Origin of the sequence: Kosakonia arachidis (genome assembly GCF_900116535.1) — a bacterium.
Classification (GTDB): Bacteria; Pseudomonadota; Gammaproteobacteria; order Enterobacterales; family Enterobacteriaceae; genus Kosakonia; species Kosakonia arachidis.
The window spans coordinates 511,687-569,357 of record NZ_FPAU01000001.1 but is presented as its reverse complement, the minus strand read 5'-3'; the positions used below and the strand labels follow the sequence as shown (position 1 = coordinate 569,357).

Below are 57,671 nucleotides of genomic sequence, written 5' to 3'. Positions count from 1 at the left end.
CCGTCGCCGCAAGCGGCTCCGTTGTCTCACTGCACTACTCGTCTCATCCTGAGACTCGCCCTTCGGGCCAACGCTGTCGCGTTGTTCAAAATTGTTCCCGACAATTTTGTCGACTCGAACCTGCCGCAGGTTCGAATCTTGTATATTGCAGATAGCAAAAAAGCGCCTTTAGGGCGCTTTTTTACATTGGTGGGTCGTGCAGGATTCGAACCTGCGACCAATTGATTAAAAGTCAACTGCTCTACCAACTGAGCTAACGACCCCTTTCGGGACTGCTCTTCGAAGTAATCACCCACGTTGAAAGTGGTGGGTCGTGCAGGATTCGAACCTGCGACCAATTGATTAAAAGTCAACTGCTCTACCAACTGAGCTAACGACCCATAAGGGTAGTGACTTCGAAGATAATTTAAACCAGGAACCACATTACGTGGTGGATCGTGGAGGATGATTTGGCTTTTGCCTCGCCCTGTGGCGCCGCTGCTGCTGCAACGTTATCCTTCACCTTTAACACCATTAGATTGGTGTTAAATTGGTGGGTCGTGCAGGATTCGAACCTGCGACCAATTGATTAAAAGTCAACTGCTCTACCAACTGAGCTAACGACCCGAGTGGTGGGTGATGACGGGATCGAACCGCCGACCCCCTCCTTGTAAGGGAGGTGCTCTCCCAGCTGAGCTAATCACCCGATACTACATGCTGGATACTGCTTTAAGTGATGGGTCATGCAGGATGACTCGGCTTTACCTTGCCGGGCCGTTGCTACGCAACGTTATCCTTCACGCTTAACATCTCCACCCCGATGTTAAATTGGTGGGTCGTGCAGGATTCGAACCTGCGACCAATTGATTAAAAGTCAACTGCTCTACCAACTGAGCTAACGACCCACTTTTAGTTGCTTCTGGTTTAAGACATATCCCGTGGCAACGGCGGCATATATTACTGATTTAAGAATCCAGCGCAACAACAATTTCAACCAGAATGACTTAACTGCTTATGATTCAGGCGACAAGACCAGAAAAAACACGATTTCTGGTCATGCGCTATGCATTACATAGAACCAAGGCGTTTTTGCGCTTGTTTCGCGCCTTCGGTACCAGGGTATTTACTGACCACCTGCTGGTAAACCGCTTTCGCTTTAGCACTGTCACCTTTGTCCTGCATTATCTCGCCGACCTTAAACATGGCATCAGGCGCTTTAGGTGATTTCGGGTAATTCTTCACCACAGAGGCAAAGTAATAAGCAGCGTCGTCTTTTTTACCCTTGTTGTAATTCAACTGACCAAGCCAGTAGTTGGCATTCGGTATGTAGGTTGAATCTGGGTACTTTTTGACAAAACTCTGGAAAGCAGCGATCGCATCATCCTGGCGGGATTTATCCTGTACCAGCGCAACCGCTGCATTGTAATCCGTATTCGCATCGCCGCTTTGAACGGGAGCACCAGACGTTGCCGCACCATTATTTGCGCCCGTATCCGCTGCTGGCGATTGCGCCGCCGCACTACTCTGATCGCCGGAAGCTTGCTGCGTCTGTCCTGCGGTGCCACTGCTCAGATTGCCTATCTGCTGCAATATTTGCTGTTGGCGTTCAACCACCTGATTTAGCTGATACTGATTTTCCTGGATTTGTCCACGAAGAGTATCAATATCGGACTGATTATCGGAAAGTTGTTGCTGAAGTTGAGTCAAAAGCTGGCTATGAGCATTGGAAATACGCTCGAGTTGAGTGACTCGGTCTTCTACCGAGCCTGAGCCGACACTACTGATTGGCGCCTGAGCATTAGCGGCCCATGGGGCCGCTATGCCAACCAGTAACGACAGACTCAACAAATGATGTCTGAAGTTACTGCTCATGCAATTCTCTTAGTAAACCAGTACGGCACGACGGTTTTTAGCGTAAGCCGCTTCGTCATGACCCAGTACTGCAGGTTTTTCTTTACCGTAAGAAACGATGGAGATCTGGTCTGCGGCAACGCCTTTACCCTGCAGGTACATTTTAACGGCGTTAGCACGACGTTCACCCAAGGCGATGTTGTATTCCGGAGTACCACGTTCGTCCGCGTGACCTTCTACGGTGACTTTGTAGGACGGGTTGCTACGCAGGAAGTTAGCATGAGCATCCAGCATCGCTGCGAAGTCAGAACGGATGTCATATTTGTCCAGATCGAAGTAAACAATGTTGTTCTGCTGCAGCTGTTGCATTTGCAGACGCGCTTGTTCTTCGGAGGACATGTTGCCATTACCGTTCATGCCAGTGCCAGCACCCATCATGCCTTCGCCGCTCTGGTCGCTGGTGTTGTTCTTGTGAGAAGAACACGCAGCAATCGCCATAACAGGCAGAGCCAGCATCAGGCCTTTCAGCACTTTGTTCAGTTGCATTTCTTTGATTCCTTTATAAATATTTATTATTACAGATACGGAGACCAGGCAGGGAATTTAACCTGACCATCAGTCGCCGGAAGACGCGCTTTGAAACGCCCATCTGTCGAAACCAGATTCAGCACGGATCCCATCCCCTGAGAAGAGCTGTAGATCACCATTGTGCCGTTAGGTGCCAGACTTGGCGTTTCATCCAGGAACGTTGACGTCAGAACCTGTACGCCACCCGCTGCCAGATCTTGTTTAGCGATGTGCTGCTGACCACCGTCAGAGCTTACCATCACCATAAATTTGCCGTCGCTACTTATATCAGCATCCTGGTTTTGTGCCCCCTGCCAGGAGAGACGCTGTGCTGCGCCGCCATTGAGACCTATTTTATACACCTGCGGACGGCCTGCCTGGTCAGACGTAAACGCCAGCGACTGGCCGTCCGGGAACCAGGTCGGTTCGGTGTTGTTGCTGCGGCCATCGGTCACCTGACGAATCTGGCCGGAACCGAGATCCATGACATAAATGTTCAGGCTACCGGTTTTAGACAGCGCAAACGCCAGTTTAGAACCGTCTGGCGAGAAGGCTGGAGCACCATTGTGACGCGGGAACGAAGCAATCTGGCGGATGCTGGCATTCGCCAGCGTCTGGATAACCAGAGCAGAACGACCGCTTTCAAATGTCACGTAAGCCAGTTTGGACCCGTCCGGAGACCATGCCGGAGACATCAGCGGCTGCGGCGATTTGTGCACCAGGAACTGGTTGTAGCCGTCATAGTCTGAGACGCGCAGCTCATACGGGAACTGACTGTTTGCCGTCTGCACTACATAAGCAATACGGGTACGGAATGCACCTTTAATACCGGTCAGTTTTTCGAATACTTCATCACTGGCGGCGTGAGCGGCATAACGCAGCCACTGTTTGTTCACTTTAAAGGAGTTCTGTGCCAGCACGGTGCCCGGCGCGCCACCGGTGTCAACCAACTGGTAAGCGACGTTGTAGCTGCCGTCAGGATTCGGGGTTACCTTACCCACAACCACCGCATCGATGCCCAATGCAGACCATGCTGCCGGCTGAACTTCCTGTGCGCTGCCAGGTTGCTGCGGCAGGCGAGAACGATCGAGGGGATTGAATTTGCCGCTATTGCGCAGATCCGCAGCAACAATACCGCCAGCATCTTCAGGCGCAGCACCTGGGCCTGCCCATTGGAAAGGCACAACACCAATCGGGCGTGCCGAGTCCACCCCCTGGGTGATCTCGATACGTACTTCTGCGTGCAGCACTGCTGCCCACAGCATCAGAAAACCAAATACAACACGTAATGCCTGCTTCATCATATCTCCCTTATCCGGGCGGAAAACCCGCGATAATTTAGCAGAATTTTAACAAACTCATTGTGGTTTAAAGACCAGCGGCGCATTTTTGAACACCTCATACACAGCCTGACTTGGCGGCTTCGGAATTTTCGCCTGTCTTGCAGCTGCAAGAGCTGCCTGGCAAAGCGCCGGGTCGCCACCTTCAGACTGAATATCTAACAGCATACCATCTGGTGCCAGCTTGATGCGTAATGTACAGGTTTTCCCCACATAGGAGGAAGAGTCATAAAAGCGGCTTTCAATCGCCGATTTAATCTGCCCCGCATAGTTACTGATGTCAGCACCCGATGCACCGTTGTTCTTAGTGTTACCAGAACCGGCTGCGGCTGCATTATTACCTTTCGCCCCGCCACCTGTTTTCGGCGCATTCTTACCAGAGCTTAGATCGCCAAACAGATCGTCAACACCCGCAGCAGCAGCGGCTTTTTCAGCGGCGGCTTTCTTGGCAGCGGCCGCTTTTTCGGCTGCCGCTTTCTTATCGGCGGCGGCCTTCTCTGCGGCGGCGGCTTTCTTCTCTGCTGCTGCTTTTTCAGCCGCAGCAGCTTTCGCAGCAGCAGCCTTCTCAGCTGCAGCGGCTTTCTCTGCTGCGGCTTTCTCCGCGGCGGCTTGCTTAGCCGCTTCGGCCTGTGCTTTCTTCTCAGCGTCTGCCTGAGCTTTCTTCGCGGCTTCAGCTTCGGCTTTTTTCTTCGCATCGGCGGCAGCTTTTGCAGCTTCAGCTTCCGCTTTTTTCTGTGCGTCGGCAGCGGCTTTTGCGGCTTCAGCTTCCGCTTTTTTCTGCGCATCGGCGGCGGCTTTCTTCGCTGCGTCTGCCGCTTCTTTTGCCTGGGCGTCTGCTTTAGCTTTTGCATCAGCGGCGGCTTTCGCTGCGGCTTCTTCAGCTTGCTTCTGTTGCTGCTGTGCTTTTTTAGCTGCTTCTTCCGCTTGCTTCTGCTGTTCGGCCTGTTCGCGTGCAGCTTCCTGCGCCTGCAAACGATCCTGCTCCAGTTGTTTCAAACGCTCCTGCTCGGCAGCCTGCTTTTCACGCAGCTCTTCTGCCTGCTGTTGCGCCTGTTTTTCGCGCTGCTCTTTGGCGCGTTGCGCGCTGGCTTGCTGTTGCTGTTGGCGATTGTAATTGTCCACCACAGCACCGGGATCGACCATCACCGCATCGATCGCAGAGCCACCGCCGCCGCCTGCAGACGCATCAATATGCTCGTCGAACGAACTCCAAATCAGCAGTGCCACCAAAATTACGTGCAGCAGTGCCGAGATGATTATCGCTCGCTTAAGCTTGTCGTTTTGTACGGTTGCCTTTGACACTCTCGGTTCCCAAAAACTGTCCGCCTGTCAGGCGAGTGATCAGATAGGCTGCGTCATCAAGCCAACCGATTTCACACCCGCGCTATGTAACAGGTTCAGCGCTTTAATGATTTCATCGTACGGCACGTCTTTCGCTCCGCCGATCAAGAACACGGTTTTCGGATTGGATTGCAGGCGACGCTGCGCCTCGGCAATCACCTGCTCTGGCGGTAGCTGATCCATACGATCTTTGTCCACTACCACGCTGTACTGTCCGACACCGGAAACCTCAATAATGACCGGAGGATCGTCATTGGTACTGACGGTCTGCGATTGCGTCGCATCCGGCAGATCGACCTCTACGCTCTGCGTGATGATCGGCGCTGTTGCCATAAAGATCAGCAGCAACACCAGCAACACGTCCAGCAACGGTACAATGTTGATTTCAGATTTGAGGCCACGACTGCCCCGCCCACGCGATCTGGCCATGGATTACTCCTTGTTGCTATCGCTGCTGGCGAATGCCTGGCGATGCAGAATAGCCGTGAACTCTTCCGTAAAGTTGTCGTAATTCTGTTCCAGTTTGTTCACGCGCTGGTTCAGGCGGTTATACGCCATCACCGCCGGGATTGCGGCAAAGAGACCAATTGCAGTGGCGATCAGCGCTTCCGCGATCCCTGGTGCAACCATTTGCAATGTGGCCTGCTTCACCGCGCCCAGCGCGATAAAGGCGTGCATGATCCCCCACACCGTACCGAACAGACCGATATAGGGGCTGATAGAAGCCACGGTGCCAAGGAAAGGAATGTGGTTTTCCAGATTTTCCAGCTCGCGGTTCATCGAAATGCGCATCGCCCTTGATGCCCCTTCGACAATCGCTTCTGGGGCGTGACTGTTTGCGCGATGCAGACGGGCAAACTCTTTGAACCCGCTATAGAAGATTTGTTCCGAACCGCTCAGATTATCGCGGCGCCCCTGACTTTCCTGATACAAACGCGACAGTTCAATGCCAGACCAGAACTTGTCTTCGAATGCCTCCGCTTCGCGCCCTGCTGTGTTGAGGATACGCGTTCTCTGGATAATGATTGCCCAGGATGCGATTGAAAAACCAATCAAAATCAACATGATAAGTTTGACCAGAAGGCTTGCCTTCAGGAACAAATCAAGGATGTTCATGTCAGTCACTGCTTAAACTCCGCGACAATAGACTTGGGAAGCGCACGAGGCTTCATTAAGAGTGGATCAACACAGACAATCAGCACCTCAGCTTCATTCAGCACTTTGTTCTCTGCGTTGACAATCCGCTGCGTGAAAACCATGGCGGTACCACGCATTGATGTAATTTCCGTTTGGACTTCGAGCATGTCGTCGAGTCTGGCGGGAGCAAAATACTCCAGCGCCATTTTGCGTACCACGAACGCGACACGCTCCGCCAACAGAACTTGTTGGCTAAAGTGATGATGGCGCAGCATTTCTGTACGAGCTCGTTCATAAAAAGCTACGTAGCTGGCGTGGTAAACCACACCACCGGCGTCGGTATCTTCGTAGTAGACACGAACCGGCCATCGAAACAGCGTTGTATTCACTTTACATCCCGGTAATGCAATTAGGTTGTGTCCTGTCATTGTTCGCGGATGGTGCTGACGGACATTTCTACATAGAACAAGGCACGAGCGGCGAGATTCGGTGGTTCCAAATAAACCGCGAGTAACGCAGTGCTGTGTAAAAAAGTCTTCAGCCCTTCGGAACGCCTACCCTCAGGACGCAACCTCAAGTTAGAGCTTTCAAACTTCGCTACTATACGCGCGGGAAAGGTGCTTTGGAATGGGTTCAGGTAAACGGATAGTAAAAATTTATGGGCTTTTGCAAGCCCATGAGGATAACGGATATTTCTTATTCAAAAGAAGAAAAAAATAAGACCAGCCAGCAGAACGACATCCGCGATAAGCGGGCAGAAAAACCCCTGCCAGTGAAGAGCGTGCGGACGGAAACCGACACCGTGGATAACACCGGAGCAAACCGCCCACATCAGCAGCAATCCGTGCCAGATCTCCAGTTCGCTGGTTTTCGCAGCAAAACGGGATGGATCCCAGAAAATGCAGCCGGCCAGCAAGAGCGCCATTATTAAGGAAAGGGCCCTTAACGGGCCCTTATCCATTACCGCATACAATTTTGCGATAACTTTTTCCATTACTTTTCTTCTTGTCCGGCTTTCAACGCTTCAACATGTTCCAGCGCCAGGGCGGTAATCACTCCAAAAGCACAGGCAAGAAGCGTTCCTAAGATCCATGCGAAATACCACATATTCAGCTCCTTACTTAGTACATAGAGTGGGTATTACTTTCAATCTGTTCTTTGGTGATACGGCCGAACATTTTCCAGTAACACCAGATGGTGTAAAGCAGAACGATTGGCACAAATACCAGAGCAACATAGGTCATCAGATTCAACGTCATTTGGGTCGAGGTCGCATCCCACATGGTCAGACTGGCTTTCAGCATGGTGCTTGACGGCATGACGAACGGGAACATCGCGATACCGGCGGTCAGAATGATGCAAGCCAGGGTCAACGAAGAGAACACAAATGCCCAGGCAGCTTTATCCAGACGCGCGGTCAATACGGTCAGCAACGGCAGCACAACGCCCAGCGCAGGGATCACCCACAACACAGGCATGTTGTTAAAGTTCGTCAGCCAGGCGCCAGCCTGTACCGCAACTTCTTTAAGCAGCGGGTTAGACGGTGCGTGATGATCCATCACAGAGGTCACCACATAGCCATCAATACCGTAAACCACCCACACACCAGCCAGCGCGAAACAGACCAGCGTCACCAGTGCGGCGATCTGCACTGTAGCGCGAACACGCAGATGCAGTTCACCCACGGTACGCATTTGCAGATATGTCGCGCCTTGCGTCAGGATCATCGCCACGCTAACCACGCCCGCCAGCAGACCAAACGGATTGAGCAACTGGAAGAAGTTACCGGTGTAGAACAGACGCATATCGTTGTCGAGGTGGAATGGTACGCCCTGCAGCAGGTTGCCAAACGCCACACCAATCACCAACGGCGGTACGAAGCTACCGATGAAAATGCCCCAGTCCCACATCCCGCGCCAGCGGTTGTCTTCAATTTTCGAGCGGTAGTCGAAACCAACCGGACGAAAGAAAAGAGAAGCCAGCACAAGGATCATCGCGACATAGAAACCGGAGAATGCGGCAGCGTAAACCATCGGCCAGGCGGCGAACAACGCGCCGCCAGCGGTGATCAGCCAAACCTGGTTGCCGTCCCAGTGGGGCGCAATGGCGTTAATCATCACGCGGCGTTCAGTGTCGCTACGACCCAACACGCGGGTTAGCATGCCGACACCCATGTCGAAGCCATCTGTGACAGCAAAACCAATCAGCAGAATGCCAACAAGCAGCCACCAGATAAAACGTAATACTTCATAATCGATCATTTGACGACTCCTGTCTTAGCGTGCCGGCTGAGAAGCCACACTGGACTGCTCATAGTGATAGCGACCTGTTTTCAGGCTGCTCGGCCCAAGGCGAGCAAATTTGAACATCAGGAACACTTCCGCCACCATAAACAGCGTATAAAGGCCGCAAATCAGAATCATGGAGAACAGCAGATCGCCAACGGTTAACGACGAGTTAGCCACTGCGGTCGGCAACACTTCACCAATCGCCCACGGCTGGCGTCCGTACTCGGCAACAAACCAGCCGGATTCAATGGCGATCCACGGCAACGGAATACCATATAACGCCGCACGCAACAGCCATTTCTTCTCGCCAATACGGTTACGAATCACTGTCCAGAAGGACGCAGCGATAATCAGTAGCATCAAAACACCACACGCCACCATGATACGGAACGCGAAGTACAGCGGCGCAACGCGCGGAATAGAGTCTTTCGTCGCCTGCTGGATTTGTGCGTCAGTCGCATCGGTCACATTCGGCGTATAGCGTTTAAGTAACAGGCCATAACCGAGGTCTTTCTTGACGCTGTTGAACTGCTCGCGAACAGACTGATCGGTAGAACCTGAACGGAGTTGCTCCAGCAACTGGTACGCTTTCATACCGTTACGGATACGCTCTTCATGCTGCACCATCAACTCTTTCAGGCCGATAACCGGGGTATCCACCGAACGGGTCGCGATAATGCCCAGCGCGTAAGGGATCTGGATAGCAAATTTGTTCTCTTGCTTATCCTGGTCTGGCACGCCAAACAGGGTAAATGCCGCCGGAGCCGGTTGCGTTTCCCATTCGGCTTCAATGGCAGCCAGTTTGGTTTTCTGCACGTCACCCATTTCGTAACCGGATTCATCACCCAGCACAATAACAGACAGAACAGCGGCCATGCCAAAGCTGGCAGCGATAGCAAAGGAGCGTTTAGCAAAAGCGGTGTCGCGCCCACGCAGCAGGTAATAAGAGCTGATACCGAGAATAAAGATAGCACCGCAGGTATAACCGGAAGCCACGGTGTGAACGAATTTAACCTGAGCAACCGGGTTCAGCACCAGTTGGGCAAAGCTCACCATCTCCATGCGCATGGTTTCGAAGTTGAAATCAGACGCGACGGGGTTTTGCATCCAGCCGTTAGCTACAAGGATCCACAATGCTGACAAGTTAGAACCCAGCGCGACTAACCAGGTGACTGCCATATGCTGCACTTTGCCGAGACGATCCCAACCGAAGAAGAACAAACCAACAAATGTGGATTCGAGGAAGAAGGCCATCAACCCTTCGATTGCCAGCGGCGCACCGAAGATATCCCCAACGTAGTGGGAATAGTATGACCAGTTAGTCCCGAACTGAAACTCCATCGTCAGGCCTGTTGCCACGCCCAGAGCAAAGTTGATACCAAACAACTTGCCCCAGAACTTGGTCATATCTTTATAAATCTGTTTGCCGGAGAGGACATAGACCGTTTCCATAATTGCCAGCAGGAACGCCATACCAAGCGTCAGTGGCACAAACAGAAAGTGGTACATCGCAGTCAAGGCAAACTGTAAGCGCGACAGTTCGACTATATCTAACATTCTGACTCCTTGCTCATCGCATGAAGACTCCGAGAGTAAACCCCGTTAGCGCAGGTTCACACGCATGCCCCAATAGAAATTTGTTGCACTGTTTTTATTCACTGCCACATAACTTGTAGTAATGAATGAAAAAAGTTACAACCAGGTTAATAAAATTTCGAATTGATCGCGAGCATATTAACTCGGAAAACCCTTACAATAAATAGGTTTTTATTGAGTTAATTTTACATTTTTCGACACCGATCAATTTATGCCCATCTTACCGATTTTTAGCCGATTTGATCTGCGACAATTTAACGATTTTCATAGTTTTTTCCAAGCATTTAGGTATTGATTTAAATCATTTTTAATTCTTTATTGTTAATTTTGTAGCCAGAGTACAATTGCAGTAAAAACATTGTTAACGGCATGTTCATTTTAACGTAATCAATGGTTATCAATCGGTGGGTAAAGATAAATAATGGCGCATGTATTTAACGTTTATCATCCGCAGAAAAAATGGGTCCTCCATGGCAGATAAGACATTTGAGAAATTAGACTTATTGCACATCTTTTTTATTTTACAAATATTTCACTATTGCGATTATCATACTTAACACCGCTCCGTGATTATTCTTTTTATTCTCGCGCGCACGAAAACCATTTTATTTTAGTGGTTATTATTCAGCGGTATCCAACGCTGTGTTGTGCAACGTTGGTGCGCAAAATCAGGCTCTGGTTCGTGACATGCAGCGCCTGTCCACCAAGTCATTATTCCCGGTGGTGGTGGCGCTGCGACAGTGGGGTGAACAGCATCTTTTTGCTCCTGATGAACCCCATTCCATATTGATCGATAGACAGAGCGGTGAAGCTATCCCCCAATGCTGCCGCAAGCGACTGACGGGCACCGTCTTACCGCTGCAAATACTGGAATACGTAATTACAACCATAAAAAAGGCCGCTACAGGAGCGGCCAACCATGTCGAGACACGTCTTTGCTCCCCTCATGGAGGAGCAATGGTTTTATTTAATAATAGATTTCAGGGCTTCGCCGATATCAGCGAGGCTACGCACAGTTTTCACCCCGGCAGCTTCCAGCGCAGCGAATTTCTCATCCGCTGTACCTTTACCGCCCGCGATGATGGCGCCTGCATGGCCCATACGTTTGCCTTTGGGTGCAGTTACACCTGCGATATAGCCGACAACCGGTTTGGTGACATGTTCTTTGATGTAAGCAGCCGCTTCTTCTTCTGCACTACCGCCGATCTCACCGATCATGACGATCGCTTCGGTCTGCGGATCTTCCTCGAACAGTTTCAGAATGTCGATAAAGTTAGAGCCCGGGATCGGGTCGCCGCCGATACCGACGCAGGTAGACTGGCCAAAGCCGTAATCGGTGGTCTGTTTAACCGCTTCATAGGTCAGTGTACCGGAACGCGACACAATACCGATTTTGCCCGGCTTATGAATATGGCCAGGCATGATGCCGATTTTGCACTCGCCCGGGGTGATTACACCAGGACAGTTCGGGCCAATCATGCGCACGCCAGCTTCATCCAGCTTCACTTTAACCGTCAGCATATCCAGTGTCGGAATACCTTCAGTAATAGTGATAATCAGTTTGATGCCTGCATCGACTGCTTCCAGAATCGAGTCTTTGCAGAACGGCGCCGGAACGTAAATCACGCTGGCTGTCGCACCAGTGGCTTCCACCGCTTCACGTACGGTATTAAACACGGGCAGACCCAAGTGTGTGGTGCCGCCTTTGCCTGGCGTTACACCGCCAACCATCTGCGTACCGTAGGCAATCGCCTGCTCGGAGTGGAAAGTACCCTGGCTACCGGTGAAACCCTGACAGATGACTTTGGTGTTCTTATCAATCAAAACAGACATTATTTCCCCTCCACTGCGGCAACAACCTGCTGCGCTGCATCCGTCAGACTTTTCGCTGCGATAATGTTCAGACCGCTGTCCGCCAGACGTTTGGCACCCAGCTCGGCGTTGTTACCTTCCAGACGGACAACGACCGGAACGTTAACACCCACCTCTTCTACCGCACCGATGATGCCGTCGGCGATCAGATCGCAACGCACGATGCCGCCGAAAATATTCACCAGCACCGCTTTCACCTTCTCATCGGAGAGGATAATTTTAAACGCTTCAGTAACACGTTCTTTAGTCGCACCGCCGCCTACGTCGAGGAAGTTCGCCGGTTCACCGCCGTGCAGCTTAACGATGTCCATGGTGCCCATCGCCAGACCAGCACCGTTAACCATGCAGCCGATGTTACCATCCAGCGCAACGTAGTTCAGTTCCCACTGCGCAGCTTGCGCTTCACGGGGATCTTCCTGCGACTGGTCGCGCATTTCGCGCAGTTCCGGCTGACGGAACAGAGCGTTACCATCAGCGCCCAGTTTGCCGTCGAGGCAGATCAGGTCGCCCTGTTTGGTGATGACCAGCGGGTTAATTTCGATCAGCGCCAGATCGCGCTCAAGGAAAATGGTCGCCAGCCCCATGAAAATTTTGGTGAACTGCTGAACCTGTTTGCCTTCCAGACCGAGTTTGAACGCCAGTTCGCGCCCCTGGTACGGCATCGGGCCAGTCAGCGGATCAAGGGTGGTTTTGTGGATCAGGTGCGGCGTCTCTTCTGCCACTTTTTCGATTTCCACGCCGCCTTCCGTCGATGCCATGAACACCACACGGCGTGAGCTGCGGTCAACAACCGCGCCCAAATAGAGCTCTTTGCCAATGTCCGTTGCCGCTTCCACCAGGATCTGGTTAACCGGCTGACCGTTGGCATCTGTTTGGTAAGTTACCAGGCGTTTACCCAGCCAGTTTTCCGCGAAAGCGCGAATATCTTCTTTGCTGTTAACGACTTTTACGCCGCCCGCTTTACCACGGCCGCCCGCGTGGACCTGACATTTCACCACCCACGGACCCGTGCCGATTTTAGATGCGGCTTCTTCTGCTTCACGTGGGGTAGCACAGGCATAACCAACCGGAGTCGGCAGACCTGACCGGGCAAAAAGCTGTTTCGCCTGATACTCGTGTAAGTTCATGTGTTCTATCCATCCTTCATTTAATTTGTCATGCCGGAAGCGCTATGGCCTACCGACCTGCAAAGCAGGTGTTTGTTATAGACCCGGCAGCCTGCGCCGCCGGGCAAAGGACACTACACATCCAGCAGCAGACGCGTCGGATCTTCCAGCATTTCTTTAATTGCGACCAGGAAGCCCACAGACTCGCGTCCGTCGATCAGGCGATGGTCATAGGAAAGCGCCAGGTACATCATCGGCAGGATTTCAACTTTACCATCGACTGCCATTGGGCGATCTTTAATGGCGTGCATGCCAAGGATCGCACTCTGCGGCGGGTTGATGATCGGCGTGGACATCAGCGAACCGAATACACCGCCGTTAGTGATGGTAAAGTTACCGCCGGTCAGATCCTCAACGGTCAGCTTACCGTCACGGCCTTTTACCGCCAGTTCTTTAATTTTCTTCTCGATATCGGCCATGCCCAGCGTATCCACATCACGCAGTACCGGCGTAACCAGACCACGCGGCGTGGAAACGGCCATGCTGACATCGAAATAGTTATGGTAAACCACGTCTTCGCCATCAATAGAGGCGTTCACTTCCGGATAGCGTTTCAGCGCTTCGACAACCGCTTTCACGTAGAACGACATAAAGCCCAAACGGATACCGTGGCGTTTTTCAAACGCATCACCGTACTGCTTACGCAGATCCATGATTGGCTTCATGTTGACTTCATTGAAAGTCGTCAGCATGGCTGTTGAATTTTTCGCTTCCAGCAGACGCTCAGCCACGCGTTTGCGCAGACGGGTCATCGGCACGCGTTTTTCTGAACGGCCAGCCAACTGCGGCGCCGGGCTGCTTGTCGGCTGAGCCGCCGGTTTGCTCTCGTCTTTGGCCGGGGCTTTCGCCAGATACTTATCCACATCTTCACGGGTGATACGGCCGCCAACGCCGGTACCTTTAATCGCGCTGGCATCAAGGCTGTGTTCAGCCAGCAGACGACGGATCGCGGGGCTAAGTGCGTCGTTATTTTGCTCTTCCAGCGACGCCTGCTGGCGCTGAGCTGGCGTGGATTCTTTCGCTTCAGATTTGGCGCTGCTCTCTTTACCCGAGCTGTTGCCCTCTTTCAGGCGGCCAAGAATCTGACGGGAAGTGACCGTCGTACCCTCGTCTTCCAGCACCGCGTCCAGAACACCGTCCGCTGAAGCCGGTACTTCCAGTACCACTTTGTCCGTTTCGATTTCTACCAATACTTCATCGCGTCGGACGCTATCGCCTGGTTTTTTGTGCCAGGTCGCGACGGTCGCATCAGCAACAGACTCAGGCAGATCGGGAACAAGAATATCTACGCTACTCATTATTTATCCTTTATTGAATCGACGTTCAGCGCGTCATTCACCAGATCTTGCTGTTGCTTCTGGTGAACGGACAGATATCCCACCGCCGGGGAGGCGGAGGCCGGGCGTCCTGCATAGCGCAGAGCTGCCCCAAAAGGTATCACATCACGGAAATGATGCTGGCTGCAGTACCATGCGCCCTGGTTAAGCGGCTCTTCCTGGCACCAGACAAAATCATGTACGTGCGCATAAGGTTTCAACGCGTCCTGCATCGACTGATGCGGGAACGGGTATAACTGCTCAATACGGACGATGGCGACATCCTTCTGGTCATTTTTACGACGCTGTTCAAGCAGGTCGTAATAAACCTTACCAGAACAAAGGATAACGCGTTTCACGGCTTGTGGATCCAAATCATCCACTTCACCGATCGCCGGCATAAAGGTGCCATTCGCCAGTTCATCCAGCGTGGAGACCGCCTGCGGATGACGCAGCAGCGACTTCGGTGACATCACCACCAGCGGACGACGCATACCGCGCAGCGCCTGACGACGCAACATATGGTAAACCTGCGCCGGGGTGGACGGGACGCAAACCTGCATATTTTGCTCAGCACACAGTTGCAGATAACGCTCCAGACGCGCGGAGGAGTGCTCCGGACCCTGGCCTTCATAACCATGCGGCAATAGCATTACCAGCCCGCACATACGGCCCCACTTCTGTTCGCCGGAGCTGATGAACTGGTCAATAACCACCTGTGCGCCGTTAGCGAAGTCGCCGAACTGCGCTTCCCAGATGGTCAGCGTACGCGGCTCCGCGGTGGCGTAGCCATATTCAAAAGCCAGCACGGCTTCTTCTGAGAGTACGGAGTCCCACACACGGAACGGGCCCTGGCCATTATGTACATGGCTCAGCGGTGTATAGGTTGAGCCATTGGCCTGGTTATGGATCACGGCATGGCGATGGAAGAAAGTACCGCGCCCGGAGTCTTCACCTGAGAGGCGCACCGGAATGCCCTCATCAACCAGCGTGGCATAAGCCAGCGTTTCAGCGCCACCCCAGTCGAACAGTTTCTCGCCATTCGCCATTAACTGGCGATCGGCATAGATTTTCGCCACACGGGATTGCATTTCAATGGCTTCCGGCACTGTGCTGATGCGTCTCGCCAGCTCTTGCAGGCGTTTCATCTCCACTTTGTTCGGGTAGCTCTCATCCCACTCGTGGTTGAGGTACGGCGACCAGGTAAAGGAGTGCATATTCATCGGACGCCATTCAGCGACCACACACTCGCCCGCATCCAGCGCATCGCGGTACAGGTTAACCATCTCCGTGGCATCTTCCAGCGTGATGGTTTTCTCCTGCTCCAGACGATCGGCGTAGATTTTACGCGGCGTCGGGTGTTTTTTAATTTTCTGATACATCAACGGTTGGGTTGCGCTCGGCTCGTCGGCTTCGTTATGGCCGTGACGGCGGTAGCACACCAGATCGATAAATACATCGCGTTTGAAGGTGTTACGGAAATCCAGTGCCAGGCGGGTAACGAAAGCAACCGCTTCCGGATCGTCCGCATTGACGTGGAAAATCGGCGCCTGCACCATCTTACCGATATCGGTACAGTACGGCGTAGAGCGGGCATCCAGCGGGTTCGAGGTGGTGAAACCGACCTGGTTGTTGATCACCACGCGTACCGTACCGCCCACTTCATAACCGCGCGCTTTGGACATGTTCAGGGTTTCCTGTACCACGCCCTGACCCGCCACCGCCGCGTCACCGTGAATGGTGATCGGCAGCACTTTATTACTGCTCGGCTCAGAGAGACGATCAAGACGCGCGCGTACGGAACCAATAACCACCGGGCTGACGATTTCCAGGTGCGACGGGTTAAACGCCAGCGCCAGATGCACCAGACCCCCTTCGGTCTCAACGTCAGACGAGAAGCCCATATGGTATTTCACGTCGCCAGTACCGAGGTGTTCTTTATGTTTACCGGCAAACTCGTCGAAAAGATCCTGTGACTGTTTGCCCAGTACGTTGACCAGCACGTTCAGACGACCGCGATGCGCCATGCCCAGCACCACTTCGCGGGTGCCGCTTTTACCTGCATGGCGAACCATCTCTTTCAGCAGCGGTATCAGTGCATCGCCGCCTTCCAGCGAAAAGCGTTTCGCGCCCGGAAATTTCGCCCCGAGGTAACGCTCCAGACCTTCAGCCGCCGTCAGTTCGCTTAAGAAGCGTTTTTTCTCTTCGCTGCTAAAGCTCGATTTTCCGGCTGCTGACTCAATCCGCTGCTGGATCCAGCGCTTCTCTTCGGTGCTGGTAATGTGCATGTATTCCGCGCCGATCGAACCGCAATAGGTCTCTTTCAGCGCTTTGATCAATTCGCCCAGCGGCAGGGTATCTTTCCCAATCGCAAAGGAACCTACGTTATAGCTGTTCTGGTAATCTGCTTCGCTCAGATCGTGGAATGTCGGATCCAGATCGGCAACGCGTTCTTGCTGCCATAGTCCCAACGGATCGAGATTCGCATGCTGGTGACCACGGAAACGGTAGGCGTTGATCAACTGCAGGACTTTGACCTGCTTAACGTTGGTGTCAGGGTCGGAGATAGAGGAAGAGTAACGTGAGGCATCTTTCGCCAGTTGACGGAAATAATCACGCGTTTTGGAGTGGAACTGATCCGGTTTGACTCCGGTGCCCGGTAACTGCTGGAACATAGATCGCCAGTTAGCATCTACCGAGTCAGGATCGGTTAAGAAGTCTTCATAGAGCTGTTCTATCCAGCTCTGGTTCGACCCAGAGAGGTAAGAAGAGTCCAGCCAGGCTTTCATTGCGCCGTTCTGCATCGTGATCCCTTAAGCATTGTTATGCTTACTTCGCCGTGGATAACTACGACGTACACCGAGTAGCGCACGTCCCAGGGTTCACTGCGGGCTCTTGGCGGCCCGCGAAGGAACCTTTAAAAACCGTTGAATAATCTGCTTCGTTCAGGCTGCGACGGCGTTGCGGCCTCACTCACCCTGGTCACATAGTTCACTATGCTCCCGGGGATTCGTTCAGCCGCGCCTTGTCTCGCTCTGAACGTCTTGATTATTCTTAATAAGACAACAGTTTTTAGAGGTTTCCTGATTTTGTATCGACAAACATCACTCATACTGTAGGCCGGATAAGCGCAAGCGCCATCCGGCCGGGTTAATTACGCACTTCTTTGCAACAACATCGACTTAATATGGCCGATGGCGCGCGTCGGGTTCAGCCCTTTCGGACATACACTGACGCAGTTCATGATGCTGTGGCAGCGGAATACGCTGAAAGCATCGCTCAACCCTTCCAGACGGCTGTCGGTTTCGGTATCGCGGCTGTCGATCAAGAAGCGATACGCCGCCAGCAAGCCTGCCGGGCCGATAAATTTATCCGGGTTCCACCAGAATGACGGACAGGATGTAGAACAGCAGGCGCAAAGAATACATTCGTACAGGCCATCGAGCTTTTCACGCTGCTCTGGTGCCTGTAAATGTTCTCTGGCCGGTGGATTTTGCCCATTATTCAATAAGTAAGGTTTAATCTTCTCATATTGAGCATAGAATTGCCCCATGTCCACCACCAAATCGCGGATAACCGGCAGTCCTGGCAGCGGGCGGATAACGATTTTCTGTTTGCCGTTGCCAAGTGCGGAAATCGGGGTGATACAGGCAAGACCATTCTTACCGTTCATGTTCAGGCCATCGGAACCACATACACCTTCACGGCAGGAGCGACGGAACGACAGTGTAGAGTCCTTTTCTTTCAACTGGATTAACGCATCCAGCAACATCATGTCACGCCCTTCTTCCGCTTCCAGCGTGTAATCCTGCATACGCGGCGCGTCGTCCACATCCGGGTTATAGCGATAAATCGAGAATTCGAGTTTCATCATCCTGTCTCCGCATTAATAAGTACGAATCTTCGGCGGGAACGCCGGACGCAGTTTCGGTTCCATGTTGACACTACGGCGCGTCATGGATTCCGTTTCTGGCAGATACAGGCTGTGGCACAACCAGTTCTGATCGTCACGATCCGGATAGTCGAAGCGACTGTGCGCGCCACGGCTTTCGGTACGGAAGTTTGCGGAAACAGCCGTTGCGTAGGCGGTTTCCATCAGGTTATCCAGCTCCAGGCACTCAACGCGCTGGGTATTGAACTCGCTCGATGTATCATCCAGACGGGCTTCTTTCAGACGCTCGCGGATCACTTTCAGTTGTTCAAGACCTTTCGCCATCGCATCACCTTCGCGGAACACCGAGAAGTTATGCTGCATACACTCTTGTAGCGCTTTGCGGATGGTGACCGGATCTTCGCCGCTGCGGTTGTTGTTCCAGCGGTTGAGGCGGGTGAGCGCCCCTTCGATATCTGATTCGCTGGCATCACGCAGCGTGCCCTGTTCAGCGATAGATTCTTGTAAGTGCAGACCCGCCGCACGGCCAAAGACTACTAAGTCGAGCAGCGAGTTACCGCCCAGGCGGTTGGCTCCGTGAACCGATACGCAGGCGATTTCGCCCACCGCAAACAGCCCCGGGATCACGACATCTTCACCCTTCTCGTTGACCGTCAGCGCCTGGCCGGTCACTTTGGTCGGAATACCGCCCATCATATAGTGGCAGGTCGGGATCACCGGGATTGGCTCTTTCACCGGATCTACGTGCGCGAAGGTGCGCGACAGTTCAAGGATCCCCGGCAGGCGCGATTCGAGCACTTCTTTACCGAGATGATCCAGTTTCAGTTTGACATGCGGTCCCCATGGACCGTCGCAGCCACGACCTTCCCGGATTTCGATCATGATAGAACGTGCCACCACATCACGACCCGCCAGGTCTTTGGCGTTCGGCGCATAACGCTCCATAAAGCGCTCGCCGTGTTTGTTCAGCAGATAACCGCCTTCACCACGGCAGCCTTCCGTCACCAGCACACCTGCCCCGGCGATACCGGTCGGGTGGAACTGCCACATCTCCATATCCTGTACCGGAACACCCGCGCGCAGCGCCATACCTACGCCGTCGCCGGTGTTAATGTGCGCATTGGTGGTGGACTGGTAAATACGGCCTGCACCGCCGGTTGCCAGCACGGTTGCGCGGGCTTTGAAATAGACGACTTCACCGGTTTCAATGCACAGCGCAGTACAACCCACGACAGCGCCATCCTGGTTTTTCACCAGATCCAGCGCGTACCACTCGGAAAAAATAGTGGTGTGGTTTTTCAGGTTCTGCTGATAAAGAGTATGCAACAGCGCATGGCCGGTACGGTCCGCGGCCGCTGCGGTACGTGCCGCCTGCTCGCCGCCGAAGTTCTTCGACTGACCGCCAAACGGACGCTGATAGATACGACCATCATCAAGACGGGAGAATGGCAGACCCATATGTTCCAGCTCAAGAATCGCTTCCGGGCCGGTTTTGCACATATATTCAATCGCGTCCTGGTCACCGATATAGTCGGAACCTTTTACCGTGTCATACATGTGCCATTCCCAGTTATCTTCATGGGTATTGCCCAGTGCAACGGTGATGCCGCCCTGCGCAGACACAGTGTGGGAACGGGTCGGGAAAACTTTGGAGAGCAGCGCACAGGTTTGTCCGCTCTGGGAAATTTGCAGCGCCGCGCGCATACCTGCGCCGCCCGCGCCAATGACAACAGCATCAAATTCTCTGACTGGCAATTTCATTACACACCCCACACCACAACGAATCCATAAATCACGTAAGCCGCCAGTGCCACAACAATAATCAGCTGCAGAATCAGACGTACAGCCAGCGGTTTAACGTAGTCGGTCAACACTTGCCACATGCCAATCCAGGCATGGATCAGAATGGAAAACAGAGCCAGCAGAGTGAAGACTTTGGTAAAGGCGGAGGAGAAGAAACCGGTCCAGACCACCCAGGTCAGCTCGCCATGCAGGGCGAAAAAACCCACCATATAGATGATGTATAACGTCAGGACGATGGCGGTAGCACGGACAAGAATAAAATCATGTACGCCGTTGCGTCCTAATGCGGAGGCGTTGCTTACCATACGAGAACTCCTGCGAGAATTGAAAGCACGACAGTGATCACAAAAGAAAGATTAGCGGAACGTTTTCCTGATTCGAAGGTTTCTTCCAGCCAGCCAAAATCCATCAGCACGTGACGAATCCCGCCGACAGCATGATACGCCAGCGCGGTGAGGATGCCCCACAGAATGAATTTAACGAAGAAGTTGTTCATGATGGCAGAGGCAGCAAGGAAGCCGTCTTCAGATGACAGCGACAGGCCCAATAACCACAGCAGAATACCGACAGCTACAAACGTAATGACGCCGGAGACGCGGTGAAGAATGGAAGCTATAGCCGTAACAGGAAACCGAATTGTTGTCAGGTCCAGATTGACAGGTCTTTGTTTTTTAACATTTTTTATCATGAATAACGCCCACATGCTATTCTTCTAGTTTCCTTCCTCCGGTCTGCGTGCGGGTCAGACAGCGTCCTTTTATATAACTGCTCGTCATGCAAAAAATTAGCTTCCAGAAGCTAAACGACAGGTTACAACGCTGGGTGGCTCGGGATGGCAGGGTATTCCGGAGACCTGGCGGCAGTATAGGTCGTTCACAAAATCATTACAATTAACCTACATATAGTTTGTCAGGTTTTATGCAGAACAGTGACGCTCATCACGATAACAACATTATTTTAAAATTTAATCATCTGATTTGACAAAAGTTAAACATTATTGTTACAAACTACGCCGAATAGGGCTTATAATTCGCAAAAGTTATGGGGTCTTGCTTTCACCTGAGAATAAGTTATGTAACAGTGTGATGGTATTGACCGATGTAATCAGGACAGTTATTAGTGATATACAGGTTTGATAAATTCGGACTGCTGAGACGCTGATTTGCTGTTTTTTCACTGTATTTTCAATGTGTACTGGCACGCGCCATTGCTCTGTACCCTGGTTCTCCCTCCCCACAGAGCTGCGAGCTAATAACAAACTGGTAACGTTGACGGGCAGTTGAAAGCAAATCCGGTAACTGGCAGTCTTAAGCAATAAGGCGCTAAGGAGACCGTAAATGGCTGATAAAAAAGCAAACATTACCTACAATGGTGACGCTGCTATTGAACTGGATGTGCTAAAAGGCACACTCGGTCAGGATGTTATTGATATCCGTAGTCTCGGTTCAAAAGGGGTTTTTACTTTTGACCCAGGTTTTACCTCTACCGCATCGTGCGAATCAAAAATCACGTTTATCGACGGTGACGAAGGTATTTTGCTACACCGCGGTTTCCCGATTGATCAACTGGCGACCGAATCCAACTACCTGGAAGTGAGCTACATCCTGCTATACGGCGAAAAACCGACGCAGGAGCAGTTTGAAGAGTTCAAACTGACGGTCACCCGCCATACCATGATTCATGAACAGATCACCCGGCTGTTCCACGGTTTCCGTCGCGACTCACATCCGATGGCGGTACTATGTGGCGTGACCGGCGCGCTGGCAGCGTTCTACCACGACTCGCTGGATGTGAACAATCCGCGCCACCGTGAAATCGCGGCGTTCCGCCTGCTGTCCAAAATGCCGACCGTGGCGGCGATGTGTTACAAATACTCCATCGGCCAGCCGTTTATTTATCCGCGCAACAATCTCTCCTACGCTGGTAACTTCCTGCATATGATGTTTGCCACTCCGTGTGAACCGTATGAAGTGAATCCGGTGCTGGAACGCGCCATGGATCGTATTCTGATCCTGCATGCCGATCACGAGCAAAACGCCTCCACTTCTACAGTGCGTACCGCTGGTTCTTCCGGTGCAAACCCGTTTGCCTGCATCGCGGCCGGTATCGCCTCGCTGTGGGGACCGGCGCACGGCGGCGCCAACGAAGCTGCGCTGAGAATGCTGGAAGAGATCAGCTCAGTGAAACATATTCCGGAATTCCTGCGTCGCGCCAAAGACAAGAACGATTCGTTCCGTCTGATGGGCTTCGGTCACCGTGTCTACAAGAACTACGACCCACGCGCTACTGTTATGCGTGAAACCTGCCACGAAGTGCTGCGTGAGCTGGGTTCTAAAGACGATCTACTGGAAGTGGCGATGGAGCTGGAACACATTGCGCTCAACGACCCGTATTTTATCGAACGCAAGCTCTACCCGAACGTCGACTTCTACTCCGGTATTATCCTGAAAGCGATGGGGATTCCGGCGTCCATGTTTACTGTTATCTTTGCGATGGCACGTACCGTGGGCTGGATTGCGCACTGGAACGAAATGCACGACGATGGCGTCAAGATAGCCCGTCCGCGTCAGCTTTACACTGGCTACGCCAAACGCGAATTCTCCTCCGATCTGAAAAAAGATTAAGTGTGAGCCCGCATATAGAAACGCGCCCGTGGGCGCGTTTTTTGTTTCAGCATTGGCAACCTGGACACCAGTAAAACGGGCGTGATGCGCGCATGGTCTTTTCGATGATCCCACCGCAGCGCTCGCACATATCACCTGCCCGGTGAAAGACCCGGAAGCGAAACAGCGCGCCGTGATGCTTGTTCTCATACACAGTGCCGCGCGTCTGCCAGGACAAACGAGGAATATCCAGCAACGCCTGCGCCAGCACGTCAAGCTGGGTATCATCCAGTTCGGCGGCATTATGCTGCGGTGCCAATGCGCAGTGCCAGAGGATCTCTACGCGTAAATAGTTACCCAGCCCGGCCAGAAACGCCTGATCAAGCAGCAACCCAGCAAAGCGACGGTGGCGAAAACGCGGCAATAACAGACGTTCTTTCACCTGTTCCGCCGTGAGTGTCATGTTTAGCACATCCGGCCCGAGCCGTTGTAAAAAGGGGTGCCGGGCCAGTTGTTCCGGCGTGAGTATGGCAATATCTGACGCACTGTAGAGCAAAATGGCTTTATCGGCCGTCTGTAATTTTACGCGCAGCACGCGGTTGGTTTGCGGCGTTTCACCCGCATTTACCACACGCCAGACACCGTAAAGCTGGTTATGGCTGTAGAGCGTCAACCCGCCAGAAAAGTGCGTCAACAGCGCCTTGCCACGTGTTTCAATCAGCTCAATGCACTGTCCCACCAACGCAGGGGCAAAATCGGTGAGCTGCGGCAGAGCAAACCAGACATCGGTCAGTGGTTTTCCCTGAACCGCCGCTTCAAGCATGTCTGCCGCCCGGCGGATTTCCGGTCCTTCCGGCATGTAAAATTCCTTGTGTTATTGTGCGGAAATGATCACTCCACGCTGGGTAAAAGCAGCATGCAGGCGGCGGGCAAACAGTAACGCATGTTCGCCGTCGCCGTGCAAACAAACCGTTTGCGCCTGCACGGGAACATACTCGCCTTCAATACTTTTGACACGCCCTACCAGCACCATCTCCAGCGTTTGCGCCAGTGCCACATTATCATCGTCAATCAACGCACCCGGCTCGTTGCGTGGCACCAGTCGACCATCACTGCGATAGCCGCGATCGGCAAACACTTCCTGGCGAGTGATCAGCCCCCTGTTTTTCCCGGCACGGATCAGTTCGCTGCCAGCCAGCCCGACCAGAATCAAATTCCTGTCAACATCGTGTACCGCACTGGCGATAGCGTTAGCCAGTTGCTCATCATTTGCCGCCTGGTTGTATAACATGCCGTGGGGCTTCACATGCTGTAATTTGCCACCTTCAGCATGCACCATCGCTGCCAGTGCGCCGATTTGGTACAGCATCTGGGCATACACTGTTTCTGGCGGCAGTTGCATCGCCGTACGACCGAAGTTTTCGCGATCAGGAAACGAGGGATGCGCGCCGATGGCAACTCCGTTACGCAGCGCTTCGCGTACGCACGTCAACATCATCCCGGCATCGCCCGCATGAAAACCGCAGGCGATATTGGCCGACGAAACCAGTTTCAACAATGCAGTATCATTGCCGCAGCCTTCGCCAAGATCGGCGTTTAAATCAATCTTCATGCGTTAACCGCCATGCCAGTTGTTCAAGATAACGATGTTGATCCTGCCGAGCATGCAGCGCTTCATCCAGTGAACACTGAACAAAATGCACCGGTTGCCCAAGGGGAATTTGCGCCAGATGGTACATATCAGCCTCAATAATGCAGGCAATACGCGGGTATCCACCGGTTGTCTGAGCATCATTCATCAGCACAATCGGCTGACCGTTTGACGGCACCTGTATCACGCCAGGTAATAAACCGTGGGAGAGCAGCTCGCGTGAAGTTGTCCGCAACAGTGGCTGCCCCTGTAAGCGGTACCCCATACGGTTGCTCTGCGGGCTTATCTGCCACGGCCGACGCCAGAATGCTTCCTGCGAAGCCGTGTCGAATTCATGATATTCCGGCCCCGGCAGCGCGCGAATGCGGTTGCCCCACAGCAGTTGTTTTACCCCCTGCTGGGCACGAAACTGCCGCTTGGGTTTTACCAGAGGCAGTGTATCGCCATCATGTAACAGTCGCCCTTCCAGTCCGCCGATAGCGGCTTTAAGATCGGTACTCCCGGAACCCAGCACCTCCGGCAGTGCGAAACCGCCTGCCACCGCCAGATAGCTACGCACGCCATGCAACGGGCGTTTCAGTACCAGCCGCTGTCCGGCTTTTGCTACAAAACGCCAGCCCGTCCACACGGGTTTACCGTCGAGCTTCGCTTCACAACCAGCGCCTGTCAGGGCAAACCAGCAACGGCTTTCGAACACCACCTCGAACTGGCCGAACGTGATCTCAAGCCCGGCCGTATCGGGTGCATTGCCCACCAGCGCATTGGCAATTTGCAGCGCAGGTGCGTCCAGCGCGCCGCAATAGCTAATTCCGGACTGGCGCAAACCGGTACGCTTACCACCCTGCAAGGTCGTGTAAATACCGGCGCGGATAATTTTCAACATACACCCTCCTTGCGCGGAATGAAGCGCAGCGTGTCGCCAGGACGCAGCAATGAAGGTTCTGCTAAACGCGGATTAAAGAGCGCCAAATCAGTGCGTCCAATCAGGTTCCAGCCGCCGGGTGTCTCCAGCGGATAGATGCCGGTCTGTGCGCCACCAATACCGACAGAACCCACCGTCACACGAACGCGTGGCTCAGCGCGCCGCGGCGTGGCCAGCGCATCCGGCAGGCCACCCAGATAGGGAAAGCCCGGCTGGAAGCCAATAAACCAGACCACGTAATCAACAGAGGCATGCAATTCCACCACCTGTTTTTCACTCATCCGACAATGTTCCGCCACCCGTCCGAGATCCGGACCAGCATCGCCACCGTACAGCACCGGGATCTCAATGGCGCGAGATTCCGGCTCCAGCGCCTCACTCTCTTCCCACCAACGCTGCAGGCGTTCAATGGCATCCAGCGCCAGCGTACCCGGATCGCGCAGCACAACTGTAATGTTATTCATCCCCGGAATGACTTCAGCCACCTCTGGCACCGTGGACAGCCGCTGCGTCAGCCGCCAGATCCGCTTTTGCGTCGCCAACTGTACAGGAGGCTCCAGCTCCAGTACCACGGCACTTTCCCCTAATAAATAACAACGCGCTCGCTGCACTTGTTTGCTCCTCAGGCCGGGTTCGGCATATCCACAAACGTAACGTCAAGGTCAGTATGCTCATTCAGCCAGTCGCTCAGGGCGCGAATGCCACCGCGTTCGGTAGCATGGTGCCCCGCCGCGTAGAAATGCAGCCCCTGCTCGCGCGCGGAGTGAATGGTCTGCTCCGACACCTCGCCAGTAATAAAGGCATCAACGCCAAAACGGGCCGCTTTATCGATAAAACCCTGTCCTCCGCCGGTACACCAGGCGACACGTTTCACAAGATCCGGCCCGGTATCGCCGCACCAGAGCGGCTTACGGCCCAACCGCGCTTCAATCCAGGAAGCCAGTTCCAGCCCCGGCACCGGCATCGCTAATTCGCCCCATGGCAACAGCGCTTCGATTTCTCCCTGCTGGGTAATACCGAGCAGTGACGCCAGTTGCGCGTTATTGCCCAGTTCCGGGTGCGCATCGAGCGGCAGATGCCAGCCATACAGGTTGATATCGTTCGCCAGGAGCGTTTTCAGGCGGTTACGCTTCATACCCAGAATAACCGGCGCTTCGTTTTTCCAGAAATAGCCGTGATGGACAATTACTGCGTCTGCCTGTTGACGTACCGCTTCATCCAGTAACGCCTGGCTGGCGGTCACGCCAGTGACAATTTTTTGCACCGTTTCCCGCCCTTCAACCTGGAGGCCGTTCGGACCGTAGTCACTGAATGCCGCACTGTTCAGTTTCTCGTTAATCAATTTTTCCAGTTCGGTATTTTTCATCAAAGCTCTCTTTACACTTTACGGGCGGCTTCATACGCCGCCAGGGTGACGACTCGCGCCTGTTTATGGTCCACAATCGGGCGAGGATAATCGAGATGTAGGCCTTGTTTATCCGCCCACACCCAGGGCTGATGGAGATGCTTTTCCGGCACCGCTTGCAGTTCAGGTAACCAGCGACGAATAAACTCGCCTCTGGCATCAAAGCGCTCCCCCTGCGTGGTAGGGTTGAAAATGCGGAAATAAGGCGCAGCGTCAGTCCCCGTTGAGGCAGCCCACTGCCAGCCGCCATTGTTTGCCGCCAGATCGCCATCGATCAACTGGGAAATAAAATAGCGCTCTCCGCAGCGCCAGTCGATAAGTAAGTCCTTGACCAGAAAGCTGGCTGCGATCATCCGCAGCCGATTATGCATCCAGCCAGTACAGTTCAACTGGCGCATTGCGGCATCAACAATTGGAAAGCCAGTGCAGCCCTCTTGCCAGGCCTCAAGCTGCTGTTGGTTTTCCTGCCACTGCACATTATCGGTCCAGGGGATAAAAGGTTTGTGCTTGCAAAGTGCCGGATGGAACATCATCAGATGACGGTAAAACTCTCGCCAGATCAGCTCATTGAGCCATACTGCGCCACTTCCGCCCTCGAGCGCCTGTGGCTGCTCGGCCAGCAAACGGCGCAGACACTGACGCGGCGACAACGCCCCCATCGCCAGCGCGGCGGAGAGGCGGCTGGTACCTTCAATCGCCGGAAAATCACGTTGCTGCTCATACTCTGCCGCCTGCTGCTGGCAAAAGTGGCGCAGCCGGGCAATCGCACTTTTCTCATCGGTGGGGAAAAGTTGTTCATCAAACGGCTGCTGCGGATAGTTAAGTATGATCGGCTTAGCGATGGGCAGCCCCGCTTCCCGCGCACGCGGCGCGGCCACGCATTCGGGCAGTTTTTCTTTTAGCCGCCGTAAAAAAGCGTTTTTGAACGGCGTAAAGACTTTATACATCTCATGATTGCCGGTCATCACACTGCCAGGTGCCAGCATCACGCTGTCATCAAACCCCTGACAGGCTACATTCGGCAGCGCTTTTTCTACCGCCGCATCACGCTGACGTTCATTGAATTCATACTGAGCGTTGTAAAACAGATGGCTTACCTGCTCGCTGGCACAGATTTGGGCAATGGCCTGCACGCAAGCAGCAAAGTCATCCACCTCGCGGTAGAGCAGCGGAATGCCCTTCTCCGCCAGTGACTGTTGCAGCGCATTAAGATAGGCGTTGAGTAATGCCGCCTGGCGTGGCGCCATGTGATGCTGCAGCCACTGTGCTGGTGTGGCAATAAAAAGCGCAATAACACGGACGTCGGGACACTGGCAAGCAGCCGCGAGCGCAAGATTATCATGTACGCGTAAGTCCGCGCGAAACCAGACCAGATGGGTGGCCATATCACTCCTTATGTCCGTAACGAAAGCGCAGCGGATCGTTAACCCGCTACGCCTGGCGGCACAGCGTAAATGTAGCAAAAAGGTTACCTCAAAAAAAAACCACCGCAAGGCGGTGGCTTAGAGGATTTGCTGTGTGTAATCGATTAATAAAAGTCGCAGGCCACTTTTTCGGCCTGGTCCATCCACACCGGTTTTTCACTGGTTTTCGCCCAGACGCGATGCAGGTAGCTGTAAAAACGTGCGCGATCTTTCCAGAACAACATCACCGGTAATGCCAGAACTCCTGCCAGAATGGCGAAAGCGCGGCGCATCAACACAACGTGTGTCGGAAACGCTTTATATGTGTTCATAATCCTCTCCCCTTTGTCAGGCCGGCAATCACTACCGGAAAATGTTCCCGCCTTACAGAAAACCAGTGCGGGTGCTGAAATCTGGTTAAAATAGTACCGCTTTATTTGTAATTTTACTACTCATCCGACCACTATTTTTCTGTCAATTCCGTGTTTGCTGGTACCTAAGCAGTAAATTAGTTACGAAAAGGTTAAATTAATACTAATCATTAGTTAAATTGTGGTTTATCCGTTTCATTACGCCGAAAGCCCCGAAGTTCTCCGCTTGCCCGTCCCGTCCAAGGTTGTTGGCTATTTTTATATTTTTTTTACACCTCGCCTGACGATTTTTGCGAAATCTTTGCGCCGAAAAAACTACTTTTACAACACATCCTTAAATCACCCCGGAGGTGAATTGTGAATGCAGGCGTAATAATCGGCATCGTGCTGGTTTTCCTGTTATTGGGCTACCTGGTTTATGCCCTGATTAACGCGGAGGATTTCTGATGGCCGCTCAGGCATTTCTTCTGGTCGCCAGCTTTTTGCTGGTGCTGTTTATTCTTGCGCGTCCTCTGGGATCGTTACTGGCAAAACTCATTGTCGGACAGGCGCTGCCCGGTACGGCGACAATCGAAAATATCCTCTGGCGTGGACTCGGTATTGATACCCGTGAAATGAACTGGCGGCACTATTTGTTCGCCATCCTGTGGCTGAACATACTCGGTATTGTGCTTTTATTTGCCCTGCTTATGTTGCAGGGCATTTTGCCAATGAACCCGCAAAACCTGCCCGGCCTCTCATGGCATCTGGCGCTGAATACGGCGGTCAGCTTTGTTACGAATACCAACTGGCAATCCTATTCAGGCGAAAGCACGCTGAGTTATTTCAGCCAGATGGTCGGGCTGACCGTGCAAAACTTCCTCTCCGCAGCGACGGGGATTGCCGTGATATTCGCGCTGATCCGCGCCTTCGCGCGCCGCAGCATGGATACGCTCGGTAACGCGTGGGTGGATCTCACCCGCATTATCCTGTGGGTGCTACTGCCGATTTCACTGATCCTTGCATTGTTCTTTATTCAGCAAGGCGTACTGCAGAACTTTTTGCCTTATCAGTCTTTCACCTCGCTGGAAGGTGTTAAGCACCTGATGCCGATGGGGCCAGTCGCGTCCCAGGAAGCGATCAAAATGCTCGGCACCAACGGTGGGGGATTCTTCAATGCTAACTCCGCTCATCCGTTTGAAAATCCGACCGCATTGACCAACATCGTTCAGATGCTGGTGATATTCCTTATCCCGGCTGCGCTTTGCTTTGCTTTCGGCGATGCAGTGGCGGACCGTCGCCAGGGACACATGCTGCTGTGGGCGATGTCGCTGATTTTCGTGGTGTGCGCTGGCGTGGTGATGTGGGCAGAGGTCCAGGGTAACCCGCACTTCCTGACGCTCGGTGGCGATAGCGCCATCAATATGGAAGGTAAAGAGAGTCGTTTTGGCATTCTGGCGAGCAGCCTGTATGCGGTGGTCACAACCGCCGCCTCATGCGGCGCGGTGAATGCTATGCATGACTCCTTTACCGCGCTGGGCGGCATGATCCCAATGTGGCTGATGCAGATTGGCGAAGTGGTGTTCGGCGGCGTGGGCTCGGGTCTCTACGGCATGTTGCTGTTCGTGCTGCTGGCGGTGTTTATTGCCGGGTTAATGATTGGCCGTACGCCGGAATTTATCGGCAAAAAAATCGATGTCCGCGAGATGAAAATGACCGCGCTGGCGATCCTCATCACCCCGGCGCTGGTGCTGATTGGCACCGCGCTGGCGATGATGACCGACGCCGGGCGTAGCGGCATGTCTAACCCCGGTATTCACGGCTTTAGTGAAGTGCTGTATGCCGTTTCGTCGGCGGCTAACAACAACGGCAGCGCCTTTGCCGGAGTAAGCACCAACACCCCGTTCTGGAACTGTCTGCTGGCGTTCTGCATGTTCTTCGGACGTTTCGGTGTGATTGTTCCGGTGATGGCGATTGCTGGTTCACTGGTCGGCAAGAAAATTCAGCCCGCCAGCACGGGTACACTGCCAACGCACGGCGCACTGTTTATCGGCCTGCTGATCGGCACGGTACTGCTGGTTGGCGCATTGACCTTTGTTCCTGCCCTGGCGCTTGGCCCGGTGGCGGAATACCTCTTATTTTGAGACTGGCGGAGACGCGTTTTATGAGTCGCAAACAACTGGCACTGTTCGAACCGAACCTTGTTCGTCAGGCGCTGATGGATTCGGTGACCAAGTTAAGCCCGCAGGTACAGTGGCGTAACCCGGTGATGTTTATTGTCTGGATCGGTAGCCTGTTGACCACTGTTCTGACCGTGGCAATGGCAACAGGCCACCTTGACGGCAGCGCGTGGTTCACTGGCACAGTCAGCCTGTGGTTGTGGATCACGGTATTGTTCGCCAACTTTGCAGAGGCGCTGGCTGAAGGTCGCAGTAAAGCACAGGCCAATAGCCTGAAAGGGGTGAAAAAAACCGCTTTCGCCCGCAAATTACGCGCCCCACAACATGATGCGCAAATCGACCATATTCCGGCAGAAGATCTGCGTAAAGGCGATGTGGTGCTGGTTGAGGCCGGTGACATTATTCCTTGTGATGGCGAAGTCATTGAAGGCGGCGCATCGGTGGATGAGAGCGCAATCACGGGTGAATCGGCACCGGTGATCCGTGAGTCAGGCGGCGATTTCGCATCGGTCACTGGCGGGACGCGTATTCTTTCTGACTGGCTGGTTATCCAGTGCAGTGTTAACCCTGGTGAAACGTTCCTCGACCGCATGATTGCGATGGTGGAAGGTGCGCAGCGGCGTAAAACACCGAATGAGATCGCCCTGACCATTCTGCTGGTTGCCCTGACCCTTGTCTTCCTGCTGGCAACCGCCACCCTGTGGCCATTCTCGGTATATGGCGGCCAGGCGGTCAGCGTTACTGTGCTGGTGGCCTTGCTGGTATGCCTGATCCCTACGACTATCGGCGGGCTGCTGTCTGCGATTGGCGTTGCCGGGATGAGCCGCATGCTGGGTGCGAATGTGATTGCCACCAGCGGTCGTGCAGTGGAAGCGGCTGGTGATATCGATGTACTGCTGCTGGATAAAACCGGCACCATCACCTTAGGTAACCGTCAGGCATCCGATTTCCTGCCCGCGCAGGGTGTGGATGAAAAAACGCTGGCCGATGCTGCGCAACTCTCCTCGCTGGCGGATGAAACGCCGGAAGGCCGCAGCATAGTGATACTGGCCAAACGCCGTTTTAATCTGCGCGAGCGCGATGTGCAGAGCTTGCAAGCCACCTTTGTGCCCTTCACTGCGCAAACCCGCATGAGCGGCATTAACGTGCAGGATCGGATGATCCGCAAAGGCTCGGTGGATGCTATCCGTCGTCATATTGCTGCCAATGGTGGTCAATTCCCTGCTGACGTGGAAACGCTGGTCGAACGCGTCGCCCGTCAGGGCGCCACGCCGCTGGTCGTTGCCGAAGGGGCGAAAGTGCTGGGCGTTATCGCGCTGAAAGATATCGTCAAAGGCGGAATTAAAGAGCGTTTTGCCCAGTTGCGTAAAATGGGCATTAAAACAGTAATGATCACCGGGGATAACCGTCTAACCGCTGCCGCGATTGCCGCTGAAGCCGGTGTCGATGACTTCCTTGCAGAAGCGACGCCGGAAGCGAAACTGGCGTTGATCCGCCAGTATCAGGCGGAAGGTCGTCTGGTGGCGATGACTGGCGATGGCACTAACGATGCGCCAGCGCTGGCACAGGCGGACGTTGCGGTAGCGATGAACTCCGGCACCCAGGCCGCCAAAGAAGCGGGCAATATGGTGGATCTCGACTCGAACCCCACCAAATTGATTGAAGTAGTGCATATCGGTAAACAGATGCTGATGACTCGTGGTTCACTGACCACCTTCAGTATCGCCAACGATGTGGCGAAATACTTCGCCATCATTCCGGCGGCATTTGCAGCAACCTATCCGCAACTGAATACGCTGAACGTGATGCATCTGCACTCCCCGGCGTCGGCAATTTTAAGCGCAGTAATCTTTAACGCGCTGGTGATTGTGTTTCTTATCCCGCTGGCGCTGAAAGGGGTAAGTTACAAACCGCTAACCGCTTCCGCCATGCTGCGACGCAACCTGTGGATCTACGGGCTGGGCGGGCTGGTGGTCCCGTTTATCGGTATCAAGGCGATCGACCTGATCTTGACCCTGTTTGGCCTGGTGTAAGAGGTATAAAAAAATGGCTTTATTACGTCCCGCATTTCTGCTTTTGATACTCTTCACCCTGATTACCGGTGGGATCTACCCGCTGGTAACCACTGCGCTCGGGCAGTGGTGGTTTAATACACAAGCGAACGGCTCGCTGATCCGTGAGGGCGATACCGTGCGCGGTTCACGCTTGCTGGGTCAGGATTTTACCGCGCCGATTTATTTTCACGGTCGCCCTTCCGCCACTGCCGATGCGCCTTATAATCCAATGGCGTCCGGCGGCAGCAATCTGGCAGGCAGCAACCCGGAGCTGGATAAAGAAGTCGCGGCGCGCGTGGCACAACTGCGCGCAGAGAACCCACAAGCTGATACGCATGTTCCTGTGGAGTTGATTACCACCTCGGCGAGCGGCCTTGATGGCCAACTCTCTCCGGCCGCTACTGACTGGCAGATCCCTCGCGTGGCGCAAGCGCGTCACTTACCTGTGACAGAAGTGGAAAAAATGGTGGCCGAACATACCACCACGCCGCTGGTCAACTTTATTGGCCAGCCGGTGGTCAATATTGTGGAACTCAATCTGGCGCTGGATGCGCTCAAGGATAAATAAAGCATGACTGACGAGCCTTTGCGCCCTAACCCTGACCGCTTGCTGGAGCACGCCGCAACGGCGCACCGGGGGAAGTTGAAAGTCTTTTTCGGCGCCTGCGCAGGTGTGGGCAAAACGTTCGCAATGTTGCAGGAAGCGCAGCGTCTGCGGGCGCAAGGGCTTGATATTCTCGTTGGCGTGGTGGAGACCCACGGGCGCAAAGAGACCGCCGCGCTGCTGGAAGGGTTGGCAACCCTGCCTCCGCACCGTATCGCCCATCGTGGGCGTCTTATTCAGGAGTTTTCGCTGGATGACGCCCTTGCGCGCCGTCCGGCGCTGATTTTAATGGACGAGCTGGCGCACAGTAACGCTCCTGGCTCTCGCCATCCCAAACGCTGGCAGGATGTAGAAGAACTGCTGGAAGCGGGCATCAATGTCTTTACAACCGTCAACGTGCAGCATCTGGAAAGCCTCAATGATGTGGTCAGCGGCGTGACCGGTATCCAGGTGCGTGAAACCGTGCCGGATCCTTTTTTCGACAACGCGGATGAGGTTGTACTGGTTGATTTGCCGCCGGACGATCTCCGCCAGCGCCTGCACGAAGGCAAAGTCTATATCGGCGGCCAGGCCGAGCGCGCTATCGAACACTTCTTCCGTAAAGGTAATCTTATTGCCCTGCGCGAACTGGCGCTACGCCGCACTGCCGACCGCGTGGACGATCAGATGCGCGCCTGGCGTGATCGCCAGGGCGAAGAGAAAGTCTGGCATACACGTGATGCTATTCTGCTCTGCGTCGGACATGGCGCAGGCAATGAGAAGCTGATCCGCACGGCGGCGCGACTGGCGGCCAAACTTGGCAGCGTCTGGCATGCGGTGTACGTCGAAACCCCATCGCTACATAAATTGCCGGAACCGCAACGGCGGGCGATTTTAAGCGCTCTGCATCTTGCGCAGGAACTGGGGGCCGAAACGGCAACACTTTCCGATCCGGCTGAAGAGAAGGCGATTCTGCGTTACGCTCGCGAGCATAACCTCGGTAAAATTATTATTGGCCGACGCAATAAGCACCGCTGGTGGCGTCCGGAAACATTTGCCGATAAGCTGGCGCGCCGTGCACCGGATCTCGACCTGCTTATCATCGCGCTGGACGACGCGCCGGCAGCATTGATCTCTCGCGCCGGAGATACACGCCCGTTTATTGAGCGCTGGCGGGTACAGCTGAAAGGTTGTGCCGTCGCCCTGGCCCTTTGCGCAGCAATCACGCTGATCGCCTCACTGTGGCTGAGCACTTTCGATGCTGCCAACCTGGTGATGATCTACCTGCTCGGCGTGGTGCTAATTGCGCTGTTTTATGGGCGTTGGCCATCTGCGTTCGCCACGGTGATTAACGTCATCAGTTTTGATCTCTTTTTTATTGCACCGCGCGGCACACTGGCCGTTTCCAATGTGCAATATCTGCTGACCTTTGGCGTGATGCTGACGGTCGGTTTGGTCATTGGCAATCTCACGGCCGGGGTGCGTTATCAGGCGCGCGTTGCGCGTTATCGCGAGCAGCGCACCCGCCATCTTTATGAGATGTCGAAAGCGCTGGCGGTCGGGCGCAATAACAAGGATATCGCCGTCACCAGTGAAACGTTTATCCAGTCTACTTTTGATGCCCGCAGCAAATTGTTGCTGCCGGACAGCCACAGCCAGCTGAAAGCGGTGACGCAAACCCACGGCATGACGCCCTGGGATGACGCGATTGCCCGCTGGAGCTTTGATAAAGGCCAGCCTGCCGGAGCGGGAACCGACACCCTGCCCGGTGTGCCGTACCAAATTTTGCCGCTAAAAAGCGATCATAAAACCCATGGGTTATTGATTGTGGAACCGGCCAATTTGCGCCAGTTGATGATCCCGGAGCAGCAACGCCTGCTGGAAACCTTCACACTGCTGGTTGCCAGTGCGCTTGAACGCCAGGCGTTAGCCACCAGCGAAGAACAGGCTCGCCTCGCCAGTGAGCGCGAGAGTATTCGTAACTCCTTGCTGGCTGCCCTCTCCCACGATCTACGCACGCCGCTGACTGTACTGTTTGGCCAGGCAGAGATCCTGACGCTCGATCTGGCAAGTGAAGGCTCCTCGCATGCGCCGCAGGCTAACGAAATCCGTCAGCATGTGCTGAATACCACGCGGTTGGTGAATAATCTACTGGATATGGCGCGTATTCAGTCCGGTGGTTTTAATCTTAAAAAAGAGTGGCTAACGCTGGAAGAGGTGGTCGGCAGCGCACTCAGAACGCTGGAACCCGGACTTGGCGGTCGACATATCAAACTTGCCCTGCCCGACCCGTTAATGCTGGTACATGTTGATGGCCCATTATTTGAACGGGTGCTGATCAATCTGCTGGAAAATGCGGTGAAATATGCAGGACCGCGGGCGGAAATCGGCATTACAGCCCATGACACACCGCAACAGTTGATGCTGGATGTGTGGGATAACGGGCCAGGTATCCCGGCAGGACAGGAGCAGGCCATTTTTGATAAGTTCGCGCGGGGAACGAAGGAGTCTGCGATTCCTGGCGTCGGTCTTGGGCTGGCAATTTGCGAGGCGATTGTTGAAGTTCATGGCGGCACCATTAGTGCCCGCAATCGCCCACAAGGGGGCGCGCTGTTTTGTGTTACACTTCCCCGCGAAACACCGCCGCAACTGGATGAATTATCTGAGGAACTGTGATCAACGTTCTGATTGTCGAAGATGAACAAGCTATTCGCCGATTTCTGCGTACCGCGCTGGAAGCTGAGGGATTGCGCGTCCATGAAGCGGAGACCTTACAGCGTGGCCTGATTGAAGCCGCTACCCGTAAACCCGATCTGGTGATCCTCGATTTGGGCTTGCCGGATGGCGACGGTCTGGACTTTATCCGCGATTTGCGCCAGTGGAGCCAGATGCCGGTGATTGTCCTTTCGGCACGTGCTGAAGAGAGCGACAAAATTGCGGCTCTTGATGCCGGTGCCGATGATTATCTCAGCAAACCTTTTGGCATTGGTGAGCTGCATGCCCGTCTGCGCGTTGCCCTGCGCCGTCATGCGTCCGCAACCCCCGGCGAACCGGTGGTGACCTTTGCCGATATTCGCGTCGATCTGGCTAACCGCCGCATCCAGCGCGGTGAGGAAGAGATCCATCTGACGCCAATTGAATTTCGCCTGCTGGCCGTGCTGCTGAATAATCACGGCAAAGTATTAACTCAGCGACAATTGCTAAGCCAGGTCTGGGGGCCGAATGCCATCGAGCACAGCCACTACCTGCGCATCTATATGGGCCATCTGCGCCAGAAACTCGAAATCGATCCTGCCCGCCCTCGCCATTTACTGACTGAAACAGGGATTGGCTACCGGTTTATGCTTTGAAGGCGTATCCTGCTGTTTTTTTGGGGGGTAATGATGAGCGCCTGGCTAATTTATGCATTGTTATCGGCGGTCACCGCTGCACTGGTAGCTATTTTCGGCAAGATCGGTTTGCAACATCTCGACGCCAATACCGCCACGGCGATCCGTGCGGTGGTAATGGCCGTATTTCTGGTCGGTGTGGTCGTGGTGCAGGGCAAATTGTCGCTGGTTTCCACCGTGCTTGCCGATAAAAAAGCGCTGCTGTTTGTGGTGCTGAGCGGCATCGCGGGCGCGCTGTCGTGGCTGTTCTATTTTATGGCGATCAAAAGCGGCAACGTGTCGCGGGTTGCTCCCATCGATAAGCTGAGCGTAGTGTTTGCTGTGATCCTGGCCGTGATCCTGTTTGGCGAGAAAGTCTCGCTGATTGCGGCAGTTGGCGTAGCGTTAATTACGGCTGGTGCACTGATGGTGGCGCTGGGGTAGGTTTGTAGCCGGTGCGGCAACACTCGATCCGCAAAAAATTAAGGCTCCCGAAGGAGCCTTTTCATTACGCGTTTTTCAGCACTTCGCTGACAATTTCCACCGCTTCTTTTTCAATCAGCTTCCGGTGTTCGTCACCGAGGAAACTTTCGCAGTAGATTTTGTAGGCGTCTTCAGTACCTGACGGACGCGCGGCGAACCAGCCGTTGTCGGTCATCACTTTCAGGCCGCCAATCGATGCGCCATTGCCCGGAGCTGCGGTCAAACGCGCCGTTATCGGGTCGCCTGCCAGCGTGCTGGCGCTCACCATTTCCGGAGAGAGTTTGGACAGCGCGGCTTTCTGCGCAGAGGAGGCAGAAGCTTGTAAACGGTTGTAGCTCGGTGCGCCGAAGCGTGCCGCCAGCTCATCGTAATGCTGCTGTGGGTTTTTCCCGGTCACGGCGGTGATCTCAGCCGCCAGCAAGCACATGATTATGCCATCTTTATCCGTTGACCACGGCGTACCATCGAAACGCAGGAAGGACGCGCCTGCACTCTCTTCACCACCAAAGCCAAAGCTGCCGTCATGCAGACCATCAACAAACCATTTGAACCCCACCGGCACTTCCACCAGCTTACGGCCAAGGTCATTAACCACGCGGTCTATCATCGCAGAAGAGACCAACGTTTTGCCGACTGCAACATCTTTGCCCCACTGCGGACGGTGCTGGAACAGGTAGTTGATAGCAACCGCCAGGTAATGGTTCGGGTTCATCAGCCCTGCCGGGGTAACGATACCGTGACGGTCATAGTCTGGATCGTTAGCAAACGCCAGATCGAACTTGTCGCGTAGCGCCAACAGACCCGCCATCGCACATTCGGAGGAGCAATCCATACGGATCGCGCCATCTTTATCCAGATGCATAAAGCGGAAGGTCTGATCGACATGATCGTTAACGATGCTCAGATCCAGCTTGTAGTACTCCGCGATGCGCTTCCAGTATTCAATACCGGAACCACCCAGCGGATCGACGCCCAGTTTCAGGCCCGCTTTCTGGATTGCCGCCATATCGACGATATCCGCCAGCCCTTCAATAAAAGGCTGCACCAGATCTTTTTCTGTCACATGGCCTGAGGCCAGTGCTGCATCCATCGTAAGGCGTTTTACGCCTTTCAGGCCATCCGCCAACAGCGCATTAGCGCGGTCTTCCACCACTTTGGTAACGTTGGTATCCGCCGGCCCACCGTTAGGCGGGTTGTACTTGATACCACCATCTTCCGGCGGGTTATGCGACGGGGTGATAACGATACCATCCGCCTGCGCGCCACCGTTTTTGTTGTGTACCAGAATGGCATTTGAGATAGCAGGCGTCGGTGTGAAGCCATTATTTTCCTGCACGATCACATCCACACCGTTTGCTGTCAGCACTTCCAGCACAGAGATAAACGCTGGCTCAGACAGCGCGTGAGTATCTTTACCCACATAGCACGGCCCGGTAATCCCGTTTTTTGCACGCTCTTCAGCAATCGCCTGAGCGATAGCCAGAATATGTGGCTCGTTGAAACTGTGACGATGGGCACTGCCGCGGTGGCCAGAAGTGCCAAATTTCACAGCATGTTCTGAATTACCGACTTCAGGTTTCAACACATAGTACTGCGCAGTAAGCTGGGCGACGTTAATCAAATCGCTCTGTTGTGCAGGTTGACCCGCACGCGGGTGGTTAGCCATTGCCTGGTCCTTTCAATGCAAGGATTAAATTGTGCCGCAAACTTTTTCAATCAATTCCGCCGGGAACTGCATTGACTGCATGATGTGCTCAATCATGCTGCATTTACGGCCCGTATTGGTGTTGGTGATGACCCAGTAAGGGGTGTTTGGCACCTGCTTCGGCTTGGTCTGGTTGCCGTTCTGCAGCAGGGTTTGCTCATTGACAGCAAAGTATACTCGTGTACGCCCGTGCAGAGATTCAGTGGATTCCGTAAAGCCTTTGTCGTCGAGTGAATAGAGGGTAGAGAGCACCATCAGGAAACGATTGACGGCCTTTTTCTGCTCGGCATATTCATCAGAGAGGAGCAGTTCACGCACGGCGCGGACTTTATCTTTTGCGGTATTAGCCGGTTTGATGCTTTCGACAGTGACGACGGCTCGCGGCTCTTTTACCGGAGCAAGAGAAGCAGCTGGCTGTGCCGGTGATACGGCGGAAAATTTCAACATGCGCCGTAAAATGTCGGATGCGCTCTCGCCGATATGTTTAGTGTGGCTGGCAATATAACTGTAGAGCTCATCATCAACTTCAATCGTTTTCATCTTAATCCAGTGCTATATCTAATCTGAATACAAGTGTTGGGATTATAAAGTGAAATCTCAACATCGGATAGCGTCAAACCAGGATGGCGGCAAAAGTAAGAGTAATTCTTAACCTTGCGGCCGGGCGGCAGAATGTTCACCATAATAACCTAACCCGCCAGAGTGAAAAAAAGAACTTTCCTATGAAATTGAATACGCGAGCGCAATCTGCACAACATCCGCACAATAATTCTCCAGTCGTCCTTGTTCACGGACTGTTTGGTAGCCTCGATAACCTCGGCGTACTGGCCCGCGAACTGGTGCCGGAGTACGACGTGGTGCAGGTAGATATGCGCAACCACGGTCTTTCCCCCCGTTCCGACGAGATGAACTATCCGGCAATGGCGCAGGATCTGCTGGACACGCTCGATGCCCACCAGATCGACAAAGCGACCTTTATCGGTCACTCAATGGGCGGTAAAGCCGTGATGGCCCTGTCTGCACTGGCGCCGGAGCGCGTGGAAAAGCTGGTGGCCATTGATATTGCACCGGTCGATTATCACGTTCGCCGCCATGACGAGATATTTGCCGCAATCAATGCAGTCACTGACGCGCAGGTCACTACGCGCCAGCAAGCGGCTTCGCTAATGCACCAGTATGTAAAAGAAGAAGGCGTGATCCAGTTTCTGCTGAAATCGTTTGTTGCGGGTGCGTGGCGTTTCAATGTGCCGGTGTTATGGGAGCAATATCCGCATATTGTCGGCTGGGAAACCATCCCCGCGTGGCCTCATCCGGCACTGTTTGTCTGCGGCGGCAACTCCCCTTACGTTACAGAGCAGTACCGGAGCGCTTTGCTTGAGCAGTTCCCGCAGGCACGCGCGCATGTGATTGCTGGTGCCGGCCACTGGGTGCATGCGGAAAAACCTGAAGCAGTAATGCGGGCAATTAACCGTTATCTCGCTGAAAAGTCAAACTGATTAAAAAGACGGCGACCGGTTGCCAGAACGCGTCCGCCCGTTGGCGCGCCCGTTATGCTGATGTATGATGGCGCGCTATTCAGCCCGGGCGGCAGCCCGATTGCTTGTCTTTCCCGTAGTATGCTTAAACATGGCTAAAGAACAAACGGACCGTACAACCCTGGATCTGTTCGCGAATGAGCGTCGCCCGGGACGGCCGAAGACGAATCCGCTCTCGCGTGATGAACAGTTACGCATCAACAAACGCAATCAGCTAAAACGCGATAAAGTTCGTGGGCTTAAACGCGTCGAGCTAAAACTGAACGTTGAAGCCGTCGATGCGTTAAACGAACTTGCCGATGCGCGCGACATGAGCCGCAGCGAACTTATCGAAGAGATGCTGCTGGCACAGCTGAGCGCGCTGCGCGGAAAGTAATTACGCCGAATCACCTCTCTTATTTTTACGTTTTCATGTGTCATACAGTGCACTCTGCGGCGATAGCTGTTTTCGCGCGCTTCTCTGTTCTGCTATGATTGCCCTTATCTGTGGGCGTAGCGCCACCATCATATTCATTATGTTTCAAGAGGTTATTTTACTCATGGCAATTACAGGTATTTTCTTCGGCAGCGATACCGGCAACACCGAAAATATTGCGAAAATGATTCAGAGTCAGCTTGGTAAAGACGTTGCCGACGTGCATGACATTGCCAAGAGCAGCAAAGAAGATATCGAAGGATATGATATTCTGTTGCTCGGCATTCCAACCTGGTATTATGGCGAAGCGCAGTGCGATTGGGATGATTTTTTCCCGACGCTGGAAGACATTGATTTTAATGGTAAGTTAGTGGCTCTGTTTGGCTGCGGCGATCAGGAAGACTATGCAGAATATTTCTGTGATGCGCTGGGTACGATCCGCGATATTATTGAGCCACGCGGCGCAACCATTGTGGGCCACTGGCCGACAGCGGGCTATCATTTTGAAGCCTCTAAAGGCCTGGTTGATGATGACCATTTTGTTGGTCTGGCAATTGACGAAGATCGCCAGCCAGAGCTGACCGCAGAACGTGTACAAAAATGGGTTAAGCAAGTGCGCGAAGAGCTGCACCTTGATGACATTATCAACGCCTGATTTTGCCGCATAATCTGTGGGTTACGTGGTATTAATAGGTAAAAGCAATGGAAATAATTGCTACAAATTTTTAACTTTTTTCTCCATCGCTGTACAATAAGCCCTGCTAAAGTGGTGTCTGGAAGCACAGGAGTTGCTGGTGACACCACGTTTTAAAAGCTTACTTTACTTGAGGACTTGCAGTTTTCATTTAGCCATGGCAGTTCTATAATGAGACGCATTATCCCAGGTGCATTCCTTCTAACTTCCATTGAGGAAGTGAATCGTATAGCAACAGGACAGATTCCGCATGACTGACAACAATATCGCATTAAAGAAGGCTGGCCTGAAAGTCACGCTTCCTCGGTTAAAAATACTGGAAGTGCTTCAGGAACCGGACAACCATCATGTCAGTGCGGAAGATTTATACAAACGGCTGATCGACATGGGTGAAGAGATCGGGCTGGCGACAGTATACCGTGTATTGAACCAGTTTGATGACGCCGGCATCGTGACCCGTCACAATTTCGAAGGCGGGAAATCCGTTTTTGAACTGACTCAACAGCACCACCATGATCATCTGATTTGCCTCGACTGCGGCAAAGTGATCGAATTCAGTGATGACTCCATCGAAGCGCGCCAGCGTGAAATCGCCGCCAAACATGGCATTCGCCTGACGAACCACAGCCTTTACCTGTACGGCCACTGCGCCGAGGGTGACTGCCGCGAAGATGAACACGCACACGACGCGAAATAATCCTTTTTCATACTCAAACCAGCCTTAGGGTTGGTTTTTTTGTACCCTACAGAAACAAAAATGCCCGGCAGGTTTGCGCCGCCGGGCTGGTTACCTCAGCAATAATTACGCTTTCACGCTATCAACACGGCTGAAGCGCTTGCCATCCGGGCTGGCGGTTCGGACTTGCACTTCCCCGCTCACCTGAGGACGAGCTTTATCATCGTAATGCTGCCAGTTTTTACCACCATCCGTAGAATATTCAACGACCATTCCAGGGAAGCTGGTATTGGTTTCCAGCTTGCCGCCGACCACGCGTGCACCCGGTACAGGCAGGCGGTAGCTGATGCCTGCTTTGTCCAGTTTTGCCAGTTCACGATGACCTAACAGATTTGCAAAGCGGGTCCAGTCTTTATCCAGCGCTTTTACATCGACCTGATGGGTTTCACCACCTTTGTACTCGCGGCCAGCTTGATAATCCTGTTCCCAACCGGCGCGGTGCCAGGCCCGCTCTGCGACCGCAATCATACGTGGATAAATCATATACTCCATCTGGTTGTCGGTACGTACCACTTCACTCCACAACTGAGCAGAAAGGCCATAGGCTCCCGGCCACGGTTTATCCGATTTCGCGTTGAATGGATTTCCGTCACGATCCAGTGAGGTTTCAGCATTTTGTGGCATGTTGTCCGGCGCAAAGCTGAAGATCTTCCGCTCATCGCTAAAGCGCGTACCCCAGTAGTAGCCACTTTCCGCCGGATTGACTTCGTACGGGAAGTCGAGGTAAACATAGTCCGGGTTCGAGGCAATGACGCGGAACCCTTTGTTTGCCCAGTCATTTATCGAATCGAATCCTCCCCAGTAGAGCGTATCCCAGAAGTTGACATTGACGTGATCGGTGGCAAACTCGGCGGCATTTTTGGCATCTTTCAATCCATCCTGCCACGCCTGCATGGTGCCGATACCGTGCGCTTTCACCAACTTGCTGACCTCAATACCAAAGAAGCTGGAAAGATGCTCGACATCGGCAACCTTACCCTCCTTGATCATGTTCTGGCAGACCTGAGATTTCGCCCACGGTTTGTCCTGCTTGCTCTGATCGATGATGCCTTTGCCAGCTTCCGGTTTTTCCTGGTCGGTATAACCCGCTCCCAGATAGATGTTTTTCGCTTCGTCACCGCCAAAATGCCATGTGTTCAGCGGTACGCCAGCTTCTTTGTGCATTTGCTGGATTTCGCCAATCACCTTATCGACGAAATTGCGCGATGAATCAAGGCACGGGTTCAGATAGCCAGTGCGGTTATAGAACTGTACCCCGGTGGTATTGGAGGTATCTGTTGGATCCAGCAAACGGTACTGATTCGCCTCTTGGTTTTTCCCCTCTTTGTTCAGTCGCTCATAGCGCGCTTCCATTGAGATCACCGCAGCACGGGCGTGTGCCGGCATATCAATTTCCGGGATCACTTCAATCTGTCGCGCTTTCGCGTACTTCAGTATGTCGATGTAATCAGTACGACTAAAATGGCCGCTACCATTGTTGTTGCTGTCAGGACCGGAACCCAGTTGCGGCAGCAAGCACGTTTTCTCGCTCAGATCGTGGCAACGTTTACTGCCGATGTCGGTCAACTCAGGAAGACCTGGGATCTCAATACGCCAACCTTCGTCATCGGTAAGGTGAAAGTGGAATTTGTTCAACTTATAAGCTGACATCTGATCCAGCAGGCGCAGTACGGCATCTTTGCTGTGGAAGTTACGTCCTACATCAAGCTGAATAGCGCGATAATCAAAACGCGGCGCGTCTTTCGCTTCAAGCTGTGCGATTTTCTGTTGGCCACTGGAAGGGATCAACGACAGTAAAGATTGCAGGCCATAGAACACACCAGCCTGATCAAAACCCGTTATCACCGCTTCATTTGCCTCAATGCGCAACTGGTAGGCACCAGATATGGCTTCATTACCCACAAAGTCCTTCACGGCGATCTCGGTACGAATGGGATAGCGGCCCTCTTTGACGCCCAGTAGCGCGAAGCGTGACTTCACCGCTTCCTGCGCATCCGCGCCTAGCGCAGAGAGATCGAGCTTCACGCCTTTGCTTAGATCCACATCCTGACCGGAGATTTTTACCTTCTGCGGCGTGGGGATAATCTGGCCGCGCAACGTGGCGAGGTTCAGCGCGTTGACGTCGCTATTTTTCTCAAAGCGCGCTTCCGCAGTCATCAGAATGTTTTTATCATCCGGCGTACGTTTCCACTGGCCGTCGAGTGGCGTAACAAACTGGAGCAAATCTTCGGTATCGGTATTGGCGATCACTTTTGCCGTCGCACCTTCAGACGTCACATACCATCGAGGTAGCACATCGGTGACAAACAACTGCCAGTATTCATTAACAACCGGAATTTCCACCACCTGCTTTGCCGGGAAGCCGGTAAATTTTTCCGTCGGCTCCAGCTTATGCAGATCGCCCATAATATGGGTGACTTTGAACTGGTCATTTGCCACCTCCAGTACCGGACGGATGCTATGGAAGTAAATTGCCCAATCCTTGTCAGTTACAGCTTCACCATTATTGGTCAGGGTGATCACCGCTTTATTGCAGGAAGCCCAGTCGGCACCAAGCTTCGCACAATCAGTGCCATTCCGTGCGGCAAAGTTATCTTTCACCGCGTAGTTAAGATGAAACTGGCTGATGGCGTCGACGGTACTCTGGTTTGCCAGCGCGGGGCTGCTTAATACCCCGAAAATTGTGCTGGCTAAGATGCTTAAACGTACTGTTTTCATTACATATTCCTTGTATTTCGAGCCGGGCATACTCCGGCAAACGCATCAGAAGATGGTGAACGGTGCGATAACCATAAATTTCACGTCGCGCTCATCCTGGAAGATGTTGCCGTAGCCGCCGCCGTAGCTTGGAATGTCGGAATGGTTGTCGTATTGGGTAAAGTGCAGCTTGAACATCGTGCCTTTGGCGCGACCATCCTGAACGGTATAAATCCCATCCAGGCTGTAAGCGGACTCTTTCAGGCGGTAGTTGGGATTGTAATACGCGTCCGGTGTGGCCATATCGGCCGGCTTCGCATCCCACGCATAGACGTAAGATGCACCGACTGTAAAACCGGGCAGGTTCCAGTTCTTCAGGTCATACATTGCGCCAAAGAAGAGGGCTTTTTCACCGTTGGCATTAAAGTCAGAGCGGTTATCCCACCAGATGTCGAGGCGTCCATTGGATGACGCATAGGTTGGCGTCATACGTTGCAGGAAGTATCCTTGCTGGCCGTCAGCTTTGACGAGGGTGCCTTCAAGACGCAAATCGACCTGACCTATTTTGTAGCCGAAGGTCAACGCTTGCAGCCATGCAGTGCCGTCATAAATATCGTTCACGCCGCCATTGCTAACTTTGTCGCGGGTACCGTAGAACTGGTAGCTGGTGCTGAGCGGGCTGCCTGCCACATCAAATTTGTAGCTGGCTTTAGCAAAGTATTGGTCAACGTAGCCCTCTGCCTGGCCAAATGCGGCCTCCAGCACCAGGTCGTTTTTGAAGTCATATTTCGCGCCGAGCGAGTGTAGATAGTCGACTTTGGTTTTTCTGTCGTTCTGATAAAACTTATCCATCTCGATGTGCCATGGCGCCTTGTATTCATTGGTCCACATATACGAGAAACTCAGAGCCCCTGCATCACCGTAATCAACACTCGCCCCAGCTTCCGCGCCCTGGTAGGTACCCGGCATAAAGCTCCAGTGCGGTGCTAACAGTGTTTGACCGGTTGGCTGAATGTAGCCCGCGCGCGCCCAAACCGGGCCATATTTAAATTTAGCGGCGGCTTTATACAGGCTGATCCCGCTTTTATCTCCTGACCAGTCTTCTTTGTAGGCCTTGTTACTGGAGGAGAAGGCAATTTCGTTCGGATGTGCACTGTCGCCGTTTTCTGTCATTTCAATCGCGGTAAAAGCCGCAATATCCAGGCCGAACGTGTCAGCAATATAGCCAGACTGGAAATCCAGATTGGCATTCCATGTCGAGTGCGAAAGATTGGTTTTGTATTTATTTTCCAGAACATCTTTGCGGTCACGTTCACGCTGCCAGTAATAAATACCGCCCGTGAGCGTGGAATCATCGATAAAACCGGCTGCATGAGCCTGTGGAGATACAACCCAACCGGACATAGCTGTGACACTGGCAATAGCCAGTGCCAGTGCACTACGTTTGCCACTAAACATACGCATGAGTGATTCCTTCTGGACGCATATACCCCGCCGAAACAGCGAGAAAAAAATCAAAAAGTTTAGGTAGTTATGAAATACCCCCGAAGTAACTACCGGCCCAAGACTATTTTTCGCGTCGCGAATTATCAACGTTTTTTAGTGAGTAAAATACAGGATTATGATGGAGCGCACATAATTTGTAGCGTTTTGAAACAAACTACATTGAATGGTTAAATGATTAACTTAATCGCATTAAGTCAGCAAATATAACTAACTTTTGGCGATTAAATATTATATTTATCTTGAAATTTTGGAGGAATTAACTTTTTCAGGAGAATTAAGTCAATATCAATAAGGGACAACATTAATTCTCGTCGCGAATTAAATAAGCGATAATGATCTCTTGACTAAGCAAAAAAAAACGCCGCTATTCGCGGCGTTTTAAGCTGATTGTCCGTGGCTGACTTAATCAGTCACCCATTTTTGCCCACGTATCGCGCAGCCCAACGGTACGGTTGAAGACCGCTTTGGTAGCGCTTGCATAGCGGCTGTCGAGGCAGAAATAACCTTCGCGCTCGAACTGATATGCTTTACCTGCCTGCGCTTCTTTCAGGGACGGTTCGGCATAACCCTGTTTGATCACCAGTGATTCCGGATTGATGGTGGCAAGAAAATCGTCCGCCGCGCCCGGGTTCGGTACACTGAACAGGCGATCATAGAGACGGATCTCTATCGGCAACGCATGCTGTGCGCTTACCCAGTGAATCACACCTTTAACTTTACGGCCATCAGCCGGATCTTTGCTCAGAGTATCCGCATCATAAGAGCAGAAAATGGTAGTGATATTACCTTCGTCATCTTTCTCTACACGTTCAGCCTTAATGACATACGCGTTGCGCAGGCGCACTTCTTTGCCCAGCACCAGGCGTTTGTACTGCTTATTCGCTTCTTCACGGAAATCTGCCCGATCAATCCAGATCTCACCACTAAACGGCACTTCGCGCGTGCCCATCTCCGGTTTATTTGGGTGGTTCGGCATAGTGACAATTTCGCTGCTGCCCAGCGGATAGTTTTCGATAACCAGTTTCACCGGATCGATAACAGCCATTGCACGCGGTGCATTCTCGTTAAGATCTTCACGGATACAGGACTCCAGCGAAGCCATTTCGATGGTGTTGTCCTGCTTGGTCACACCTATGCGTTTACAGAATTCACGGATAGAAGCAGCAGTATAACCACGGCGACGCAGACCGGAGATGGTCGGCATACGTGGATCATCCCAGCCTTCCACATGCGACTCAGTCACTAACTGATTCAGTTTGCGCTTCGACATCACAGTGTATTCGAGATTCAGACGTGAAAACTCATACTGCCGCGGATGAACCGGAATGGTGATGTTATCCAGCACCCAGTCGTAAAGACGGCGGTTGTCCTGGAATTCCAGCGTACAGAGAGAGTGCGTAATACCTTCCAGCGCATCGCTGATGCAATGGGTAAAGTCGTACATCGGGTAGATGCACCACTTGTTGCCTGTCTGGTGGTGTTCTGCAAATTTAATGCGATACAGCACCGGATCGCGCATCACGATAAACGGCGATGCCATATCGATCTTCGCTCGCAGGCATGCTTTACCTTCTTCAAAGCCGCCGGAACGCATTTTCTCAAACAGGGCGAGGTTCTCTTCTACGCTGCGATCGCGGAACGGGCTGTTTTTTCCCGGCTGAGTCAACGTACCGCGATATTCACGGATTTCATCAGCAGAAAGCTCATCAACATAGGCCAGACCTTTGTTGATCAGTTCGATGGCATACTGATACAACTTGTCGAAGTAATCCGAGGAGTAGCAGATGTCGCCAGACCAGTGAAAGCCCAACCATTGCACGTCGTTTTTGATCGACTCAACATATTCGATGTCTTCTTTAGCCGGGTTAGTATCATCAAAACGCAGATTGCACTGGCCCTGGTAATCTTGTGCGATGCCGAAGTTCAGACAGATAGATTTCGCATGACCGATGTGCAGGTAGCCATTCGGCTCTGGTGGAAAACGGGTGTGGATAGTAGTGTGCTTACCACTGGCCAAATCTTCATCAATAATCTGGCGAATAAAGTTAGTCGGGCGGGCTTCTGCCTCACTCATCACGGGTTCCTCAAGGCGTAAACAACGTATAACGGCATATGATCTTATAAGCCGGACGTAGTGACAACCCTTAAAACGTCTCTGAAGAAAATAATGGGGGCAATTGCTGCAAAAAAAAGCGGCGGAGGAAAACCCCCACCGCTTAAGGCATGACTCTACTCAGGAGCGATTACTTGCCTTTAATCTCATACAGTGGCGTCTGGCCCGCAACGACCTGACCTTTCGCCTGAATCACCAGGCCGCTGAAGTCGTCGATATTGCTGCAAACGACCGGGCTAATCATGGAGCGCGCGTTAGCGTTCAGGTAATCCAGATCCATTTCCAGAATCGGCTGACCTGCCACCACTTCGGCCCCCTCTTCCACCAGGCGAGTAAAGCCCTGACCGTTCAGCGCGACGGTATCGATACCCATATGGACAACGATCTCCGCGCCCTTTTCAGTTTCGAGGCAGAACGCATGGTTGGTGTTGAAGATTTTAACGATGGTCCCGGCAGCAGGTGACACCACGGTTTTGTCCGTTGGTTTCACCGCCACACCGTCACCGACAGCTTTGCTGGCAAACGCTTCGTCAGGCACTTGTTCCAGCGCAACCAGCTCACCCGTTACCGGCGATACCAGTTCAGCAATCACGGTTGCGTTCGGTACAGCCTGAGGCTTAGCACTCGCCACTGGCGCAGCGGCTGGCGCTGCATTACCTGCAGCTGGAACATGACCGGAAGTCTTCATCGCATTGGCGATTTTTTCCGCCACAAAACCAACGATGATCTGCACGCTGGTTTTGTTGAGACGAATAACACCGGTTGCCCCAAGTCGTTTAGCCAGCGTCTCGTTCACCAGTGCAGAATCTTTCACGTTCAGACGTAAACGGGTGATACAAGCATCAATGCCGGTCAGGTTATCAGTACCGCCAACTGCGGCAATATATTGACGCGCCAGCCCACTCACATCCTGTGCGGAATCCGCGCTTACGTTTACATCCTGACCATCAGTTTCATCACCGGCAACCGCCAGCTCACGACCCGGCGTCAGCAGGTTAAATTTGCTGATCGTAAAGCGGAAGATCACGTAGTAAATAACGAAGAATACCAGCCCCTGCGGGATCAGCATCCACCAATGGGTTGCCAGCGGGTTACGCGAAGAGAGCACCAAGTCCACCAGACCCGCACTGAAGCCGAAACCGGCAATCCAGTGCATACTCGCGGCAATGAAAACAGAGATACCGGTCAGGATTGCGTGGATGACATACAATACCGGCGCCACGAACATGAAGGAGAATTCCAGCGGCTCAGTAATACCGGTAAAGAACGAGGCAAATGCGCCGGCCATCATGATGCCCAGTACTTTAGCTTTGTTTTCTGGACGAGCGCAGTGGTAAATCGCCAGCGCAGCGCCGGGCAAACCGAACATCATGATCGGGAAGAAGCCCGCCTGATAACGACCGGTGACACCGACAACCGCTTTACCGGCTTCGATAGACTGTGCGCCGCCAAGGAAGTTAGGAATGTCATTGATACCAGCAACATCGAACCAAAACACGGAGTTCAGCGCATGATGCAGACCAACCGGGATCAGCAGACGGTTAAAGAAGGCGTAGACACCCGCACCGATTGACCCCAATTTCTGGATATGTTCACCAAAACCTACCAGACCGCTAAACACAACCGGCCAGATAAACATCATGATGAAAGCGACCACGATCATCACAAACGATGTGAGGATCGGCACCAGACGGCGGCCACTGAAGAAGGAAAGTGCTTTCGGCAACTCGACATTGCTGAAGCGGTTGTAAAGTTCAGCGGCAATGATCCCGACCAGAATGCCAACAAACTGGTTTTTGATTTTGCCGAATGCAGCAGGCACCTGATCCGCCGGAATCTTCTGGATCATGGCAACCGCAGCAGGCGAACACAGCGTAGTCAATACCAGGAAACCGACAAAGCCAGCAAGCGCAGCAGCGCCATCTTTATCTTTGGACATACCGTAAGCAACACCCACCGCGAACAGCACACCCATGTTATCGATAATGGCAGAGCCGGACTGAATGAAAAACGCCGCCAGTGCGTTTTGTCCACCCCAGCCAATCGGGTCAATCCAGTAGCCGACACCCATCAGTATTGCCGCCGCAGGCAGAGTGGCGACAGGCACCATCAGCGCACGGCCAATCTTTTGTAAATAACCTAGAATACTCACTTTTATTCCCCCTATGAACCCATCGTGAGCCCACTGAAACAGTCGTTTTTTATTGTGTAACTAACCTGAAATCACGGCTATTTTTTCACTACCTTGCAGAGTGTGTGAAAAATTAATTCGCCCCGCAAATTAAAAGCACTTTTTTTGTGATTACAATCACTAAATATCGTCAATAAACCTCCCAAATGCTAGCAAACAAACAAAACTTATTTTATGATCAAAAATATCAAGACGGAGTGCTCCCGCTCTGTAACGGATTAAGGTTACGATTAACTCCGAGCCAGCAAGCACTCCGCCAACTTTATTCATTTAACTTTGAGGTGAACAATGAGACTGATTCCCCTGGCGACTGCCGAACAAGTCGGAAAATGGGCAGCCCGCCATATCGTAAATCGTATCAACGCATTCAAACCGACGGCAGATCGTCCGTTTATCCTTGGTCTGCCAACCGGTGGTACGCCGCTCACCGCTTACAAAGCACTGGTTGAGATGCACAAAGCAGGCCAGGTTAGTTTTCAATACGTTGTCACCTTCAACATGGACGAATATGTTGGCCTGCCGAAAGAGCATCCGGAAAGCTATCACAGCTTTATGCACCGCAACTTCTTTGATCACGTTGATATTCCGGCAGAAAATATTAACCTGCTGGATGGCAATGCGCCTGATATTGACGCAGAATGCCGCCGCTATGAAGAAAAAATCCGTTCCTACGGCAAAATTCACCTGTTTATGGGCGGTGTAGGTAACGACGGGCACATTGCGTTTAACGAACCGGCCTCTTCTCTGGCTTCACGCACGCGCATTAAAACCCTGACTCATGACACCCGCGTGGCGAACTCTCGCTTTTTTGATGGCGACGTGGACCTGGTGCCGAAATACGCGCTGACTGTCGGTGTGGGCACGCTGCTTGATGCAGAAGAAGTGATGATCCTGGTACTTGGCGGCGTAAAAGCGCAGGCCCTACAGGCGGCAGTAGAAGGCAACGTAAATCATATGTGGACCATTAGCTGCCTGCAGTTGCATCCGAAAGCAGTTATCGTCTGCGATGAACCGTCTACGATGGAGCTGAAAGTTAAAACGCTGAAGTACTTCAACGAGTTAGAAGCGGAAAATATCAAAGGTCTGTAATTCAGTTTCCACTCCGTAAGGGATGACTGCGGAGTGGTATATATTTGTAACCGGGGGTCGTTATGTATGCTTTAACCCATTGCCGAATCTACACCGGCCATGAAATTCTCGATAATCAATCGGTTGTGATTGCCAATGGCCTGATTGAACGTCTTTGCCCACAGGACGAGTTGCCGACGGGAATCGAACAACGCTCGTTGAATGGCGCCATTCTTGCCCCCGGCTTTATCGACGTGCAGCTTAACGGCTGCGGCGGCGTGCAATTTAATGACACCGCAGAAGCGGTAAGCGTGAAAACGCTGGAGATCATGCAGCAGGCGAACGAAAGATCCGGCTGCACCAGCTATCTGCCGACACTGATCACCGCCAGTGACGAGTTAATGAAACAGGGCGTGCAGGTGATGCGCGATTATCTGGCGAAATATCCCAATCAGGCACTCGGTCTTCATCTGGAAGGACCGTGGCTAAATCTCGTTAAAAAAGGTACCCATAATCCGGCATTTGTGCGTAAACCGGAACCTACGCTGGTCGATTTTCTGTGCCAGAATGCCGATGTTATTACCAAGGTAACACTGGCACCGGAAATAGCAGGCGATGAAGTGATTCGTCAACTGGCGGATGCAGGCATTGTGGTCTCCGCCGGGCACTCTAACGCCACGCTGAAAGAAGCGAAAGCCGGGTTCCGCGCCGGGATTTCTTTTGCGACCCACCTTTATAATGCCATGCCATACATTACCGGTCGTGAGCCGGGCCTGACTGGTGCAGTGCTCGATGATGCGGATGTTTACTGTGGCGTTATTGCAGACGGGTTGCACGTCGATTACGTTAATATCCGTAACGCTAAGCGTCTGAAAGGTGACAAACTTTGTCTGGTGACTGACGCTACCGCGCCAGCGGGTGCAAACATTGATCAATTTATTTTTGCTGGCAAAACAATATACTACCGGAACGGGTTGTGTGTGGATGAAAACGGAACGCTGAGCGGCTCCTCCCTGACAATGATTGAAGGGGTACGCAATCTGGTAGAGCATGTCGGCATCGCACTGGACGAAGCGCTGCGTATGGCAACACTCTACCCCGCTCGCGCCATTGGCGTTGACAACCGCTTAGGCAGCCTCGCCATCGGCAAAGTGGCGAACCTGACAGCGTTCACACGCGATTATAAAATCATCAAGACCATCGTTAATGGCAACGAGGTCATCACTGTATAAAGAGAAAGTATGACATCAGGCGGACAGGCTCAAATTGGTAACGTTGACCTCGTAAAACAGCTTAACAGCGCGGCGGTATACCGCCTGATTGATCAACATGGCCCCATTTCGCGCATTCAGATTGCCGAACAAAGCCAACTTGCTCCTGCCAGCGTGACCAAAATCACGCGTCAACTGATTGAACGCGGATTGATCAAAGAAGTCGATCAACAGGCCTCCACCGGAGGCCGCCGCGCCATCTCCATCGTCACCGAAACCCGCAATTTCCAGGCTATCGGCGTGCGTCTTGGCCGCTATGACACCACGCTGACGTTGTACGATCTGAGCAGTAAAGTGCTGGCCGAAGAGCACTACCCTTTACCGGAACGCACCCAGGAAACACTCGAGCATGCGCTGCTTAATACCATCAGTCTGTTTATTGAAACCAGCCAGAGGAAGATCCGCGAACTGATCGCCATTTCGGTCATCCTGCCGGGACTGGTCGATCCGGAAAGCGGCGTCATCCGTTACATGCCGCATATCCAGGTCGAAAACTGGGGGCTGGTGGAAGCACTGGAAAAACGCTTTAAATTGACCTGCTTTGTTGGTCATGACATCCGTAGTCTGGCGCTTGCCGAGCACTATTTTGGGGCAAGTCAGGACTGCGAAGACTCTATTTTGGTGCGCGTGCATCGCGGCACGGGTGCCGGGATCATCTCCAACGGCCGTATTTTTATTGGTCGTAACGGTAACGTAGGCGAGATCGGTCACGTGCAGGTCGAACCGCTGGGCGAACGCTGCCACTGTGGTAACTTCGGCTGTCTGGAGACTATCGCCGCCAATGCTGCTATTGAACAGCGCGTGCACCATCTGCTGGAACAGGGTTATCAAAGCCGCCTCACGTCAGACGATTGTTCAATTAAAACGATCTGTAAAGCCGCAAATAAAGGTGACGCGCTGGCCTGTGAAGTGATCGAATATGTCGGCCGCCATCTTGGCAAGACCATTGCGATTGCCATCAACCTGTTTAATCCGCAAAAAGTAGTGATCGCAGGCGAGATTGTTGAAGCCAGCAAAGTCCTGCTCCCCGCCATTGAAGCCTGCATCAATACCCAGGCGCTGAAAGCGTTTCGCAAAAACCTGCCGGTGGTTCCCTCTACGCTGGATCATCGCTCGGCTATCGGCGCATTCGCACTGGTGAAACGCGCCATGTTGAACGGTCTGCTGCTGCAACGTTTGCTGGAAAACTGACAGGGTTTATAGTTATTACTTCATTTTTATCCGGACAGTCCATGACCATTCAGAATGTAATCTGTGATATCGACGGCGTGCTGATGCACGATAACGTAGCGGTGCCTGGCGCGGCAGAGTTCATCACGCGCATCCTTGAAAAAGGTATGCCGCTAGTGCTGTTGACGAATTACCCTTCTCAAACCGGCCAGGATCTGGCGAACCGCTTTATTTCCGCCGGTATTGATGTGCCCGCCAGCGTCTTTTATACCTCGGCCATGGCTACCGCGGATTTTCTCAAGCGTCAGGAAGGGAAAAAGGCCTACGTTGTTGGTGAAGGCGCACTGATCCATGAGCTTTATAAAGCAGGCTTTACCATTACCGACATCAACCCGGATTTTGTCATCGTCGGCGAGACCCGCTCCTATAACTGGGAAATGATGCACAAAGCGGCCTTCTTTGTCGCCAATGGTGCACGTTTTATCGCCACCAACCCGGACACCCACGGACGCGGTTTTTACCCTGCGTGCGGCGCACTGTGTGCTGGTATCGAAAAGATTTCTGGCCGTAAACCGTTTTACGTCGGCAAACCCAGCCCGTGGATCATCCGCGCCGCGCTGAATACAATGCAGGCGCACTCGGAACAGACGGTGATTGTCGGCGACAACCTGCGCACCGACATACTGGCTGGTTTTCAGGCCGGTCTGGAGACTATCCTGGTGCTTTCGGGTGTTTCGCAAATCGATGATATTGATGCCATGCCATTTCGCCCTTCGTGGATTTATCCCTCCGTCGCGGAAATTGATGTTATCTGACAGAAACCACGTCTTCGGGCGTGGCTTTTCATTTTGAGCATGATAAAAAAACAACGCTATTCAATAAAAAGCGTTTTATTTTGCTGATCCATCAATAACTGAGTTCAATCTGTACTCTTTTTTCAGCATTCGATAATCACTATTGCACTTTTTACGTTCATGGACGCAAAAGGCTTGCACACCCCTGCGCTTTTGCGGCATTTTGGATGCAAGCACACAACATTGCAGCAATACCCTCAAGGTTAATGGAGAAGTTTATGTGTTCAATTTTTGGCGTACTGGATATTAAAACCGACGCAGCAGAATTACGTAAAAAAGCGCTGGAATTATCCCGCCTGATGCGCCACCGTGGCCCGGATTGGTCAGGCGTATATGCAAGTGACAAAGCTATTCTGGCCCATGAGCGTCTGTCTATTGTTGACGTCAACGCTGGCGCGCAGCCGCTGTATAACGAGAAAAAAACGCATGCGCTGGCAGTTAACGGTGAAATCTACAACCATCAGGCACTGCGCGCAGAATATGGCGATCGCTATGCATTTCAGACCGGTTCCGACTGTGAAGTGATCCTTGCTTTGTATCAGGAGAAAGGCCCGGAATTCCTCGACGATTTGCAGGGGATGTTTGCTTTCGCCCTGTATGACAGTGAAAAAGATGCTTACCTGATTGGCCGCGACCATATCGGTATTATTCCGCTGTACATGGGCCACGATGAGCACGGCAACTTTTATGTTGCCTCCGAAATGAAAGCGCTGGTGCCGGTTTGCCGCACGATTAAAGAGTTTCCGGCAGGCAGCTATCTGTGGAGCAAAGACGGTGAAATCCGTTCTTACTATCAGCGCGACTGGTTTGACTATGACGCCGTAAAAGACAACGTGACGGATAAAGCCGAGCTGCGCCAGGCGCTGGAAGATTCTGTGAAGAGCCATCTGATGTCAGACGTGCCGTATGGCGTGCTGCTTTCAGGCGGTCTGGACTCTTCCGTCATTTCAGCGATCACCAAGAAATTCGCTGCGCGTCGCGTTGAGGATCAAGAGCGTTCTGAAGCCTGGTGGCCACAATTGCACTCCTTTGCCGTAGGCCTGAAAGGCGCGCCGGATCTAAAAGCCGCACAGGAAGTGGCTAACCATCTCGGCACCGTGCACCATGAAATTCACTTCACCGTGCAGGAAGGTCTCGATGCTATCCGCGACGTTATCTATCACATCGAAACTTATGATGTGACGACCATTCGCGCTTCAACGCCAATGTACCTGATGTCGCGTAAAATCAAAGCGATGGGTATCAAAATGGTGCTCTCTGGCGAAGGGTCCGATGAAGTATTCGGCGGCTATCTCTACTTCCATAAAGCGCCGGATGCCAAAGAATTGCATGAAGAAACTGTGCGTAAACTGCAAGCGCTGCATATGTTTGACTGTGCGCGTGCGAACAAAGCGATGTCGGCCTGGGGCGTTGAAGCACGCGTTCCGTTCCTCGATAAGAAGTTCCTCGACGTGGCAATGCGCATCAACCCGCAGGACAAAATGTGTGGCAGCAACGGCAAAATGGAAAAACACATTCTGCGCGAATGTTTTGAATCCTATCTGCCAGCAAGCGTGGCGTGGCGCCAGAAAGAGCAGTTCTCCGACGGCGTAGGTTACAGTTGGATCGATACACTGAAAGAAGTGGCTGCGCAGCAGGTGACCGATCAGCAACTGGCGACCGCCAGCTACCGCTTCCCGTACAACACGCCTGCCTCAAAAGAAGCGTATTTGTACCGCGAAATTTTTGAAGAACTGTTCCCGCTGCCAAGCGCAGCAGAATGCGTACCAGGCGGTCCGTCCGTCGCCTGCTCTTCGGCTAAAGCATTCGAGTGGGATGAAGCATTCAAAACCATGAACGATCCGTCGGGCCGCGCAGTGGGTATTCACCAGTCTGCTTATTAATAAACGACGGTTATTCTTACGGGCCCTGCGGGGCCTGTATTTTTTTGTATCACTGATTTCATGAATAAATTCGAATTTTGTTGAATAAAGCAGCCATGCTGTTCGCAACCTAACCAAACAGTCACATTACGGCAATTTTCGATGAAAAAAATATTGACGCTGTCAGGCCCAATACGCATAATGCGCCCCGCAACGCCGATAAGGTAACGCGAAAAAAAGATGGCTACGTAGCTCAGCTGGTTAGAGCACAGCACTCATAATGCTGGGGTCACAGGTTCGATTCCCGTCGTAGCCACCATCTTTTTTGCGGGAGTGGCGAAATTGGTAGACGCACCAGATTTAGGTTCTGGCGCCGCAAGGTGTGCGAGTTCAAGTCTCGCCTCCCGCACCATTCCCAATAAGCGTTGCTTTGATGGGGTATCGCCAAGCGGTAAGGCACCGGTTTTTGATACCGGCATTCCCTGGTTCGAATCCAGGTACCCCAGCCAGTCGATGACTGGGTAAGCAGTAAAATTTGGCTACGTAGCTCAGCTGGTTAGAGCACAGCACTCATAATGCTGGGGTCACAGGTTCGATTCCCGTCGTAGCCACCATATTTAAGGTGTAATACTTTAGCGTATTAAACCTGAAAGATTTGTTGGGGTATCGCCAAGCGGTAAGGCAGTGGATTCTGATTCCACCAT

The 57,671-nt window shown here is 52.9% G+C and carries 50 protein-coding genes, 9 tRNA genes and 1 pseudogene; 23 read left to right on the top strand and 37 right to left on the bottom strand.

The features are described from left to right. Positions 1-187: 187 nt before the first annotated feature. From BM427_RS02795 to cydA, 16 genes are all read right to left on the bottom strand, one after another. Positions 188-263: transfer RNA gene (locus BM427_RS02795), tRNA-Lys, on the bottom strand. 41 nt (positions 264-304) lie between these two features. After that, positions 305-380: transfer RNA gene (locus BM427_RS02790), tRNA-Lys, on the bottom strand. Between the two features lie 150 nt (positions 381-530). Next, a tRNA-Lys gene (locus BM427_RS02785) sits at positions 531-606 on the bottom strand. A 3-nt stretch (positions 607-609) separates the two neighbouring features. Beyond that, a tRNA-Val gene (locus BM427_RS02780) sits at positions 610-685 on the bottom strand. 123 nt (positions 686-808) lie between these two features. Beyond that, positions 809-884 (bottom strand) — tRNA-Lys (locus BM427_RS02775). Between the two features lie 163 nt (positions 885-1,047). Then, positions 1,048-1,851 carry a cell division protein CpoB gene (gene cpoB, locus BM427_RS02770; protein ID WP_090119003.1) on the bottom strand — a complete coding sequence of 268 codons (804 nt, stop codon included), beginning with the start codon at positions 1,849-1,851 and terminating at the stop codon, positions 1,048-1,050. 9 nt (positions 1,852-1,860) lie between these two features. After that, a complete protein-coding gene (pal, locus tag BM427_RS02765) occupies positions 1,861-2,376 on the bottom strand; it encodes a peptidoglycan-associated lipoprotein Pal (RefSeq protein ID WP_090119001.1) in 516 nt (171 codons plus the stop codon). 29 nt (positions 2,377-2,405) lie between these two features. Further along, positions 2,406-3,698 (bottom strand): Tol-Pal system beta propeller repeat protein TolB, encoded by a 1,293-nt coding sequence (gene tolB / locus BM427_RS02760; RefSeq protein ID WP_090118999.1) that lies wholly within the window; start codon positions 3,696-3,698, stop codon positions 2,406-2,408. A 57-nt stretch (positions 3,699-3,755) separates the two neighbouring features. Beyond that, on the bottom strand, positions 3,756-5,039 hold the full coding sequence (gene tolA / locus BM427_RS02755; protein WP_090118997.1) for a cell envelope integrity protein TolA: 1,284 nt from the start codon (positions 5,037-5,039) through the stop codon (positions 3,756-3,758). 39 nt (positions 5,040-5,078) lie between these two features. Beyond that, positions 5,079-5,507 (bottom strand): colicin uptake protein TolR, encoded by a 429-nt coding sequence (tolR, locus tag BM427_RS02750; RefSeq protein ID WP_090118994.1) that lies wholly within the window; start codon positions 5,505-5,507, stop codon positions 5,079-5,081. Positions 5,508-5,510: 3 nt separating this feature from the next. Beyond that, positions 5,511-6,203 (bottom strand): Tol-Pal system protein TolQ, encoded by a 693-nt coding sequence (gene tolQ / locus BM427_RS02745; RefSeq protein WP_090118992.1) that lies wholly within the window; start codon positions 6,201-6,203, stop codon positions 5,511-5,513. After that, positions 6,200-6,604 carry a tol-pal system-associated acyl-CoA thioesterase gene (gene ybgC, locus BM427_RS02740; RefSeq protein ID WP_090118990.1) on the bottom strand — a complete coding sequence of 135 codons (405 nt, stop codon included), beginning with the start codon at positions 6,602-6,604 and terminating at the stop codon, positions 6,200-6,202. The genes tolQ and ybgC overlap by 4 nt, the downstream gene beginning before the upstream one ends. Before the next feature lie 311 nt (positions 6,605-6,915). After that, positions 6,916-7,209, bottom strand: a complete 294-nt coding sequence (ybgE, locus tag BM427_RS02735; RefSeq protein WP_090118988.1) for a cyd operon protein YbgE — start codon at positions 7,207-7,209, stop codon at positions 6,916-6,918. Continuing rightward, a complete protein-coding gene (gene cydX / locus BM427_RS02730) occupies positions 7,209-7,322 on the bottom strand; it encodes a cytochrome bd-I oxidase subunit CydX (protein WP_090118986.1) in 114 nt (37 codons plus the stop codon). The genes ybgE and cydX overlap by 1 nt, the downstream gene beginning before the upstream one ends. Positions 7,323-7,336: 14 nt before the next feature. Next, a complete protein-coding gene (gene cydB / locus BM427_RS02725; RefSeq protein WP_090118984.1) occupies positions 7,337-8,476 on the bottom strand; it encodes a cytochrome d ubiquinol oxidase subunit II in 1,140 nt (379 codons plus the stop codon). A gap of 15 nt (positions 8,477-8,491) precedes the next feature. After that, positions 8,492-10,060 (bottom strand): cytochrome ubiquinol oxidase subunit I, encoded by a 1,569-nt coding sequence (cydA, locus tag BM427_RS02720; RefSeq protein WP_090118982.1) that lies wholly within the window; start codon positions 10,058-10,060, stop codon positions 8,492-8,494. A 750-nt stretch (positions 10,061-10,810) separates the two neighbouring features. On the opposite strand from cydA, the pseudogene BM427_RS26430 reads away from it, so the two are divergent. Next, a pseudogene (locus BM427_RS26430) lies at positions 10,811-10,977 on the top strand (winged helix-turn-helix transcriptional regulator); the annotation flags it as partial. A gap of 85 nt (positions 10,978-11,062) precedes the next feature. Here BM427_RS26430 and sucD read toward each other — a convergent pair. The 8 genes from sucD to sdhC all read right to left on the bottom strand — a co-directional run bounded on the left by sucD (position 11,063) and on the right by sdhC (position 20,851). Further along, positions 11,063-11,932, bottom strand: coding sequence for a succinate--CoA ligase subunit alpha (sucD, locus tag BM427_RS02710; RefSeq protein ID WP_035885970.1), 870 nt, complete (start codon positions 11,930-11,932; stop codon positions 11,063-11,065). Next, positions 11,932-13,098, bottom strand: coding sequence for an ADP-forming succinate--CoA ligase subunit beta (gene sucC, locus BM427_RS02705; RefSeq protein ID WP_090118980.1), 1,167 nt, complete (start codon positions 13,096-13,098; stop codon positions 11,932-11,934). The genes sucD and sucC overlap by 1 nt, the downstream gene beginning before the upstream one ends. 113 nt (positions 13,099-13,211) lie before the next feature. Beyond that, on the bottom strand, positions 13,212-14,435 hold the full coding sequence (odhB, locus tag BM427_RS02700) for a 2-oxoglutarate dehydrogenase complex dihydrolipoyllysine-residue succinyltransferase (RefSeq protein ID WP_090118978.1): 1,224 nt from the start codon (positions 14,433-14,435) through the stop codon (positions 13,212-13,214). Next, positions 14,435-17,257, bottom strand: a complete 2,823-nt coding sequence (sucA, locus tag BM427_RS02695; RefSeq protein ID WP_090118976.1) for a 2-oxoglutarate dehydrogenase E1 component — start codon at positions 17,255-17,257, stop codon at positions 14,435-14,437. The genes odhB and sucA overlap by 1 nt, the downstream gene beginning before the upstream one ends. A 350-nt stretch (positions 17,258-17,607) precedes the next feature. Beyond that, positions 17,608-18,324 carry a succinate dehydrogenase iron-sulfur subunit SdhB gene (gene sdhB / locus BM427_RS02690; protein WP_007373904.1) on the bottom strand — a complete coding sequence of 239 codons (717 nt, stop codon included), beginning with the start codon at positions 18,322-18,324 and terminating at the stop codon, positions 17,608-17,610. 15 nt (positions 18,325-18,339) lie between these two features. Then, on the bottom strand, positions 18,340-20,106 hold the full coding sequence (gene sdhA / locus BM427_RS02685) for a succinate dehydrogenase flavoprotein subunit (RefSeq protein ID WP_090118974.1): 1,767 nt from the start codon (positions 20,104-20,106) through the stop codon (positions 18,340-18,342). Next, complete coding sequence (sdhD, locus tag BM427_RS02680; RefSeq protein WP_090118972.1) at positions 20,106-20,453, bottom strand: succinate dehydrogenase membrane anchor subunit; 348 nt, start codon at positions 20,451-20,453, stop codon at positions 20,106-20,108. The genes sdhA and sdhD overlap by 1 nt, the downstream gene beginning before the upstream one ends. Beyond that, entirely contained in the window at positions 20,447-20,851 is a 405-nt protein-coding gene (gene sdhC / locus BM427_RS02675) for a succinate dehydrogenase cytochrome b556 subunit (RefSeq protein WP_090118968.1), read from the bottom strand. Before sdhC ends, sdhD begins: the two co-directional genes overlap by 7 nt. A 274-nt stretch (positions 20,852-21,125) precedes the next feature. Here sdhC and BM427_RS26425 point away from each other — a divergent pair, with 274 nt between their 5' ends. Together BM427_RS26425 and BM427_RS02670 are read left to right on the top strand one after the other, a co-directional pair. Continuing rightward, positions 21,126-21,284 (top strand): hypothetical protein, encoded by a 159-nt coding sequence (locus tag BM427_RS26425; protein ID WP_425280062.1) that lies wholly within the window; start codon positions 21,126-21,128, stop codon positions 21,282-21,284. Positions 21,285-21,485: 201 nt separating this feature from the next. Continuing rightward, positions 21,486-22,772 (top strand): citrate synthase, encoded by a 1,287-nt coding sequence (locus BM427_RS02670; protein ID WP_090118966.1) that lies wholly within the window; start codon positions 21,486-21,488, stop codon positions 22,770-22,772. 46 nt (positions 22,773-22,818) lie between these two features. Here the strand turns inward: BM427_RS02670 and nei are convergent, their stop codons facing one another. The 7 genes from nei to BM427_RS02635 form a co-directional block, all read right to left on the bottom strand. After that, entirely contained in the window at positions 22,819-23,610 is a 792-nt protein-coding gene (nei, locus tag BM427_RS02665) for an endonuclease VIII (RefSeq protein WP_090118964.1), read from the bottom strand. 15 nt (positions 23,611-23,625) lie between these two features. After that, positions 23,626-24,363: a 5-oxoprolinase subunit PxpA gene (pxpA, locus tag BM427_RS02660; protein ID WP_090118962.1), complete on the bottom strand. Its 738-nt coding sequence runs from the start codon at positions 24,361-24,363 to the stop codon at positions 23,626-23,628. Continuing rightward, positions 24,353-25,285, bottom strand: a complete 933-nt coding sequence (gene pxpC, locus BM427_RS02655) for a 5-oxoprolinase subunit PxpC (RefSeq protein WP_090118960.1) — start codon at positions 25,283-25,285, stop codon at positions 24,353-24,355. The genes pxpA and pxpC overlap by 11 nt, the downstream gene beginning before the upstream one ends. Further along, complete coding sequence (gene pxpB, locus BM427_RS02650; RefSeq protein WP_090118958.1) at positions 25,279-25,935, bottom strand: 5-oxoprolinase subunit PxpB; 657 nt, start codon at positions 25,933-25,935, stop codon at positions 25,279-25,281. The genes pxpC and pxpB overlap by 7 nt, the downstream gene beginning before the upstream one ends. A gap of 11 nt (positions 25,936-25,946) precedes the next feature. Then, the gene (locus tag BM427_RS02645) at positions 25,947-26,690 is read right to left on the bottom strand and encodes a type 2 GTP cyclohydrolase I (protein ID WP_090118955.1); all 744 of its coding nucleotides are present in this window, start codon (positions 26,688-26,690) and stop codon (positions 25,947-25,949) included. A gap of 11 nt (positions 26,691-26,701) precedes the next feature. Then, a complete protein-coding gene (phrB, locus tag BM427_RS02640) occupies positions 26,702-28,114 on the bottom strand; it encodes a deoxyribodipyrimidine photo-lyase (RefSeq protein WP_090118953.1) in 1,413 nt (470 codons plus the stop codon). 143 nt (positions 28,115-28,257) lie between these two features. Next, a complete protein-coding gene (locus tag BM427_RS02635; RefSeq protein ID WP_090118951.1) occupies positions 28,258-28,464 on the bottom strand; it encodes a YbfA family protein in 207 nt (68 codons plus the stop codon). A 396-nt stretch (positions 28,465-28,860) separates the two neighbouring features. On the opposite strand from BM427_RS02635, the gene kdpF reads away from it, so the two are divergent. Genes kdpF through BM427_RS02600 form a run of 7 tightly spaced genes read left to right on the top strand, consistent with a single transcriptional unit; the run spans position 28,861 to position 37,111 of the window. After that, on the top strand, positions 28,861-28,950 hold the full coding sequence (kdpF, locus tag BM427_RS02630) for a K(+)-transporting ATPase subunit F (RefSeq protein ID WP_090118949.1): 90 nt from the start codon (positions 28,861-28,863) through the stop codon (positions 28,948-28,950). After that, a complete protein-coding gene (gene kdpA, locus BM427_RS02625; protein WP_090118947.1) occupies positions 28,950-30,626 on the top strand; it encodes a potassium-transporting ATPase subunit KdpA in 1,677 nt (558 codons plus the stop codon). The genes kdpF and kdpA overlap by 1 nt, the downstream gene beginning before the upstream one ends. Before the next feature lie 20 nt (positions 30,627-30,646). Continuing rightward, complete coding sequence (kdpB, locus tag BM427_RS02620; RefSeq protein ID WP_090118945.1) at positions 30,647-32,695, top strand: potassium-transporting ATPase subunit KdpB; 2,049 nt, start codon at positions 30,647-30,649, stop codon at positions 32,693-32,695. 13 nt (positions 32,696-32,708) lie between these two features. Continuing rightward, the gene (gene kdpC / locus BM427_RS02615; protein WP_090118943.1) at positions 32,709-33,284 is read left to right on the top strand and encodes a potassium-transporting ATPase subunit KdpC; all 576 of its coding nucleotides are present in this window, start codon (positions 32,709-32,711) and stop codon (positions 33,282-33,284) included. Between the two features lie 3 nt (positions 33,285-33,287). Continuing rightward, positions 33,288-35,975 carry a two-component system sensor histidine kinase KdpD gene (kdpD, locus tag BM427_RS02610; RefSeq protein WP_090118942.1) on the top strand — a complete coding sequence of 896 codons (2,688 nt, stop codon included), beginning with the start codon at positions 33,288-33,290 and terminating at the stop codon, positions 35,973-35,975. Next, positions 35,972-36,649 carry a two-component system response regulator KdpE gene (gene kdpE, locus BM427_RS02605; RefSeq protein ID WP_090118940.1) on the top strand — a complete coding sequence of 226 codons (678 nt, stop codon included), beginning with the start codon at positions 35,972-35,974 and terminating at the stop codon, positions 36,647-36,649. The genes kdpD and kdpE overlap by 4 nt, the downstream gene beginning before the upstream one ends. Positions 36,650-36,682: 33 nt before the next feature. After that, positions 36,683-37,111, top strand: a complete 429-nt coding sequence (locus tag BM427_RS02600; RefSeq protein ID WP_090120655.1) for an EamA family transporter — start codon at positions 36,683-36,685, stop codon at positions 37,109-37,111. A 64-nt stretch (positions 37,112-37,175) separates the two neighbouring features. Here the strand turns inward: BM427_RS02600 and pgm are convergent, their stop codons facing one another. Together pgm and seqA are read right to left on the bottom strand one after the other, a co-directional pair. Then, complete coding sequence (pgm, locus tag BM427_RS02595) at positions 37,176-38,816, bottom strand: phosphoglucomutase (alpha-D-glucose-1,6-bisphosphate-dependent) (protein WP_090118938.1); 1,641 nt, start codon at positions 38,814-38,816, stop codon at positions 37,176-37,178. A gap of 24 nt (positions 38,817-38,840) precedes the next feature. Then, positions 38,841-39,395: a replication initiation negative regulator SeqA gene (gene seqA / locus BM427_RS02590; RefSeq protein ID WP_090118936.1), complete on the bottom strand. Its 555-nt coding sequence runs from the start codon at positions 39,393-39,395 to the stop codon at positions 38,841-38,843. Positions 39,396-39,577: 182 nt separating this feature from the next. Between seqA and ybfF the strand changes: the two genes are divergently transcribed. The 4 genes from ybfF to fur all read left to right on the top strand — a co-directional run bounded on the left by ybfF (position 39,578) and on the right by fur (position 42,196). After that, entirely contained in the window at positions 39,578-40,351 is a 774-nt protein-coding gene (ybfF, locus tag BM427_RS02585) for an esterase (protein ID WP_090118935.1), read from the top strand. 130 nt (positions 40,352-40,481) lie between these two features. Next, positions 40,482-40,766: a LexA regulated protein gene (gene ybfE, locus BM427_RS02580; protein ID WP_007373883.1), complete on the top strand. Its 285-nt coding sequence runs from the start codon at positions 40,482-40,484 to the stop codon at positions 40,764-40,766. A gap of 163 nt (positions 40,767-40,929) precedes the next feature. Next, a complete protein-coding gene (fldA, locus tag BM427_RS02575) occupies positions 40,930-41,460 on the top strand; it encodes a flavodoxin FldA (protein WP_007373882.1) in 531 nt (176 codons plus the stop codon). Between the two features lie 289 nt (positions 41,461-41,749). Continuing rightward, a complete protein-coding gene (fur, locus tag BM427_RS02570) occupies positions 41,750-42,196 on the top strand; it encodes a ferric iron uptake transcriptional regulator (RefSeq protein ID WP_090118933.1) in 447 nt (148 codons plus the stop codon). Between the two features lie 105 nt (positions 42,197-42,301). On the opposite strand, the gene BM427_RS02565 is transcribed toward fur, so the two are convergent. The 4 genes from BM427_RS02565 to nagE all read right to left on the bottom strand — a co-directional run bounded on the left by BM427_RS02565 (position 42,302) and on the right by nagE (position 50,703). Further along, complete coding sequence (locus BM427_RS02565) at positions 42,302-44,953, bottom strand: beta-N-acetylhexosaminidase (protein WP_090118931.1); 2,652 nt, start codon at positions 44,951-44,953, stop codon at positions 42,302-42,304. A 45-nt stretch (positions 44,954-44,998) separates the two neighbouring features. After that, positions 44,999-46,396, bottom strand: a complete 1,398-nt coding sequence (gene chiP, locus BM427_RS02560) for a chitoporin ChiP (RefSeq protein WP_090118929.1) — start codon at positions 46,394-46,396, stop codon at positions 44,999-45,001. A 448-nt stretch (positions 46,397-46,844) separates the two neighbouring features. Beyond that, on the bottom strand, positions 46,845-48,512 hold the full coding sequence (gene glnS / locus BM427_RS02550) for a glutamine--tRNA ligase (protein ID WP_090118927.1): 1,668 nt from the start codon (positions 48,510-48,512) through the stop codon (positions 46,845-46,847). A gap of 169 nt (positions 48,513-48,681) precedes the next feature. Continuing rightward, a complete protein-coding gene (gene nagE / locus BM427_RS02545; protein ID WP_090118925.1) occupies positions 48,682-50,703 on the bottom strand; it encodes an N-acetylglucosamine-specific PTS transporter subunit IIBC in 2,022 nt (673 codons plus the stop codon). 327 nt (positions 50,704-51,030) lie between these two features. On the opposite strand from nagE, the gene nagB reads away from it, so the two are divergent. The 9 genes from nagB (at position 51,031) to BM427_RS02500 (ending at position 57,581) form a co-directional block, all read left to right on the top strand. Then, the gene (nagB, locus tag BM427_RS02540) at positions 51,031-51,831 is read left to right on the top strand and encodes a glucosamine-6-phosphate deaminase (RefSeq protein WP_090118923.1); all 801 of its coding nucleotides are present in this window, start codon (positions 51,031-51,033) and stop codon (positions 51,829-51,831) included. A gap of 62 nt (positions 51,832-51,893) precedes the next feature. After that, a complete protein-coding gene (gene nagA, locus BM427_RS02535; RefSeq protein ID WP_090118921.1) occupies positions 51,894-53,042 on the top strand; it encodes an N-acetylglucosamine-6-phosphate deacetylase in 1,149 nt (382 codons plus the stop codon). Between the two features lie 9 nt (positions 53,043-53,051). Further along, complete coding sequence (gene nagC, locus BM427_RS02530) at positions 53,052-54,272, top strand: DNA-binding transcriptional regulator NagC (RefSeq protein WP_090118919.1); 1,221 nt, start codon at positions 53,052-53,054, stop codon at positions 54,270-54,272. Between the two features lie 41 nt (positions 54,273-54,313). Continuing rightward, on the top strand, positions 54,314-55,066 hold the full coding sequence (locus BM427_RS02525; protein ID WP_007373873.1) for an HAD-IIA family hydrolase: 753 nt from the start codon (positions 54,314-54,316) through the stop codon (positions 55,064-55,066). A gap of 257 nt (positions 55,067-55,323) precedes the next feature. Next, the gene (gene asnB / locus BM427_RS02520; RefSeq protein ID WP_043954274.1) at positions 55,324-56,988 is read left to right on the top strand and encodes an asparagine synthase B; all 1,665 of its coding nucleotides are present in this window, start codon (positions 55,324-55,326) and stop codon (positions 56,986-56,988) included. Positions 56,989-57,209: 221 nt separating this feature from the next. After that, positions 57,210-57,286 (top strand) — tRNA-Met (locus BM427_RS02515). Positions 57,287-57,294: 8 nt separating this feature from the next. Further along, positions 57,295-57,379: transfer RNA gene (locus BM427_RS02510), tRNA-Leu, on the top strand. 22 nt (positions 57,380-57,401) lie between these two features. Next, positions 57,402-57,476, top strand: a tRNA-Gln gene (locus BM427_RS02505). 28 nt (positions 57,477-57,504) lie between these two features. Next, positions 57,505-57,581, top strand: a tRNA-Met gene (locus BM427_RS02500). Positions 57,582-57,671 lie beyond the last annotated feature (90 nt).

Coding starts and splice junctions, on each gene's coding strand:
- cpoB (WP_090119003.1), bottom strand. CDS start 1,851: ATGAGCAGTAACTTCAGACATCATTTGTTGAGTCTGTCGTTACTGGTT.
- pal (WP_090119001.1), bottom strand. CDS start 2,376: ATGCAACTGAACAAAGTGCTGAAAGGCCTGATGCTGGCTCTGCCTGTT.
- tolB (WP_090118999.1), bottom strand. CDS start 3,698: ATGAAGCAGGCATTACGTGTTGTATTTGGTTTTCTGATGCTGTGGGCA.
- tolR (WP_090118994.1), bottom strand. CDS start 5,507: ATGGCCAGATCGCGTGGGCGGGGCAGTCGTGGCCTCAAATCTGAAATC.
- ybgE (WP_090118988.1), bottom strand. CDS start 7,209: ATGGAAAAAGTTATCGCAAAATTGTATGCGGTAATGGATAAGGGCCCG.
- cydX (WP_090118986.1), bottom strand. CDS start 7,322: ATGTGGTATTTCGCATGGATCTTAGGAACGCTTCTTGCCTGTGCTTTT.
- cydB (WP_090118984.1), bottom strand. CDS start 8,476: ATGATCGATTATGAAGTATTACGTTTTATCTGGTGGCTGCTTGTTGGC.
- cydA (WP_090118982.1), bottom strand. CDS start 10,060: ATGTTAGATATAGTCGAACTGTCGCGCTTACAGTTTGCCTTGACTGCG.
- sucD (WP_035885970.1), bottom strand. CDS start 11,932: ATGTCTGTTTTGATTGATAAGAACACCAAAGTCATCTGTCAGGGTTTC.
- sucC (WP_090118980.1), bottom strand. CDS start 13,098: ATGAACTTACACGAGTATCAGGCGAAACAGCTTTTTGCCCGGTCAGGT.
- odhB (WP_090118978.1), bottom strand. CDS start 14,435: ATGAGTAGCGTAGATATTCTTGTTCCCGATCTGCCTGAGTCTGTTGCT.
- sucA (WP_090118976.1), bottom strand. CDS start 17,257: ATGCAGAACGGCGCAATGAAAGCCTGGCTGGACTCTTCTTACCTCTCT.
- sdhB (WP_007373904.1), bottom strand. CDS start 18,324: ATGAAACTCGAATTCTCGATTTATCGCTATAACCCGGATGTGGACGAC.
- sdhA (WP_090118974.1), bottom strand. CDS start 20,106: ATGAAATTGCCAGTCAGAGAATTTGATGCTGTTGTCATTGGCGCGGGC.
- sdhD (WP_090118972.1), bottom strand. CDS start 20,453: ATGGTAAGCAACGCCTCCGCATTAGGACGCAACGGCGTACATGATTTT.
- sdhC (WP_090118968.1), bottom strand. CDS start 20,851: ATGTGGGCGTTATTCATGATAAAAAATGTTAAAAAACAAAGACCTGTC.
- BM427_RS02670 (WP_090118966.1), top strand. CDS start 21,486: ATGGCTGATAAAAAAGCAAACATTACCTACAATGGTGACGCTGCTATT.
- nei (WP_090118964.1), bottom strand. CDS start 23,610: ATGCCGGAAGGACCGGAAATCCGCCGGGCGGCAGACATGCTTGAAGCG.
- pxpA (WP_090118962.1), bottom strand. CDS start 24,363: ATGAAGATTGATTTAAACGCCGATCTTGGCGAAGGCTGCGGCAATGAT.
- pxpC (WP_090118960.1), bottom strand. CDS start 25,285: ATGTTGAAAATTATCCGCGCCGGTATTTACACGACCTTGCAGGGTGGT.
- BM427_RS02645 (WP_090118955.1), bottom strand. CDS start 26,690: ATGAAAAATACCGAACTGGAAAAATTGATTAACGAGAAACTGAACAGT.
- phrB (WP_090118953.1), bottom strand. CDS start 28,114: ATGGCCACCCATCTGGTCTGGTTTCGCGCGGACTTACGCGTACATGAT.
- BM427_RS02635 (WP_090118951.1), bottom strand. CDS start 28,464: ATGAACACATATAAAGCGTTTCCGACACACGTTGTGTTGATGCGCCGC.
- kdpA (WP_090118947.1), top strand. CDS start 28,950: ATGGCCGCTCAGGCATTTCTTCTGGTCGCCAGCTTTTTGCTGGTGCTG.
- kdpB (WP_090118945.1), top strand. CDS start 30,647: ATGAGTCGCAAACAACTGGCACTGTTCGAACCGAACCTTGTTCGTCAG.
- kdpC (WP_090118943.1), top strand. CDS start 32,709: ATGGCTTTATTACGTCCCGCATTTCTGCTTTTGATACTCTTCACCCTG.
- kdpD (WP_090118942.1), top strand. CDS start 33,288: ATGACTGACGAGCCTTTGCGCCCTAACCCTGACCGCTTGCTGGAGCAC.
- BM427_RS02600 (WP_090120655.1), top strand. CDS start 36,683: ATGAGCGCCTGGCTAATTTATGCATTGTTATCGGCGGTCACCGCTGCA.
- pgm (WP_090118938.1), bottom strand. CDS start 38,816: ATGGCTAACCACCCGCGTGCGGGTCAACCTGCACAACAGAGCGATTTG.
- seqA (WP_090118936.1), bottom strand. CDS start 39,395: ATGAAAACGATTGAAGTTGATGATGAGCTCTACAGTTATATTGCCAGC.
- ybfF (WP_090118935.1), top strand. CDS start 39,578: ATGAAATTGAATACGCGAGCGCAATCTGCACAACATCCGCACAATAAT.
- ybfE (WP_007373883.1), top strand. CDS start 40,482: ATGGCTAAAGAACAAACGGACCGTACAACCCTGGATCTGTTCGCGAAT.
- fldA (WP_007373882.1), top strand. CDS start 40,930: ATGGCAATTACAGGTATTTTCTTCGGCAGCGATACCGGCAACACCGAA.
- fur (WP_090118933.1), top strand. CDS start 41,750: ATGACTGACAACAATATCGCATTAAAGAAGGCTGGCCTGAAAGTCACG.
- BM427_RS02565 (WP_090118931.1), bottom strand. CDS start 44,953: ATGAAAACAGTACGTTTAAGCATCTTAGCCAGCACAATTTTCGGGGTA.
- chiP (WP_090118929.1), bottom strand. CDS start 46,396: ATGCGTATGTTTAGTGGCAAACGTAGTGCACTGGCACTGGCTATTGCC.
- glnS (WP_090118927.1), bottom strand. CDS start 48,512: ATGAGTGAGGCAGAAGCCCGCCCGACTAACTTTATTCGCCAGATTATT.
- nagB (WP_090118923.1), top strand. CDS start 51,031: ATGAGACTGATTCCCCTGGCGACTGCCGAACAAGTCGGAAAATGGGCA.
- nagA (WP_090118921.1), top strand. CDS start 51,894: ATGTATGCTTTAACCCATTGCCGAATCTACACCGGCCATGAAATTCTC.
- nagC (WP_090118919.1), top strand. CDS start 53,052: ATGACATCAGGCGGACAGGCTCAAATTGGTAACGTTGACCTCGTAAAA.
- BM427_RS02525 (WP_007373873.1), top strand. CDS start 54,314: ATGACCATTCAGAATGTAATCTGTGATATCGACGGCGTGCTGATGCAC.
- asnB (WP_043954274.1), top strand. CDS start 55,324: ATGTGTTCAATTTTTGGCGTACTGGATATTAAAACCGACGCAGCAGAA.